The following is a 57,671-nucleotide window of genomic DNA, read 5'->3' as shown; positions in this document are numbered from 1 at the left end:
CGGATTCGCCGCGAGTTCATGCCCAATCACGCTACCCCGTCCATTTACCAGATTGAAAACGCCGGCAGGCAAACCTGCCTCCTCCACGATCTGTGCGAATACGTATGCGTTCTCTGGCGTAAGCTGGCTAGGTTTTATCACGATCGTATTTCCGGTGATCAAGGCCGGAGCGGCTTTACGAGCGACTAGAAAGAATGGGAAATTCCAAGGTAGGATACCTGTCGTTACTCCAATCGGTCTCTTAAATAAGAAAATGTTTTCATGAGGGCGGTCACTGGGAATGATTTCCCCTTCGTACCGACGGGCCCAGCCTGCCATGTAATCCATATAATCCGCGGTAAAAAGAACTTCAACATTGGCGAGTCCTTGGGTTTTGCCTCCTTCACGGACGATGATGTCGGTCAGTTCCTTCTCTCTCTTACGGATGCCTGCCGCTATCTTTGTCAGATAAGCCGCCCTTTCTATAGAGGGTGTTCTTTCCCATTGATTCTGCGCTTTCTCTGCGGCATCGATTGCTTTTCTGGCATCTTCAACCGTCCCGTCGGGCATCAGTGAAATAACCTCTTCGGTAGAAGGATTCAATACCTTGATCCATTTCCCAGACTCATTCTCAATGAATCTGCCATCTATAAACATTTTCAATTCTTTCATGATACTATTTTTAGGTTGAATAATTTGTTCTTAAAAGTACGGGAAAGGAAGGAATGGCAATGTTTTAAAAATGATAATAGTTCTATCAGAAATGATAGTGAATCAAGATAATAGGGTAGATATAGAAAAACAGCCTCAAGAAGTTGATCTTCTCAAGGCTGTTTTTTTATAGAATGATCGTTTTTCGTTTTAGCAGGCTTTGAAGCTCATATCCAAGCTCTTCACGGAGTGAGTCAAAGCCCCTACGGAGATGAAGTCTACGCCACATTCCGCGTAATCACGTAATGTGTCGAACGTGATACCGCCGGAAGACTCTACCTCGAAACGTCCGTTGATGCGGCGAACCGCTTCTTTTGTATTCTCGATATTGAAATTATCCAACATGATACGATCGATACCGCCTACTTTCATGGCTTGTTCCAACTCGTCGAAGTTACGAACCTCGATCTCGATCTTTAGGCTCTTTCCTTTCTCTTTCAGATAGTTTTGCGCACGTGTGATCGCTTGCTCGATGCCGCCGGCGAAATCCACATGATTATCTTTCAATAAGATCATATCGAACAAACCGATGCGATGGTTCATGCCGCCACCGATACGTACGGCCTCTTTCTCGATCATACGCATACCGGGAGTTGTCTTGCGAGTATCTAGAACGTGTGTCTTGGTGCCTTCTAACGCCTTGGCGTATTTACGAGTCGTAGTAGCGATACCGCTCATGCGTTGCATAACGTTCAGCATCAACCGCTCGGTCTGCAATAAGGATTGGATCTTACCTTCCACCACGAACGCTATATCCCCTTTTTTCACTTCGGCTCCGTCTTGTATAAAGACCGTCATTTTCAGTTCCGGATCGAAGTCGTGGAAGATACGTTTAGCCATTTCCACGCCGGCCAATACGCCATCTTCCTTGATGATCAGCTGGCTTTTCCCCATCGCTGTCTCGGGGATGCAACATAAGGTGGTATGATCACCATCGCCAATATCCTCGGCAAACGCTAATTTGATTAAGTCGTCAATAAGTTTGTCCATCTTTTATTCTATTCTGATTGATTGTATAATCGCTGTATTCCCTTCGGCACGGTACGTGATGTTTACACGGTACTCACCGGAAGACGTCGGAAGCTTTCCGACAAGGAAACCGCTTTCCTTTTTATCCGCATGATGTACGACCGAGAATCCGGAAGGCTTATTCGAACTGAAAAATGAGGACAACATAGAGACGGCCTCACTTCCGTTACATTTCTTAGAGGAACCGGGCAAGGCTACATCCACCACCTTATCCATAGCACCGGATAGAGAGGAGGCATTTCCTGCCTTGAAAGCATTTGATATACTGGTAATATCCGCCGCCTGCGCACATACGAATGCGAATATCAAGGCGAATGTAAGTAAGAGTCGTTTCATAAGCTTTCTTTATTTTATTGAGTAATTAGTGGCAAAGGTATGTATTTTTCTTGTAACTTAGCCTTTCTAAACCTGTAAATGTAAGTAGATGAAGATTGGACTGATTGTGATTGGTAAGACGGATGCCGGTTATTTTGTGGAGGCTATCAATGAGTATAAAAATCGCTTGACGCATTATATACCCTTTGAAATGGAAGTCATACCGGATATAAAGAACGTGAAGAACCTCTCAGAGGCGCAGCAAAAGGAGAAAGAGGGCGAATTGATTTTAAAGGCTTTGCAGCCCGGCGATTATTTGGTGTTGCTGGACGAGAAAGGGAAGGAGTTCACCTCCATGCAATTTTCTACTTATCTGGAAAAGAAAATGCATACGGTCCCGAAACGCTTGGTATTTGTGGTGGGCGGTCCTTACGGTTTTAGTGAGGCCGTGTATAAGGCGGCATCGGAAAAGATCTCGTTGAGCAAGATGACTTTTTCCCACCAGATGATCCGATTGATCTTTATCGAGCAGATTTACCGGGCGATGACGATCTTGAATAACGAGCCTTACCATCATGAATAACCGCATCGTTTAACGCCGGTATCCGCATAGCCCTACGCCTATACTGGCGTAAGTTCACACCGATACTGCCGTGAGGCTATGCGAATACTGGTGTTTTTCTCCCGGATTAATGGACTAATTTCAGGCCGACGATCCCTATCAATATCAAGGATAAGAACAATAACCTGAATATATTCGCGGAATCATGGAAAAACAAGATTCCAAGAAGAACAGTCCCTATAGCCCCGATCCCGGTCCAGATTACATAAGCCGTACCGATCGGGATGCTTTTCTGGGCGAGATATAAGAAATAACCGCTTAAGCCCATGGATAAGATCGATAAACCTATAAACCAAATAAAATATTTGGAATGCATACTTGCTAATTTAAAGCCCAGCGGCCAGCCGATCTCGAATAATCCGGCTATAATTAACAGAATCCAAGCCATATAGAATTAGTCTTAAAAGTTTTCCCGTGTCTTCTGGATCAATAAATAATCCAATAAAGTCATGGCGGTCATAGACTCGACGATAGGTACCGCACGAGGCAATACGCATGGATCATGACGTCCGCGTGCCTTTAATATCGTATCCTCTCCCTCCATGTTAACCGTTTCTTGTTCCATCAAGATCGTAGCGACCGATTTAAAGGCTACCCGGAAATAAATATCTTGTCCGTTGGAGATCCCTCCTTGGATACCGCCGGAATTATTGGTACGAGTATTGATATGCCCGTTATCATTGAAAAAGCGATCGTTCCTTTCCGATCCGCGGAAGAAGGCGGCGTTGAATCCGTCTCCATACTCGAAGCCCTTCACGGCGTTGATCGTAAGCATCGCATGTCCCAACGCGGCATGTAACTTGCCGAACACAGGCTCTCCCAATCCGACGGGAACCCCTTTCGCCACACAGGTAATAACACCGCCGATCGTATCTCCTTTTGATTTGATCTCGGCGATCAAGGTTTCCATCTCTGAGGCGGTCTTCGGGTCCGGGCAACGTACGTCGCTCTCCTCCGTCAAGCTTAAATCATAATCTTGGTAACTACCCGCTAATTGGATCGGGCCGACCTGCGAGGTATAAGCTTGGATCTGTATGCCGTATTGTTTAAGGGCGAGTTTAGCGATAGCTCCAGCCACGCAACGAGCGATCGTTTCCCGAGCGGACGAACGTCCTCCTCCACGGGGATCACGGATTCCATATTTCGTTTGATAGGTATAATCGGCATGGGAAGGACGGTAAACCGTCTTCATATTGTCATAGTCCGAGGAATGTTGGTTTTTGTTCCAGATGATGAAACCTATCGGCGTACCGGTTGTCTTTCCCTCGTAGATGCCGGAAAGAAATTGTACCTCATCATCCTCTTTACGGGGGGTCGTGATACGGGATTGTCCCGGTTTACGACGGTTCAGCTCTTGCTGGATGAATGCCGTATCTAATTCGATCCCGGCTGGGCATCCGTCGATCACGCCGCCGATACCGGGGCCGTGCGATTCGCCGAACGATGTTAATCTATAAATATTACCAAAAGTATTCACCGCTTTGTCTAATTGAAAATTGAAAACTGAAAATTGAGAATCAAAAGCCGATGATTAGGCGTTTCTCCTAATTTTCAATTTTCAATTCTCAATTTCCCATTATTTAGTGGCATCCACCACAACCACAACCACCCTCGTGGTTATCGCCACAATCGCTACCGCAATCGTCGCAACCGCAACTACATCCACCTGCGGGAGCGGAGAAGGCTGCGATCTCTTCCGCTGTCGGTTCGTGTACGTCGATTACCTCGCCGCTGAAATGCAAAGTCTCGCCAGCCAACGGATGGTTGAAGTCCATTACCACGATATCATCCTTCACTTCCAATACAGAGCCGTTCATACGGTTGCCATTAGAATCCATCATTGGGACGGTATTACCTTCCTTGATCATCTCGGCGTCGAATTTACCGTCCACCTCGAAGATATTCTTCGGAAGATCCAATACGTGCTCCTCGTTATATTCGCCATAAGCCTCGGCTGGCTCGATGGAGAAGTTGAACGTGCCACCTACTTCCAGCCCGTTCAAGGCTTTCTCGAATGCCGGAAGCATCATGCCTGTTCCGTAGATGAATTTCAAAGGAGCCTCGACCGTCGCTTTTTCCATTAACTCACGTTCTTCACCTTCGCCAACGTTCAGGTCGTATGTAACCGCAACGTATTTGTTTGCTGTAATTTTCATTTGTCTTGTATTTTAAATATGTATAGAAATGCTCGCAAAGATACGATTTTATTTCTTATCCACCGCCTTTTTAAAAGCGTTCATCGCTTTATCTAAAACAGAGCGGGGGCAACCAATGTTCAAACGCATATGGCCTTCTCCCCCGGGGCCGAAGATACTTCCGTCGTTCAGCGCTAGTCCGGCTTTGTCTTTGAACAGGTGTACGAGTTCATCTTGACTTAATTTCAGTTCCCTGCAATCCAACCAAACGAGGAAGGAGGCTTGGGGCTGGTAAACTTTTATCTTGGGGAGATGTAGTTTCATGAACTCTTCCACGAAACGTACATTCTCCATGATATACATTCGCATTTGTTGCAACCATTCGGCGCCATAGGTGTAAGCGGCGGTTGTTGCCGTATAAGCGAAGATCGTGCCATCGCCAAACTCTCCGGCCTCAAGGAAAGAATAAAATTCTTCCCGGATGCGATCATTGGGAACGATTGCGTAGGAAGTCACGATACCGGCGATATTGAACGTCTTGCTCGGTGCCATGAAAGTTATGCTGCAAGAAGCGGCAGTATCCGATACGGAGGCAAATGGATAATGCGTATACTGAGGATAGGCCATTTCCGCATGAATCTCATCGGAGATAACCAAAATATTGTGCTTGGCGCAAATCTCGGCCAAGCGGACCAAGGTTTCCTTTTTCCAGACGATCCCACCCGGATTGTGAGGGTTGCAGAGGATCAATACCTTGCATTTATCATCTATAATAGATTCAAGATGATCGAAATCCATCTCATAAACACCATCTACCATCTTTAGCGGATTATAAACGACCTCACGCTTCATTTTTTCCGGAACGATGCGGAACGGGTGATAAACAGGGGGCTGGATGATGACCTTATCTCCTTTTTGCGTAAAGCATTGGATAGCGAAAGCGATTCCCTTTACGATTCCCGGGATATAGCTGATCCATTCCCGTTGTATTTTCCAGTTATGTTTGTAGTGTACCCAATTGATGATACTCTCGTAATACTCGTCGGAGCCGAATGTATAGCCGAATATCTCGTGCTCACAACGTTTCTTCAGGGCCTCTACAATAAAGTCCGGTGTGCGGAAATCCATATCCGCCACCCATAGTGGTATCAGATTCTCGTCACCGAACATCTCTTTCAAACGGTCGAATTTCACGCAACTCGTCCCATGCCGTTCGATAACTTCGTCGAAGTTGTAGTGTTTCATATTTTTATTAACGATCAGTTTCTTAATTGCTATTGGGGTCAAAGATACAAATTATTATATTTATTGTTTATCCAAATCAAAGTATGAAATGCTGTATATTAGGAAATCGGCGATATATTTAATGAATCGTTTACTTAAATGGCTTATCAAACCGTGAACTGGCAAAATGTCAAAGTGTTATTATTGCTCTCTGTGGGTGATGAATTATGGGGCGGGGGCTTGGTCGCACGGAAAAAGCGCAAGCATTTGATGGTTGTGTAAATCAGAATGATGTTTGAATGCAGGTGTTGTTGGTCTTTTTTATGATTGATGTTTGAATAGCTGTCTATCGGTTGAGTATTTAAGGCTTTCTCTGTCTGAAAGTCATTTTGAAAATGTCTTTGCTTGAGCTGCTTCTAGCGTGGGTTATGCCGGATTTAGTCTTGATTTTAGGTGATTTTCATTCGAATGTTAACAAAATTTAGTCCGATACTAGATGAAATTTATTCCTTATGTTCTTCAGAAAACTTCCTTATGTTTTTTCTAGAACACTATTATGAATTTTTTCAAGGCTATTTATAGTCTACAAGTGTTAATAAATATGTGATTTAGAGTTTATATGTATCTTTTTTATCGCTAGAATAGGATTTTCTTATGAGATACGTGTTATCGTAAGTCGTGTTATCTGATAAAAATGTTATCTGGAATCTGTTTTAGATAACATTTGTCTTTTTACTGTTTCTGTTTGGAAATCGAAGTTTTTTCCCTTCTATACCTTCCGATTCCTAAGTAATACACTCTTGCTCCTGTTAAAATGCAATCCTAAAATGGTATTTGCTTGAGAATTGAAAGAAAAATAAAGAATTTTCTTTTAAATCCTTTGCGCATATCAATTATTGTTCTACATTTGCAGCGTCAAACAAACAAAGACAATAAGAAAAGATGATGAACAACGTATTGCATATTATTCTCGTGGTGGTCCTTCTAGTCATTAGTAGGTAAGGAGAAAGGTGTGTAAGAAGTTGTGAAGTCGTAGAGATATTTCTTAAGCCTTTCTCCATATAGGGAAAGGCTTTTTTATTATAAATAAATCAAGGTAGAGGCGTGGATAAAGCGCTCTACGAACAAAAAATAGGAAAGAGATGAAGAATCCGTTAAGAAGCTCATTTAGCACCGAAGGTCGTAGGATGGCCGGAGCCCGTGCGCTATGGCGTGCCAACGGGATGAAAGAGGAACAGTTCGGCAAGCCTATTATCGCTATCGTAAATTCATTTACCCAGTTCGTGCCGGGGCATACGCATTTGCATGAGATCGGTCAACTGGTCAAGGCCGAGATCGAGAAACAAGGTTGTTTCGCCGCTGAATTTAATACGATCGCTATCGACGACGGTATCGCTATGGGGCACGATGGGATGCTTTACTCGCTTCCTTCACGCGACATTATCGCGGACAGCGTGGAATATATGGTAAATGCCCATAAGGCGGACGCTATGGTTTGCATCAGCAATTGCGATAAGATCACGCCGGGTATGCTTATGGCTTCCATGCGATTAAATATCCCGACGGTGTTCGTGTCCGGTGGCCCGATGGAGGCAGGTGAGCTGGATGGCCGCCATCTTGATTTGATCGATGCGATGATTGAGTCTGCCGATACATCGGTAAGCGATGAGCGTATCGAGCAGGTGGAACGCCATGCGTGTCCGGGTTGCGGTTGTTGTTCCGGTATGTTTACCGCTAACTCTATGAACTGCTTGAACGAGGCGATCGGTCTGGCGCTTCCGGGTAACGGGACGATCGTGGCTACCCATAAGAACCGTATCCAACTTTTCCGTGACGCGGCTAAGCAAATCGTTGAGAACGCTTACAAATACTATCGTGACGGGGATGATTCCGTGTTACCTCGCAACATCGCTACCCGTCAGGCTTTCTTGAACGCCATGTCTCTGGATATCGCCATGGGGGGGTCTACCAATACGGTGCTTCACTTATTGGCCGTGGCACAAGAAGCCGGCGCCGATTTTCATATGGAGGATATCGATATGTTATCCCGCAAGACTCCTTGCCTGTGTAAGGTAGCCCCGAATACGCACACTTATCATGTACAAGACGTAAACCGTGCCGGTGGAATCCTCGGTATCATGAACGAGTTGATGAAAGCCGGGCTTGTGGATGGCAGCACGAGACGTGCGGACGGCCTGACCTTGGCCGAGGCTGTTGATAAATACGCCGTCACTTCCCCGAACGTAACGGAGGAGGCGATCCGTAAATACAAGAGCGCTCCCGCTCATCGGTTCAGTATCCAGATGGGTTCCCAAGAATCTTATTATAAGGAATTAGATACGGATCGTGCCGAAGGTTGTATCCGTGACGTGGAGCACGCTTATTCCAAGGATGGCGGCTTGGCTGTTTTGAGAGGGAATATCGCCTTGGACGGATGTGTCGTAAAAACCGCCGGTGTGGATGAGAGTATTTGGAAATTCTCCGGCCCGGCGAAAGTCTTCGATTCACAGGATGCCGCTTGCGAGGGCATTTTAGGAGGCAAGGTCGTTTCAGGCGATGTGGTCGTCATCACGTATGAGGGTCCGAAAGGGGGGCCGGGAATGCAAGAGATGTTATATCCTACCTCTTATATAAAGAGCCGTCACTTAGGTAAGGAGTGCGCCTTGATCACGGATGGTCGTTTCAGTGGCGGTACGTCCGGTCTTTCTATCGGGCATATCTCTCCCGAGGCCGCTTCCGGTGGCGCTATCGGACTGGTGAGAGACGGGGATATCATCGAGATCAATATCCCGGAACGTTCCATCAACGTGCGGTTGAGCGACGAGGAGTTGGCCGAGCGCCGTAAGGCGGAAGAGGCACGTGGAAAGAAAGCCTTTACGCCGCCGACGCGTCAGCGTGAGGTCTCGAAAGCGTTGAGAGCGTACGGGAAGATGGTTAGCTCCGCCGATAAGGGAGGTGTAAGGATTGTTGAAGATTAAAGCCAATAATATACATTAAACACGTTATTTTTTATGGAGAAACAAAAGATAACCGGTTCGGAAGCTTTGCTGAAAGCGTTGATTGCTGAAGGAGTAGATACTATCTTCGGTTATCCCGGCGGACAGGCGATACCTATTTACGACAGTTTATATGATTATAGGGACCAGTTGAGGCATGTATTGGTGCGCCACGAGCAAGGCGCTACCCATGCGGCTCAAGGATATGCCCGTGTATCTGGCAAGGTAGGAGTGACGTTGGTTACTTCCGGCCCGGGCGCTACGAATACCATCACGGGTATCGCTGATGCGCTGATGGATAGTACGCCAATGGTCGTAATCGCCGGTCAAGTACCCTCGCCGTTGTTGGGAACCGATGCTTTTCAGGAAGTCGACGTGATTGGCATCACGCAACCGATCACGAAATGGGCTTATCAAATCCGCAAGCCGGAGGAGATCGCATGGGCTGTTTCTCGTGCTTTTTATATCGCTTCTACAGGCCGTCCGGGTCCAGTTGTGCTGGATTTAGCGAAGGACGCGCAAGTAGGGTTGGTGGAATATGAATATAAGAAGGTCGATTACGTACGTAGTTATCAACCGGAGCCGGATATCAATAAGGATCGTATCAAGGCCGCCGCCGATTTAATCAATGAGGCGAAGAAACCCTTCTGTCTGGTCGGACAGGGAGTATTGTTAGGCGGTGCGGAAGAGGAATTGAAAGCGTTTCTCCAAAAGAATGATATACCTGCCGGATCTACGGTATTGGGCTTATCCGCGTTGCCAACCGATTTCCCATTGAACAAGGGAATGCTCGGCATGCATGGAAACGTAGGGCCGAACCGGAAAACGAATGAGTGTGATGTATTGATCGCTATCGGTATGCGTTTCGACGACCGTGTGACTGGCGATTTAAAGACATACGCTAAGCAAGCCAAGATTATCCATCTGGATATCGATAACTCGGAAATCGGCAAGAATGTTGCCGTGGATGTAAAGGTGCTGGGTAATGCCAAGCACACGATACCGATGATCACGGCGTTGTTGGAAGAACGTAAACGTCCGGAATGGAATGCCGAGTTCGATCGGGACGAGAAAGAGGAATACGATAAGGTAATCGAGAAGGAATTGTATCCGACCGAGGGCCAACTGAAAATGGGCGAGGTAGTCCGTAAGGTTTCCGAGGCGACCGGTAACGACGCTGTATTGGTGACCGACGTTGGGCAGAACCAGATGATGGGCGTCCGCTATTTCAAATATAAACAAACCCGTAGCGTGGTAACTTCCGGAGGTTTAGGTACGATGGGATTTGGTCTGCCGGCCGCTATGGGCGCTAAGTTCGGGGCTCCGGACCGTACGGTCTGCTTCTTTACCGGTGATGGGGGTATGCAGATGACGATTCAGGAATTGGGCACTATCATGCAGGAGAAACTGAACGTGAAGATTATCATTCTTAATAATAACTTCTTAGGTATGGTACGTCAGTGGCAAGAATTGTTCTTCCACGAGCGTTATTCAAACACCATCATGGAGAATCCGGATTTCGTGGCGATCGCTAAAGCCTATGGTATCGCCGGCCGTGCCGTTGAAAAGCGGGAGGAATTGGACGACGCTATCGCTGAGATGCTAAACCACGACGGCGCTTACGTGTTGGTCGCTAACGTGGAGACTTGCGGAATGGTATATCCGATGGTTCCTGCCGGGGGAAGCGTGACAAACATGATTATGGGAGACGAGAAATAAGGAGGAGATGAAGCTATGACAACAAAGAAATTATATACCGTTATTATCTTTTCAGAGAATATCGTAGGTCTTTTGAACCAGATAACGATTATCTTTACACGCCGACAGCTGAACATCGAGACTCTGTCCGTCTCTCCGTCCGCTATCAAGGGCATCCATAAGTTTACGATCACGACCTTCGCTGATGAGGATATGATCGATAAGGTGGTGAAACAGATCGATAAACGTGTGGATATCTTGAAGGCTTATTATAATACGGATGAGGATTTGGTTTATCAAGAGATCGCTCTTTATAAGCTAAGTACCGAGCTTTTCATCAAGATGGGAACCGTGGAGGGATTGATCCGTAAATACAACGCTCGTATCTTGGAGATGAACGAGACCTGCGTGGTATTGGAGAAGAGTGGCCACTATGACGAGACACAAGCCTTGTTCAATGAGTTGAGCGAGACGATCGGTGTCCTGCAATTCATCCGCTCCGGACGTGTGGCTATCACGAAGAGCAAGGTGGAGCGCTTGAGCGATATGTTGGCCGATATGGAGCGAAAGTTACATGAAAAGCAACAATAATAAGATATGGAGAAAGTAGGATTATTTCATTTCGTGGCGGAGCCGTATTTGATGGATTTCAGGGGACGTGTAACGCTCCCTATGATTGGTAACTATTTGATTCACGCCGCTTCCAGCCATGCCGGAGAGCGTGGGTTCGGTTTCAATGATATGTCGGAGCGTCATACGGCTTGGGTGTTGTCCCGTCTGGCTATCGAGATGAAGGAATATCCTACCGCCTTCGATAAGATTAATCTATACACTTGGATCGATGAGGTCGGACGCCTCTTCACCAGTCGTTGTTTCGAGCTGGCGGATGAGAATGGGAAAACCTTTGGATTTGCCCGTTCTATTTGGGCGGCTATCGACGTGGAGACCCGCCGTCCTACCTTATTGGATGTAGAGGCATTGGGCAAATATATCGACGAGCGTCCGTGCCCGATCGAGAAGCCGGGCAAGATCATGCCGGTGGAGAATAAGGCGGAGGGAATCCCGTATTCGATCAAATACAGCGACTTGGATATCAACGGTCACTTCAATAGCGTGAAGTATATCGAGCATCTGCTGGATTTGTTCGATATCGACCAGTTCAAGACCCGTGAGATCGGCCGTCTGGAGATCGCCTACCAATCCGAGGGTAAACAAGGTATGCCGCTTACGCTTCATAAGGCGGAGTCCGCTCCCGATAAGCAAGACATGGCTATTTGCCATGAGGGAAAGGCGATCTGTCGTGCGGCGGTTACTTGGAGATAATAAAAGAGATACATAAATAGGTTTTTAAACATTAATAGTTAAAAAAAATGGCACAAATGAATTTTGGCGGTGTTGTAGAGAATGTAATGACCCGCGAGGAATTTCCGTTGGAAAAGGCAAGAGAGATATTAAAAGATGAGACAATCGCTGTTATCGGCTATGGCGTACAGGGACCGGGACAGTCATTGAACCTTCGTGACAATGGTTTCAACGTAATCGTTGGCCAGCGCCAAGGTAAGACTTACGAGAAAGCGGTTGAGGACGGATGGGTTCCGGGTGAGACTCTGTTCGGTATCGAGGAGGCTTGCGACAAGGCCACGATCATCATGTGCTTGTTGTCCGACGCTGCCGTAATGTCTGTATGGCCTACGATGAAGCCTTATTTGACAGCTGGCAAGGCCCTGTATTTCTCTCATGGTTTCGCGATCACTTGGAACGATCGTACGGGCGTTGTTCCTCCTGCGGATATTGACGTGATCATGGTCGCTCCGAAGGGGTCTGGTACGTCTTTGCGTTCCATGTTCCTTGAGGGTCGTGGCTTGAACTCTTCTTTCGCTATCTATCAAGACGCTACTGGCAAGGCGATGGATCGTACGTTGGCGTTGGGTATCGGTATCGGTTCCGGCTACTTGTTCGAGACGACTTTCATCCGTGAGGCTACTTCCGATTTGACTGGTGAGCGTGGTTCTTTGATGGGCGCTATCCAAGGTTTGTTGTTGGCCCAGTATGAGGTATTGCGCGAGAATGGACATACTCCTTCCGAGGCTTTCAACGAGACGGTCGAGGAGTTGACTCAATCCTTGATGCCCTTATTCGCCAAGAATGGTATGGACTGGATGTACGCTAACTGCTCTACGACTGCCCAGCGTGGCGCTTTGGACTGGATGGGTCCGTTCCACGACGCAATCAAGCCGGTTGTCGAGAAATTGTATGCGAACGTAAAATGCGGTAACGAGGCTCAGATCTCTATCGACTCAAACTCTAAGCCGGATTATCGTGAGAAATTGGAGGCTGAATTGAAGGCGTTGCGCGAGAGCGAGATGTGGCAGACTGCTGTTACTGTACGCAAGCTTCGTCCGGAGAACAACTAATCCAATCTTAATCCTTATATATCAGCAAAAAGAGGCGGGTCACTTACGGGTGGCTCGCCTTTCTTTGTGTTATTCGATGTGGATATTCTTTGTTTTCTTGATCTTTCGCATGCTGGATGCTGAATGGACGATGTCCAGCACCTCGATGCGTTCCTCGGTGATGCGGTAGATGATAAGGTGTGAATCTAGGATGATGTTCCGGTACATGCGGCTTTTCGTGGTTAGGTGTCGGCATTCGGGATAATAAGGATAGGTTTGGTCTAACTCGTATAAGATGGATTTTATCTTGTTAGCGTATAATTCCGCTTGGTAGAATCCAAATAAGTCAAGGCCTTGAACATATACATTATCGTAACTTTCCCAAAATAAACTACTGGTTATAACCTGCTTTTGAGTAGGTCTTGCTTCCATGCCTCAAAACGTTTAAAACCTTCATCTAGGGTCATGAACGGCCCCTTCTCAATCTCATGGATATGTTCCCAGATCTCTTCTTGGGTGAATTGCATCGGCTTGGTAGGATCCCACTTGAGCTTTGCGGGTCCGGTCTTGGTCTTACGTGTCTTTGCGGTCTTGGCCGTAGTTTCCTTGGCGGGGATGTTGCTTAATTTTGTCATAGTCGTAACTGTTATTTATTAGTACAGTGGCAAATGTATGGAATAATTTCCATGTAATAAGATATTTGGTAAGGAAAAAAGTAGGTCTATAGGATTAACTCATTACCCAGTTGTAGAGACGGGGCGTGCCCCGTCTCCATCCCCTCAAAATGGTATTCAAATTTATTTATGTCACATAACCGCTATTTTTAATCGCTTATCCGCTATATACGCACAATAAGCATGAATTTTGGGGTGTGGGGTGTGCAGGTCTTTATTACATATTTTTTTATTTCTTATATTTACTACGTCTTATACATTAAAAGAGTATATGAAAATCATATGATAATGTGTGATGGATATATGATGTTAACCTTTTTTATCAGTATGCGCTTGGTAAATCGGAATAATTGTGTAGCAAGCAAGCTGACCTATATATATTCTGTTTGTACGACGAGCCGGTTCGTGGAGGATTTCCTCCGCGGACCGGCTCGTCGTGTTTGCGGACAGCCTATGCGGGAAAGGTCATCCCACCGACACGACACGCTAAGCCGGGAATGGCGAGAGAATCCCGGCGCACGACATCTTGGCAGCAAGCCGGGAAGGTGGTCTCCCGCCTTGAAAAAGGCTGTTTTGACAGGTCCGACACCAGACCCTGTTCAGTCCGACACCAGACCTCGTTCGGTGTCGGACCGGACGGGGTTCGGTGCCGGACCGGACGGGGTTCGGTGCCGGAGTCTCATTTTCCCCTTTCCGGCAGGTAGCCATTAACCTTTAAAAATGACATTATGGCATTTTATAAGAAAAAGAAGCAGAAAGTCAACGGACTGTGGTATCCCATGGCCGTTACGGTAGGCAAGCCGGTCAACACCGATGAGGTGGCGGACCGCTTGGCGCAGATCTCCACCGTGAGCCGTGCGGACACGTACGCCGTCTTGAAGGACCTCGCGGGTGTCTTGGCCGATTATATGGCGCAAGGCCGTACAGTGAAGATGGACGGCCTGGGCACGTTCTACTACACCGCCAATACGATCAAGAACGGGGTAGCGGACGAGAAGGACGTGAGCGCCGCGCAGATCGCCGGCGTACGCGTGCGCTTCATCCCCGAGGCTCGCAGGAGCGGCAGCGGACGCAACATGGTCCGCTCGCTGATCAGCGACAACATCTTCTGGGTGGAGCTGCCGGCCGACGCAAAGACCACCGATCCCGGACAGGGCGGTGGCGGCGATTCCGAGAGCCCGGATGAGATCTGATCCGGCTCCTCTGGCATATCCCCGCCGGGGCTTGGGACGGCTAGCGTATCCGGGCCACCGGCGGGAATATCTTTCTGGCTAGCGTATCGATGTCTTATCATAGGGGAGATGTCGATACGCATTACGAATGTAAAAACACCTATCTATAAATTTATTGCTTATGAAAACAATTTTACGAGGAATTAGTATGAGGTTGTCGCTCATCGCGATGGTCTTATGTTTATGCGCCGCATGGCCGGGGCATGGACTGGCTTGGGGTATGGCCGGGTCGGCGAGCCCGGCGGGAATGACACCCGGGGCTCGACAGAGCCAGGCGGAAGGGGAGGTACGGTTTTCCAATACTCTGGATCCTGTAGCTTATAGCTTTATCTACAAGTGGGATCCGATGGCTACTTGGAGCTTGAATTTCAATATCGAGAACTTCACGAAGGGCATGGCTGTACGTGTACAGCTGGCGAACACGGCGAATCCGGACGGGGTAGAGTTCCGCTTTGAGGATTCTGAGCCGGCGCAAACGTTAGACAATGGCGGCTTTTGGATACCGGACGAGAAGTTGACGGACTATGGATATAGCGTTGGGCTTCGTCTGCAAATGAATAGCTCGAAGGAGTGCGAGGCTGGCTATACCGTGAAAGTGTACAGCTCGCGAGACATGAGCACGGCTGCTTTAGTCTCCACCGGGCAAACGATACGATTTATGCTGGGTGATAAGGCTCCCACTATGGGAGAGTTGTTGCGTACATCCGGTGATTTGAACGAGGATATCCCTTTTGCGATCAACGTGACGAAGGCGGGTTTCCTGCAGGGGCAACACGCTAAGATGAAGATTTATCTGAATGGCCCTTCTGAAGGCTTGACCCTTTCCGGGCAGAACCTAAGTAAAGAGACTGGTCTATATAATGAGCCCATATACGTATTAGATATCCCTTCCTTCTCCGCTACGCAATTCACGTTGATGGCTCACGCCACGGAGGAATGGAACGGAACGGTTCAAGTGGATATTTGTGATGCGGACGGCAATAGGGTAGGGTATGGTAGCCAAGCACCGTTCGCTTTCCCAACCAATAACTCGCAGGACGATATAGCCGCCTTGAAAGCGATCGCCGAGGCCAATCCGCTGAACTCGGACTTGCAGAACTTCATCTCCAACAAGGAGTACCTGAAAGACAGGACGCAGGGTGATGGCTATAACGTGGGCGTGACATGGAATGAAGAATCCACGAGCCGGGTGAAATCCTTCTTTATCAAAGACTATAGAACCCGTACGGTTTCCAAGTTGGATTTATCGGCGTTATCCGGACTGGAAGAGTTGGATTTGGATGGTACCCAAGTTGAGAAATTGGATCTGTCGAAATTGACGAGACTGCGGAACTTGGGGTTGAGTGGTAATAATTCGCTTACTTGGGCTACGGTGACGTTGCCTACTCCGTTACCTCAAAATTTGAACGTTTATGGTTTTACTACAATCAAGGCTGGTACGCAAGTAGACAATAACAATGCTTACGCCGCAGCAGGTACGGAGATCGATCTATCCGCTTACGCTACGGCGGGTGGCGTGAAATCGGTATATCAATGGTACCTTATTGATCGGGCTACTGGTAAACGGACGAAAGCGACTATGCCGGCGGTATCCGGCAAGGAAGGTGCTTTCGTCTTTACCGGAAAGCCGGGTGAATATTATATGTGTTCGATTACCAATTCGAATTACGGCAATTGGTGTATGGAGACACCCCAGATCAAGGTAGCCCGTAACTCGGACAACTACTCCCCTGCAGACATCGCCGGATTGAAGAAGTTGGCTGCCGATAACCCGAATATCACCCAATTAAAGGAGTTCGTGGATAGCAAGGGCTGGGAACGCGAGAATTGGAACTCGTATCAAGACGTGATCCGTACGGACTGGAGCACGGACGAGGTCGGCCGGTTGACACATCTAGCTATTGAGTTTGATTGGAGCTCGAAGGATACGATCTCTCAATTAGACCTAAGCGCTTTCACCGAGCTGAAGTATTTCGATTGTGAGAATTTCATGAATATAGAGAAGCTGGATCTATCGAAGAATACGAAGCTGGAGCACCTGCATGTATATAGTAAGAATCTGGAGTCTCTTGACCTATCTAAATGTCCGGAACTGCAATATTTCGGATTTGGCACGCGATACACGGGCGAGGGATCTTACCAAAAAACGAAGTTGGCGAGACTGAACTTGACTGGTTGCTCGAAGTTGACGGAGCTTTACCTAGAGCATTTATCTTTGACTTCGTTGGATATCTCTTCCTTTAAGCGATTAAATAGGCTGACGATCGAGTATTGCCCAGACTTAAAGGTACAAGGCTTCGATAAGGCTACAAGCTTGACTTATGTGGCCTTGCCGCATACGAAGCAGTTCGCAGATCTGATAAAGAACTTGCCGGCGTTTATCCGTCATCTATATTTGCAAAATACGGAGTATGAGCTTCCTTCTGCGCAAGAGGGAAAGAATCTGGAGTCGTTGGGATTGCCGGAGTATCTGGAAAGTTTCGATCTGGCCCAGTATCCGAGCTTAAAAAACATGACGGTAGGGCATGGGCAATCTCTCTTGAAATATACGGGCTTGAAGAATTATCGGCAAAATGTAAGTTATGATGGACGAAGTGTCTTCCAGCTTACTTCTCCCTCCCATCCTGGAGATAAATATTGGTTCGAGAACGGCGATACGATCGACCTCTCCTCGGAGGCCGTGATCGATGGTATAGAGACCGTATTCTTGTGGGTAAACGCCAAATATAGGACAGAGGAGAAAGAGGCATTGAAGCCCGTGCTAAACCGTCCGGGTGTATTCGTGCTGGATAGCAAGGAGGAAAAATATGGAGACTATTATTGTAAACTGATGAATCCGAAGTTCTGTGAGATCACGGAGATCACTTATTTCTCCGGCTGGCAGATCGAGACCTCGCGCATCCATGTGGAGACCACCGTACCCCAAGTATTCGCCGAAAGCGACGTGGCTACCTTGGTACGTATCGTAGACGCTTCCAACAACAAGGCGTTGAGCGAGTGGTGGAGCAGTGGCGCATGGCAGACGAACGAGAACTCACAGTACGCACAAGCGATCTGGAACGATGAGAACCCCCGCCGCTTGACACATTTATATATGTATCAAATGGGCAATAACTTCGCTAAGGAGGTGGACCTATCTGCCTTGGATAAGCTACAAGAGTTGTCGCTTTACGGCAACCGGGTGGAGAAACTTACCTTGCCGAAGAATAATACCGTATTGCGCTCCTTGATGCTTGCCGGCAATACGCCGCTTTCTACCTTGATCGTCTCTATGTATCCTGCCTTGGAGTATCTGGATGTGGCCAATACTGGCCTAACGGCTATCGACCTGTCTAACAACAAGAACTTGAAAGAGCTATTCTTGAACTGGACAATGATTGAGGCGATGGACGATGAGATCGCCGCTCGATTGATCTCCTATGGCGTGCCGATGCCTACTATGCGGATCGACTTGGCCAAGTTCCCTGTGTTGAAGGCTTTACGCGCCTCCGGATCGCTCTTGGAATTTACCGGCGTGGAGAACCCGCGGCAATTGGAGTCTGCCGATGGTCTCGTGACGTTGCCGGTCGGTGAGGCCCGTGTGGGCGGTTTTGCGGCCTATGGAGAGACTATCGATCTTTCCGCGCAAAAGACCGTGGGAACTTCCGCCTCTCGCTTCGTTTGGACGGTTGGTAGCGATACGATTGCGCATACGGAGAATCGTCTCACGATCACGGACGATCTGCCCGCTAACTATCAAGTGGCTGGTCTCGTAACCAATCCGTTATTTCCGGGCTGGACAGTCCAATATGGAGCATGGATCTACACCCGCGATGGCGACGCGAACCTCGACAAGTCCGTGAACGTACAGGACGTGACGGCTACGGTAAGTTACGTCTTGAAGGACAAGGATAACATGATCTCCAACTTCGGTTTCGCCGAGGCGGACGTGAACTATAATAATAATGTAGAGATCGCCGACGTGATCGGCATCGCCAATATCATTCGCAATGAGCCGGTTACCAAGGCTAGCGCGCTGCGTTCTGAGGCCGAGGTTCCCGTACAAATGGAGCTCGACGCTGATAACTTCTTGACGATGAATAGCCAAGTACCGGTAGCCGGTATCTATCTGGAGTTGGTGGGAGCCATCGACGAGATCCCGTTGCTGGGCGATGCCGCCAAGTTCCTGCAGGCTTCCAGCTTGAACGGGGATACCTTGCGGGTGATCGGTTATAGCTTGGATGGCCGCACGATTCCTTCGGGCAAGAGCCGTATCCTGCGTATGCCGGCGGGCGTTACCTTGGTAGGAGCCTCCTTCTCCGACGCGAAGGCCAACAGCTTGAGGTCCGGTGGCGACGCGATCGTAACCTCCAATGCCCCGATCGAGGCGATCAGCCGCTTGGAGGCCGTCTCCAACTATCCGAACCCGTTCCGTGGCAGCACGACCTTCTCTTATCAACTGGAGGAACCCGCCCAGACGGTTATGATCCATGTATTCTCCGCGAGCGGTGCGTTGACCGCGGTACTGAACGGTTTGCCCGGCGAGGTAGGCGAGAACCGCTATACGGTTGCCCTTCCTTTACCGGCGGGCGTTTACTACTACCGCTTGACGGCGAAGACAGGCCATGGTGTGAAGGCAAGTAATACTAACATCTTTATCTGTAAGTAAATTATGAAAGTGAATCATATAAAACAATTATTCGTAGCCCTCTTCCTGCTGTTATCGGCGGGAACGGCTACCGCCGCCCAGTGGAAATTGGCGAAGACGAACCTGAACGCCGCTGGCAGCAAGGATACGCTCACCTTGAAGGTATCCGATAATACGGTAGATTTCTCCTCATTCCAAGTGGATTTCACCTTGCCGGCGGGCGTATTGCTGAGCGGTACGCCTATCCTCGGCGAGCTGGCGGACGATCATGCGCTCACGTGGAGCAAGCGCGCCGATGGCAGCTTCCGCTGCGTGGTATACAGCGTGAGGAATACCGAGATGAAGGCCCCGGGTGCCGTGCTACGCATTCCGGTAGAGCTGGCGGTCTCTTTCGTGGAAGGGACGTTCACGGCGAAGAACGGTCTCTTGTCCGACAAGGCATCCAAGGGACAGCCAGTCACGGATCTCACCGCTACCTTGACCTCTCATAAGGAAAAGGCCAAACTGGTCGTGAACGTATCGGGCTTGGAACAGGTGGTCAATACGGAGAAAGCCGCTGTATTGGACTGTAAGACCATCCCGGCGACCCTTCCTGATGGCAAGACCTTGACGATCGGGTACTATAAGGACGAGAAATGCACAGAAGTCGCAGGCGAATCAGACCGGAAGCAAGAAGGCATCTTCTTTGTCAAGGTATCCTATCCGGAAGACGCTGAATACGAGGCTTTCGAGCAAATCTATACCATGAGCCTGACAAGCAAGAAGGCTATCGCCGAGGGCGACATCACTCCCCCGACTGCCGCAAGCATCAAGGCGGGCCAATCGCTTTCAACCTCCTTGCTGTCCGGCGGTAGCGTTACAGATGAGGGATATCTGGTAGCCGGTACCTTCGCTTGGACATACGGAAACACCGTGGTGCCGGCAGGTACGCATGAGTACTCCGTGACGTTCTATCCGGATAACTCTTCTTATTACAATACGGCGGCGTTGTCCGTGGCGGTCAAGGTAGACACGACCTATAAGGTCACCGCTGTACAGACAACGGGTGGTGCCGTAAACGTATTAGGCAAGGCTGAGGATAACGTGTATGTAAAGGGTCAAAAGATCTCCTTGGTAGCGACCCCTCTACCCAACTATCAGCTTTCAAGCTGGTCGATCGCGGGCGAGAGCGTAGACTTGGGCAAGAAAGACACGCTCACGGTTACGGTAGGTGCGGATCGAACCTATAGCGCCAACTTTACCCCGATCCTGCATAAGGTATCTATCGAGACATTCGGCGATGCCAGCGGCGACCTTAAAGTGACCACGCCGGACGATCAGGCGGCGGATGGGCAGAAGCCGGTCTCAAATGGTGATGAATTGCAGCAAGGCTCGATCCTACAGATTGCGGCAATCCCGAGCGTGAACACCCAGCTGAAATCATTGCAGATAAACGGGGAGTCGCTCAAGGGCGACAAGGTAACGCTGACCGGGCCTTTGACGATCAAAGCCGTATTCGAGCCTAAACCGGTCAACATGGCCCTTGTCACCCTCGAAAAGAAGAACATGGAGCACGGCTCTATCTTATTATATAAGGAAGACGGTACGCTGATCACTTCCGGCTCTACCGTAGCGGTAGGCTCGAAGATTCGGGTAATCTCCCTTCCGGATGCCGGGTATAAGCTGGAGGGTAACGTCGGTCTGTCCGGCGTGACAGGACCCGGCACCGACAATCTATGCGCCGTGACCGGCGATATCACGTTGGTAAATGCCTCTTTCGTTGCGAAAGGATATGCTGTGACCGCCTCCGCCGTAAGCAGCAACCCGAGCCAGACCGCCTCCGGTACGATCACCTTGAGTAAAGAGGGTGAGGATGGTAGTTGGACTGAAGTAGGCAGTGGTGAAGAACTGGCATATGGAACGAGAGTGCGCATAGCTAAAGCGGAAGGGCAAGCCGGCGCAAGCTTGCTTACCATCTTGGCGAACAGCAAGGAAATATCCCAGAGTGATATCTTGACCGTAACCGGCCCCTTGACCGTGACGGCCGTGTTTGACCATCGGGTGAAGATCAAGAGGGAATACATCTTTTGTCCGTATCAAGAATACTACTACAGTGGCGTATCCCGCCCCTTCACGCCTTTCGCCTCGCAGACTTACGCAGGCTTCTCGTTCGATGTCAAGTATAAGATAAATGACGGTGAGGAAACTTCGACGGCTATTGATGCGGGCGATTATACGGTCGTATTGAGGCGTGCCGAGGATGGCTTGTATGAGGCGTTTGAAGAGATCTATCCGGATCCTAATAAGCCGGATGAAGGACGTGTAGGCTTGAAAATTAAAAAGTCTAAAGTGACGATAACGAAGGCTCCTACATCGCATGGAGCGAATCCTGGCACTCGACCGGGTACTGAGTTCGTGAATATTATATCAGAGACGAAGGATAATGTAACGACATACAAGATTACACCGAAAGGTGATGCTCTTAAGAATTACGAGGGTACGACTATTTACTATTATTCAACGAATCCTGTTGTGAACTTCTCTTTAGGTAATAGCACTCCTGTTTTACGTTCGAGTAATGGATCGCAACCGGAGGGTGTGAGGATTACGAATGGTGGTCTTCCTTGTGATTTGAATGATATTCGAGCAGGGGTAACGATCACATTGGAGGCTGTTGCGCCTGTAGGTCAGCACTTCGTTGAGTGGTCAGACAAAAATAGTGACAATCCAAGGGTATACCAAGTAACGGGAGATGTCGAGATTTATCCTATATATGCTCCTAAAGATGAATACCCAGCGTGTACATTGGCTAAGTCATCTGAATATAATGGCATGGCACAAACCGTGGAGGTAAAAGGTAGTGATACTTCTTGCGTGATCTCTTTCTACCAGAATGAAGAAGATTGTAATGCCGAGGTTAATAAAGTGCCATTGAAGAATCCGGGTACATATTATGTACGTGTTGATCGTCCGGAAGATAAAACTTATAAATCTTATACGAAGGTGTTTACTTATGAGATTACTTTGGGTACACCTACGGTTACATGGCCTGCGGCTTCCGATATATTGTCCGGTCAAAAACTATCCGAGTCTGTTTTACAAGGCGGTCACGCCGGTATCGTAGCCGGAACATTCGCTTGGAGCGATCCGGATAAGGAGATTACCGAAAAGGGAATGCAAGAGATTGCCTTCACGCCGACCGATCCGAATTATAAGCCGGTTAGTAGCAAGATAGAGGTGAAGGTTGTCTCCTCTACCTCTTCCTCCACCGATCCGGAAACCCCGGTCATTCCTGTGGATCCCGTAGACCCGGAGAACCCGGACGTGCCTACCGGCGTGGAGTCCATCGAGGAGGGTATGAGCCTGTATACGGCCAACCAATCCATCTTCGTGGATATGCCGCAGGAGGTTGCCTTGAAGGTGGTTGACGTAGCCGGTATCGTTATTTTCGAAGGAAAGGTTTGCGGCAAGATGGAGATTCCGGTAGGTCATGCCGGTGTCTATTTCTTGAAGTGTACCGCTCCAGATGCCTCGTTCGTGAAGAAGGTCGTGGTTCGTTAGTGCGAGCCGTTTTTATCGTATCATAACACTGCCCATCATAAGGTCTTTATGATGGGCATCGTAAGCAGCTTATACTGCCCATCGTTACGACCTAACGATGGGCAGTGTTATTTAGTAACAGATGTAATTGTTTATCTTACGTTTTATAAGAAATATCCTGTAAAAAACTTCGAATTATATTTGGTGGTATCAAAAAAGGCCGTATCTTTGCAACGTTCAAACAAAAACAATAAAGACAAGAACAATGACACGCAACTTGCAAAATAGTCTCATTATTTCTCTAAACATTATTCTACTCTGGGAACGGGATAGGAAGTGAGACTGTATGCTTTGCGAGCATTACGATAGATGAAAGAGCCTTTCTCACTTCCTTGTGAGAGAGGCTTTTTTAGTTAGTATAGGATATTAGTAAATTAAGAATATAAGATTATGTCAGACAGATTATTTATTTTCGACACCACCTTACGTGATGGTGAACAGGTTCCGGGATGCCAGTTGAATACAGTGGAAAAGATTCAAGTAGCTAAGGCATTGGAACAGCTAGGTGTTGATGTGATCGAGGCTGGTTTCCCTGTCTCCAGTCCCGGGGATTTTAAGAGTGTGGTTGAGATCTCAAAGGCCGTGACTTGGCCGACCATCTGTGCCTTGACCCGTGCGGTGGAGAAAGATATCGACGTGGCAGCCGAGGCGTTGAGATTCGCTAAGCGGGGACGTATACATACCGGAATCGGCACTTCTGATTCTCATATCAAATACAAGTTTAACTCCACGAGAGAGGAGATTATAGAGCGTGCGATCGCCGCCACGAAATACGCTAAAAAGTACGTGGAGGACGTAGAATTCTACTGTGAGGATGCCGGGCGTACGGATAATGAATATCTGGCCCGTGTCGTGGAGGCCGTGATCAAGGCCGGGGCTACCGTAGTGAATATCCCGGATACGACAGGATATTGCTTGCCGGATGAGTACGGGGCGAAGATTAAGTATCTGATGGAACATGTGGATGGCGTACATAACGCTATTCTTTCCACTCATTGCCATAATGACTTGGGCATGGCTACTGCGAATACCGTACAAGGCGTGTTGAACGGAGCCCGTCAGGTGGAGGTAACCGTAAACGGTATCGGTGAGCGTGCAGGTAACACGTCATTGGAAGAAGTCGCCATGATTTTCAAGAGCCATAAAGAACGTGATATCATCACCAATATCACGACGAATAAGATCTATAGTACGAGCCGTATGGTTTCTAGCTTGATGAATATGCCGGTACAACCGAATAAGGCTATTGTCGGACGTAACGCATTCGCTCATTCCTCCGGTATCCATCAAGATGGCGTTTTGAAGAATGCGCAAACCTACGAGATCATCGATCCGAAGGATGTGGGTATCGATGATAACGCGATCGTATTGACTGCTCGTAGCGGTCGTGCGGCGTTGAAGCATCGCCTGCATGTTTTAGGTGTGGATCTGGAGCAGGAGAAATTGGACAAGGTGTATGATGAGTTCTTGAAACTGGCCGATCGTAAGAAAGATATTAATGATGATGATGTTTTGATGTTGGTCGGAAAGGATCGTACGGCCACACACCGTATTAAATTGGAATATTTACAGGTAACTAGTGGTGTTGGAGTACAATCAGTCGCAAGTATTTGTTTAAATTTGTCGGGAGTAAGAAAATACGAGGCTGCGGCTGGTAACGGTCCGGTTGACGCAGGCATCAAGGCGGTGAAAAAAGCCATTAGTAATAGTGACATGACGATTCAGGAATTCTTGATTCAAGCCATTAATAAAGGTAGCGATGATACGGGCAAGGTGCATATGCAGGTAGAGTATAACGGGGCTACCTATTATGGGTTCTCCGCGAATACCGATATTATCGCCGCTTCCGTGGAGGCTTTCGTGGACGCCATCAATAAGTTTATAGTAGACTAAAAATAGACAAGACAATGAGCAAGACATTATTTGAGAAAATCTGGGACAAACACGTGGTGGACACGTTGCCCGACGGAACCATACAATTGTATATCGACCGTCTGTATTGTCATGAGGTGACTAGCCCGCAGGCTTTCGCCGGATTACGTGCACGTGGATTGAAGCCCTTCCGTCCCGCGCAAATCACTTGTATGCCGGACCACAATATCCCGACATTGAACCAAGATAAGCCTATCGAGGACCCTATATCCAAGAATCAAGTGGATACCTTGGAAGAGAATGCGAAGTATTTCGGCTTGACGTATTACGGTCTTCAACATCCGAAGAATGGTATCATCCATGTGGTAGGTCCGGAGACAGGCTTGACGCAGCCGGGTATGACGATCGTTTGTGGTGACTCCCATACTTCTACGCACGGTGCCATGGGCGCTATCGCCTTCGGTATCGGTACGAGCGAGGTGGAGATGACCTTGGCTACCCAATGTATCATGCAGCGTAAGCCGAAAACGATGCGTATCACGATCGATGGTGTACGCAAACCGGGCGTTACGGCGAAGGACTTTGCTTTATACATTATTAGTAAGATGAGTACCAGCGGTGCTACGGGCTATTTCGTAGAGTACGCTGGCGAGGCGATTCGTAATACGACCATGGAGGAACGTCTGACGATCTGTAACCTTTCGATCGAGATGGGTGCCCGTGGCGGTATGATCGCTCCGGATGATGTTACTTTCGATTATTTGAAAGACCGTGAGTTTGCCCCGAGAGGCGAGGAATGGGAGCGGAAGGTGAGCGAGTGGCGTCAGCTGTATAGTGATCCGGACGCTAAGTTCGATAAGGAGATCGTTTTCCACGCCGAGGATATCGACCCGATGGTTACGTACGGTACGAACCCGGGCATGGGTATGAGTATCAGCAAAGATATTCCCTCCTTAGAAAGCGTGCCCGAGGCAGGCCGTATCTCTTATAAGAAGTCTTTGGATTATATGGGCTTCAAGGCAGGCGAGTCTATGTTGGGTAAGAAAGTGGATTATGTCTTTTTAGGTAGCTGTACGAATGGCCGTATCGAGGATTTCCGTGCTTTCGCCTCTTTGGTGAAAGGAAAGAAGAAAGCGGATGATGTAACGGTTTGGCTGGTTCCCGGCAGTTGGCAGGTAGAGCGGGAGATTCGTGCCGAGGGGATCGACAAGGTTTTGGCCGAGGCCGGCTTCGTCCTTCGTCAACCGGGATGTTCCGCTTGTCTGGCGATGAATGAGGATAAGGTTCCGGCGGGTAAATATGCGGTCTCCACTTCCAACCGTAATTTCGAGGGCCGCCAAGGACCGGGTGCTCGCACCATCTTGGCGGGGCCGCTTGTGGCCGCCGCCGCCGCTGTGACAGGTAAGATCACGGATCCGAGAGAACTGATGTAAAGACTAATCTAATAAAGTAGCATAAGATGAAAACAAAATTCAATATAATCACAAGCACTTGCGTGCCTCTTCCTTTAGAGAACGTGGATACCGACCAGATTATCCCAGCCCGCTTTCTGAAAGCGACTACCAAGGAAGGGTTCGGCGAGAACTTATTCCGGGATTGGCGATATGATAAGGAAGGTAATAAGATCGAATCATTCGTCTTGAACGATCCTACGTATAGCGGAAAGATATTGGTAGCGGGAAAGAACTTCGGTTCCGGTTCCAGCCGTGAGCATGCGGCTTGGGCGATCGCCGATTACGGTTTCCGTGTCGTGGTCTCCAGTTTCTTCGCCGATATCCATAAAAACAACGAGTTGAACAACTTCGTGCTGCCGGTTGTTGTGACTGAAGAGTTCCTCGCTGAATTGTTCGATTCGATTTACAAGGACCCGAAAACTGAGGTCGAGGTAAATCTACCGGAGCAAACGATCACGAACAAGGCTACGGGCAAAAGCGAGCATTTCGAGATCAACGCCTATAAAAAGGATTGCCTGATCAACGGATTGGACGATATCGACTATTTACTGGCAAATAAATCAAAGATAGAAGCCTTCGAGGCAGCACGCTGATTATGATAGAAATAATGGATACAACCCTCAGAGATGGGGAGCAAACTTCGGGCGTCTCCTTCGCCGCTCACGAGAAGCTCAGCATAGCGCAAGTGCTGCTGAGCGACTTAGGCGTGAACCGGGTGGAGATCGCCTCCGCCCGTGTGTCGGACGGAGAGTTTGAGGCCGTGAAGCGTGTAGCCGCTTGGGCCGCCCGTTCCGGGAACCTAGACAAATTGGAGGTCTTGGGTTTCGTGGATGGTACGGTCTCTCTCGACTGGATTGAATCCGCAGGTTGCCGTGTCGTGAACTTGCTTTGCAAGGGCTCTTATAAGCATGTCACCGAACAGCTTCGAAAGACTCCCGAGCAACACGTTGACGATATTCGTACGGTCGTATTGGAAGCGGCGAAACGGAAGATCGACGTGAATATCTATTTGGAGGACTGGTCGAACGGTATTAAGCATTCCCCGGATTACGTATTCTTGGTAATCGATGCGTTGAAAGGACTTCCGATCTGCCGTTTCATGCTCCCGGATACCTTGGGAGTCTTGAATCCCGGAAATACCTACGAGTATTGCAAGATGATGGTGGACCGCTACCCGGATTTACGGTTTGACTTCCACGCGCATAACGACTATGATCTTGCCGTAGCGAATGTATATTCCGCCATCCGTGCGGGTATCAAGGGAATCCATACGACCGTGAACGGTTTGGGAGAGCGTGCGGGTAACGCTCCTTTGAGTAGCGTACTTGCCGTTATCAAGGACCAGTTGGGAGAGGAGACGAGCTTGAGGGAGGAAAAGATAAACAAGGCTAGCCGTTTGGTTGAGACCTACTCCGGGGTGCATATCCCGCCCAATAAGCCGATCATCGGAGAGCATGTGTTTACGCAATGCGCCGGTGTCCATGCGGACGGCGATAGCAAGAACAACCTGTATTGCAACGACCTGCTCCCCGAGCGTTTCGGACGGGTTCGCGAGTACGCCTTGGGCAAGACCTCCGGAAAAGCGAATATCCGCAAGAATCTGGAAGCGCTCGGTATCGACATGGATGAGGGCTCGATGCGTAAGGTCACGGAACGGATCATTGAGTTAGGGGATAAGAAAGAAATGGTTACCCCGGAGGATCTTCCTTATATTATCAGCGATGTGCTTCATCATGATAATGCGCTGGAGGATCAGAAAATACGGATCTTGAACTATTCCTTATCCTTGGCCCAAGGGCTGAAACCGGTGGCTACCTTGAAGATCGAGATCAATGGCGAGGCTTACGAGGAATCGGCTTCCGGTGATGGCCAATACGACGCTTTCGTTCGTGCCCTACGCCGGATTTATTCCCGTTTGAACCGCCCGTTCCCGATGTTGACGAACTATTCGGTATCCATCCCGCCGGGAGGACGTACGGATGCGTTTGTGCAGACGGTCATCAGCTGGAATTATGCCGGGGTCGATTTCAAGACTCGTGGTCTGGACGCTGACCAGACTGAGGCGGCGATCAAGGCGACATTGAAGATGCTGAACAAGATAGAGGATTAATAATTAAAAAGGTAAAGGGTATGAAAAAGTTGACTATCGCGCTTGTAGCGCACGACAATCGTAAGGCGGAAATGGTAGAATGGGCGGTACATAACGCTGAGTTCTTGTCTCACCACCATATTGTTTGTACGGGTACGACCGGAAATTTGGTTCGTAAAGCTCTCGAGGAAAAAGGGGTGAATGCGGATATTGCTTGCATGCATTCCGGTCCGATGGGAGGCGATGCTGAGATTGCCGCTATGGTTGTCCGTAAGGAGATCGATTTGGCGGTCTTTTTGATAGACGACTTGAATCCGCAACCGCACGAGGCCGACATCCAGATGTTGCTTCGCCAGTGCCGTGTTCATAACGTACCTATCGCTTGTAACCGTTATAGCGCCGACTTGATGATTACAAGTACCCTGTGGGATGATGACACGTATTTCCCCACGGAGCCTAAGTATGTACATTTTAACAGAGAATAATAACAAACATTTACGATGAAACTGAATATAGCAGTACTTCCCGGAGACGGGATCGGACCAGAGATTTCCGTGCAAGGCGTGGAAGTAATGAGTGCCGTTTGTGAGAAATTCGGACATGAGGTTCACTATGAGTATGCCCTTTGTGGCGCTGACGCGATCGATAAGGTAGGCGATCCTTTCCCGGAGGAGACCTATCGGATTTGTAAGGATGCCGACGCTGTTCTTTTCTCGGCTGTGGGCGATCCTAAGTTTGATAATGATCCGACAGCGAAAGTACGCCCGGAGCAAGGTCTTTTGGCGATGCGTAAGAAGTTGGGCCTGTTCGCTAATATCCGTCCGGTGCAGACCTTCAAATGCCTATTGCATAAATCGCCGTTGCGTGCCGAATTGGTGGATGGCGCGGATTTCTTATGTATCCGTGAGTTGACCGGTGGTATGTATTTCGGTGAGAAATATCAAGACAACGATAAGGCATACGATACGAATATGTATACCCGCCCGGAAATCGAGCGTATCTTGAAAGTGGGCTTCGAGTATGCGATGAAACGGAATAAGCACCTGACGGTTGTTGACAAGGCGAACGTACTTGCCTCTTCCCGTCTATGGCGCCAGATCGCTCAAGAGATGGCTCCTCGCTATCCGGAAGTAACGACAGACTATATGTATGTGGACAACGCCGCTATGCGTATGATCCAAGAGCCGAAATTCTTCGATGTAATGGTAACCGAGAATACGTTTGGTGATATCTTGACGGACGAGGGTTCTTGCATCAGCGGCTCTATGGGCTTGCTGCCTTCCGCTTCTACCGGAGAGAGCACACCGGTTTTCGAGCCGATTCATGGCTCTTGGCCGCAGGCGAAAGGGCTGAATATAGCGAATCCTTTGGCGCAAATCCTTTCGGTAGCGATGTTATTCGAGTATTTCGACCTCAAAGAAGAGGGCGCCTTGATCCGTGAGGCCGTAGACGCTTCCCTCGACGCGAATGTCCGTACGCCGGAAATCCAAGTGGAAGGTGGAGCGAAATATGGAACGAAAGAAGTGGGTAGTTGGATTGTCAATTATATCACGGAAAAGTAGTATAAATAGGCCGATTTCGCACCAGTAGTGGCGCAGGCTCACACGTATAGTGGCATCGGCTCACGCGAGTAGTGGCGTAGGCCAATACCACTACTCGCGTGAGCCGATGCTACTATACGTATAAAAACAACCTTAACGAGCCATCTTCATCAACTCGTCGATAGTCGTTTTATCATATCCCATATCCTCAGCTTTCTTGAAGTCTAAGGCGGCCGATGCCTTCTCATATTGGGCGAGTTTTACTTTGCCTCGCAATACATATAAAGCGGCTGTCGGGGTACTTTCCACGAAAACACGATTGATATCGGCCATAGCCCGGGCGTTCTTGCCCATCATGAAGTATAGATCGGCACGGCCTTCGTATAAGATCCATTCACGGGGCATCTCGCTGATCAAGTAATTAAAGATGCGTTCGCTCTCATCGTAATTCCCCCGTAGCTTTTCGAGAATCGCGTGTCCCAGACGTCCTTTCACGGATTTTTCGTTTACTTCCAGTATCTTATCGAAATCCTGCTCGGCCAAAAGATAGTTCTTATGTTGTAAATGAAGCATTGCCCTGCAATATAACGCCTCTTGATGATGGGGGTTCAAGATTAACAAGGCATTGTAATCGTTCGTCGCTTTTTCTATCTCACCCATTTCCGTATATAAGCCGGCACGATTTTCCAGTATGGCCTCATTATTCGGATGGCGGCTTAGGGCGGCGGTATAGGAGAGAAGGGCATCTTCCAGTTTCCCTTGTCTGCGCTGTATCGTCCCGAGATTCATGAGCAAGGCGTAGTTGTTGGGGTTTCCCGGTTCGAGGCGCATGGCGGCTCGTAGGCTCTCTTCGGCGGAGACTAAGTCGTTCTTGTCCAAGAAGTCAAAACTTTTCTCGACAAACTTCTCGTATGTCTGAGCGTGGCCATAGCCTATTGAAAGGAAAAGGGCGGCGAGTATCGCAAGGATTTTCATGCTGTCGAATTTAACGTGTTATTTGATTGATCGCAAAGCTACGTAATTATTTCATGGTTTTACCAGATTAAAAAAACTTTATACCTTTGCTACATTTCATAATATTTTGGAAGATCAGATTGTTATATAATTAATAGATTAATTAAAATAGAAGAGATATGGTATTATTAGCAGCTGTAGAAGCGAGTTCTAAATTAGAGGAAGCTATCAGATCCTTGGTTGAGCATGGCTCCCAATTGGGTTTTACGATTATTAAAGCCCTTATTGTCTTCTTGGTGGGACGATTGGTTATAAACTTACTTAATAAACTGGTTCGGAAGATATTGAGCAAACGGGATATCGATCCTTCTGTCAAGACTTTTGTCGGCAGTTTGGTGAATGTCAGTTTAACCATTTTATTGATTATTTCAGTCGTAGGGGCGTTAGGCGTTCAAACTACGTCGTTTGCCGCCTTGTTGGCTTCCGCCGGTGTCGCTGTCGGTATGGCATTGAGCGGTAACCTGTCAAACTTTGCCGGTGGATTGATCATCCTTCTTTTCAAGCCTTATAAGGTGGGTGATTATATTGAGGCGCAGGGCGTTGGCGGTACCGTGAAAGAGGTCCAGATGTTCCATACCGTATTAGGTACGGTTGATAATAAGGTCATTTATATACCGAACGGCTCTTTGAGCAGTGGCGTTGTGACTAATTTCAGTAACCAGACGACTCGCCGTGTAGACTGGACCTTTGGCGTGGAATACGGCAGCGATTATGAGAAAGTAAAGCAAGTGATAGAGTCTGTATTAGCGAAGGATTCCCGCATCTTGTCCGAGCCGGCCGCTCCGTTTATCGCCTTGACAGCCTTGGCGGACAGCAGCGTAAACGTGGTGGTACGTGTTTGGGTAAACAGTTCCGACTATTGGGGCGTGTATTTCGATATTAACAAGAATATCTATGCGACCTTCAATGAGGTAGGTATCGGTTTCCCATTCCCGCAACTTACCGTACACCAAGCGAAGGATTGAAGTTCGTGATAATCTATGACTTGTCCTTAAAAGGAATCTCTTTGTTCAAAAATCTTTGAGTTTCGTTAGATGAGCGGTTATTTTATAGATGGTTGAACAAAAAGATTTATCTTTGTGAATCGCAAATTAGAGATTAGACACAGAGTGTATATGATATTACGGAACTTTATTTTATTACTTTAGTATTTTTATTTGATTATATTTAAGTAGAATGATTTAAGGCTCATCCTTATATAGATTAAGGGTGGGCCTCGTTTTTTATAGTAGTGTGTAGAGATTCCACACTCTCGTGGGGAAATTTTCCACATTCCACGGTTTGTTCCACACTTTGGCAACCGAATGATTGATTCTTCGCTTTTGGTTAATTGTCGGATTTACAACTTGTTATTCTCTTGTCGTTTTTTAGGGTGAGTTTTGGCACGGAGATTGCACCCTATACTGCGAATTTATGATGTAAGAGAAAAAAGGTTTAGGTATTTAGGTTTTTAAGGTATGAAAAAGATTGTTTACGGGGTTATTGTCGCTTTATGTGGCTTATTTATTGCCCCTGATGTAGAAGCGCAAGCCGGGATGGCCGGTAGCGCTAAGGAAACAGTGGCACAGGATAAATTTTATCCGATCGAGGTAACTGATATGCCCCAAGTATTGCGTGATGCGGTAAATACTTCCTATGAGGGATGTATGGTGAAATCAGTTGAGGTGTCAAACAATAGCACGTTTGTGAAGTATAAGGTAGTATTACTTTCCAGAAATGGTAAGATATATAAGGTTTATTTCGATGACAGAGGTCATGTCGTAAAAGAACATGCTTATTTCGAGTAAGCCTGTGAAGATATTTATTGAGTAGATTAGATTTCCAGCCGTTTTGCCTGTGAAGGTGGAGCGGTTTTTCTCCAAAATATATAGTTTCATGATATTACTATATAAATACACTGTTTACATTTTTAGTAGTATAGTCGTCCTGTTCGTGAGAATAGGACGATTTTTGTTATAAGACGCTAAATCGATTGTTAATCTCATACCCCCTCAAAACCTTTTCTAAACAACCCCTGTTTAGACTGTGATTAATAAATAAAATCTATTTGATTATGGACAAAAAATGTACTCTTATTGCTGCGGCCCTGATGGTTGCGGGCGTATTCTCGGCTAATGCTCAGTCGAGTACGACCGTTCCGGAGGCTCAGTGGAAAGCCGGTAACTATTATTATTTAAAGACAGGTTCTTCCGTTTTGTCTTTAAGTGGTGAGAAAGCCGACTCAGTAATTGTTAAAACTTTGGCGTCAGACGCTACCAAAGCCGCTATTGATTCTGCCTTGTGGCAAATCACGAATGCGGGCACGACTCCTGCTGGTCCTGTGTATCAATTCAAGAACAAGAAGACACAGGCCGTTTTGTCGTTTGCGGCTTCATCTACGGCAAAGCCTGTTATCACATCGGGCGTGAATCAGTGGACATTCTCTGACGCTGCCGGTGGTAGCGCTATTCAGGCTTATTTCGGAAACAATCAAATCTTGGCGTTGGATGTAGCTGGGACAGACTTGAGCTTAGGTTCTTCTGCCTCTTCTACGAAATTTACCGTAGAGGCTCCTAGCGACGCTATGTATTTGAGCGCAAGTGAGCTAGGGGATGGTTTCCAAGTCTTTCAATTGACGTTTGGAGGAAATTATCAAGGAAATATCTTCGAGGGTAAGAACTTGATAGCGAAGAATACGGCGGCTCCCGCTACAGGCGCTATTGCGAACGCTAAATATGTGACCTTGCAGATCCAAGGTGACCAAGTATTTAGTGATGGTAAAGCAAAATACTTAGGTGTCGATACATTGAAGAATGTGATAGCCGGTGCTACCGGTGTATATGGGGCTAAGTTTACGGCTGACTCCACCTATGACGCTAGTGGCTTGCATACACTGGGTAACGCTGATTTCCAGAAATTCTATTTCACGATCAACTTGAAGAACGATGCTTTGGCTATGTATGCCGCTGCCGCTCCGACCGTGAACGCAAGTCCGATGACCTCCGTTCCGAACGTACGTGTCGTATATGCCAGCGTAATCGAGACGAAAGCCTTGACCGTATCTGACTTGCAGTCCGGCTCTACTCAACCTGCTCAAGGAGCCGCTCCTGTTATTACCGTAACGAAGGGAACTCCTTCTACGATCGCTACAGGTACAGGCGTATACTTCTTGAAGAGCGCGAGCAAGGGCGATAAGGGCGGACAATACGCTGTCGCTTACGATAAGAGTGCCGCTTCCGATAAGTTGGTAACCGCGGCAGGTTTCAAACCTTCTATTTATCAACCGAAGGGACAATGGTATATCAAGGAAAACAACGGAATGTATTCGGTTGTAGACCGTAATACGAATACGACTATTATTTCTAACGAGGAGATCTTCGCCGTTCAAGGTATGGCCAATACCTATACATTTGGGGGTAGCACCGATTCTATTACGGTGGAATATCAAGCGAATGTGGATTTAAAGGATAAATTCTTGGGTACTCGTCACTTCTCTGCGGAGGAACTCGCCGATAATGGTTATGTATTGAACTTGATCTCCGGTACTCCGGGTGTAGACGATCTGTATGCGTTTACTTCTGATTCCGTATTGATGATTAAATCCGGTGACGCAGCGAACGCAGCCGCTCTTCGTATCGTGGTTAGCCAAGATTCCGTACAGAATGTAACGGATGGTTTAGGTGCCCGTGCTTTAGGTGATACCTTGTATCATGCGACTTATATGTTGAAAGAACGTTTCAGCAATGATTTGGTTGCCAGCGAGAATGGCGGACCGTTGAAATTATCTGATTATACCGCTCCGTTGGAATTCGTATTCAATACGGCTACGACCGGTGGCAAATACCAGATGGCTACAAGGGTAGGCGCAACCACCCAATATGTCTTTATGAACGTGAATACGGCGAACTTGATCCTTTCCGATAAGGTTAACTACTTCGACTTTGTCGCTGTAGAGGCTCCGGAGTACGCTTCTATCGACAACTCTCACAAGCGTTTCGGCACGAATGGTAAGTTCCTGACGATGAATCCGCTGAATTTCTTCGCCGAAGTGAAGAATGAAGGCCAAGATATCTTGAAGTCAACTTATGAGACTGACAACTTCTCTTTATGGGTTCAAGAAGCCGATACCGTGATCGCTGGTAAACCGTTGTATTTCATCACGACATCGATCTATACTCCGGAGACAACTACCAAAGCTGTTTCTCCTCGCTACTATATGGTATCCTTGCGGGATTCTAACGAGACATTCGTTAGCAATGGCGCTACTTACTACCGTGTAGGCTTCAGCGATAAAGCGAATATCGTTCCGTCTTTGGATAACAACGCTTTGTTCGCCTTCAAGACAACTCAGGATGGTGGTTACTTATTGGAGAACCAGAAAGAGCTGAATCGCACCGTGGCTGCGGGCGAGTTGAAGACTCCTTATGTAGGTGTGGTAAACAATGTTGTGGTAATGTCTAATGTTGGCGTTCCGTTCACGATCGAGAATGCTCCGACTCCGGTTTCCAACGAACAATTGGAAGAGGTTGCCAGCTTCACGGTAATCGCTGGCGAGGCTAGCGTTACGGTCTTGAACGCGGCAGGCAAGACGGTTACATTGTCTAACATCTTAGGTCAGACCACCGCTTCCGCTATCGCTTCTTCAGATAACTTCGTGATGCCGGCATCGAAAGGTATCGTGGTAGTTTCCGTTGATGGCGAGACCGCCCAGAAGGTCGTCGTTAAATGATGAATAACTGATAGTGGATATCAGTCTGTATACTAACGCCGGGATTCCTACTGTATGGTAGGGATCCCGGTGCTTTTTTATAGGTAGGCCATTTGTATGGAGGGATTCTACTCCTCCAGTTTATTCTTTAGATAAGCGATCTTCTTCTCTGATTTCTCTTTCAAGGTGTTCATGCTCTTGATATCGCTTAATACGGTGGCGAGGTTGAAGGTGTTGACGATCGCTTTCTTGTCGGCGTCCGCCATATATATAATGTAAGGCTTGCCTCCCGTGTATTCCACCTTGATCCGCTCTTTCTCGTTATCGTAGATGAACTTGACGGCATCGACGCAGTGCTCCCCCTTGTAGGTCACTACCTCCGTGGTGCTTCCCATATCCTTGAAGCGGTAATTCAGTCCGCCGTCGTACGGGATGGAAGCGGTCTCGGCGAATTGGCCGTCTTTCAGGCTCAGCTTGATTCCCGTATGCTCGATGGGGCGTCCGCCGTAATATACGCTGGCCAGATACATCTCGCCCTCCTCGTTCACGCCGCAACGTACGTAACAACGTTGCACGTTGCGCTCGATCGTCTGCTGTTTCCAGATATAATTGCCGATTTCCTCGTAAACGGAATCCTTTTCGAAAGCGAAGCCTTTCTTCAATCCCTCTACTTCCTCCAGCTTGATCGGGAGTAAGCTGTCGCAGAAAGCGATGTTTCGCTCCGCCTCCTTTACTTCTACTTGGCGCATAAGCGTTAATCCCTGCTTCAGTACCTTTACTTCCTTGGGATAGAGTGCCCGGATACTGTCTATCTCGTTCTTCGCCCCGAAAAACTCGTTATTCTCGTACATGGCCCGGGCCTTGTCCAAACGGGCCTGAGCCGCTTTCTCGTCTCCGTTACAGCCCGTTAAAATGGCGGCAATGAGCGTTATACAGATCGCTAACTTTTTCATATCTTTCTCGTTCAATGTATTTGATACCGCAAAAGTACATGAAATTTGATTATCTTTGCACTCTTTATTGGATTTGGAATACATAAATATGTATATAAACGAGGAAGAGATAGTAAATCATATATCCGCGAAGCCTTTCCATTTGATATCGGAGGCGGCGGAAGAGCTAGGTGTTGAGGTATATGTAATAGGCGGATATGTGCGGGATATTTTCTTGAACCGCCCATCCAAGGATATAGACGTGGTAGCGGTTGGCAGCGGTATCGAGTTGGCCAAACGAGTGGCCAAGAAGATCGGGCGTGGCGCTTATCTTTCCGTCTTCAAGAATTTCGGGACGGCGCAGGTGAAAGCCGGCGATCTGGAGCTGGAATTCGTGGGGGCAAGGAAAGAATCCTACAGCCATGACAGCCGTAAGCCAGTCGTAGAAGACGGCACCTTGGAGGATGACCAGAACCGCCGCGATTTCACGATCAACGCCTTAGCCCTTTGCCTGAATAAGGAGCGTTACGGAGAATTGGTCGATCCTTTCGGAGGGTTGGAGGATATGGACGAGCTTACGATCCGTACGCCTTTAGACCCGGATGTTACTTTCAGCGATGATCCGCTCCGGATGATGCGCGCGGTTCGTTTCGCCACTCAATTAGGTTTCTTTATCGATCCCGATACCTTCGACGCCATCATCCGTAACCGGGAGCGTATCTCCATCATCTCCAAGGAGCGTATCGTGGACGAGTTGAACAAGATCGTCCTCTCGCCAAAGCCCTCTATCGGTTTCGACTTGCTGGATAAATGTGGACTGTTGCCCTTGATCTTCCCCGAGCTTTGCGCCTTGAAGGGCGTGGAAACCAAGGAGGGGATCGGGCATAAGGATAATTTCGCCCATACCTTGATGGTGCTGGATCGTTTGAGCAAGACTTCTGATAATCTATGGCTGCGTTGGAGCGCCCTCTTCCACGATATCGCCAAGCCTGCCACGAAGCGTTTCGACCCTCGCTTGGGATGGACGTTCCATAATCATAATTTTATCGGCGATCGGATGATCCCCGGTATTTTTAGGAAGATGAAACTCCCGATGAACGAGAAGATGAAGTACGTGCAGAAGATGGTAAGCCTGCATATGCGTCCGATCGCCTTGTCGGACGATGAGGTGACGGATTCGGCGATCCGCCGTCTGCTGTTTGACGCGGGAGATGATATCGACGATTTGATGAAACTCTGTGAGGCCGATATCACGAGCAAGAACCCGGAGAAGGTTCGCCGTTTTTTGAACAACTTCCGTAAGGTGCGCGAGAAGCTGGCCGATATAGAGGAAAAAGACCGTGTCCGTAACTTCCAGCCCCCGGTATCCGGCGAGGAGATCATGGAGACGTTTGGCTTGGCTCCCTCCAAGCCTGTCGGCGTGCTGAAAGAGGCGATCAAGAACGCCATCCTCGACGGCGTGATCCCGAACGAGTATGAGGCGGCCCGGCAGTTCCTAATACAACGTGCGGAGAAGATGGGGCTGAAGCCGATTCTGTGATCCGGGTATAGTCACAAGACCCAGTCTTACAGTTGGCACAGTCCCCTGTACGAAGTACTGCGGTACTTCCTAGAGGGTACTGTAGTACTTCGTGCAGAGTACTACGGTACTTCGTGCACAGTACACTGTCTAAGAATTTAATCGCTCTACCGCTTTCACGCCGTTTACCGCCTTGATCTTTTTCGTCAGCAAGTTTAACGCGGTCGTATCTCTTACCAATACGGTAAAGTTACCTTGGAATAATCCGTCTACCGAGTTGATGTTTAAGGAGCGAAGCGTGACGTTCGATTCTTTTCCGATCACGGAGGTGATGTTGGTGACGATCGCTATATCGTCTCGTCCGATCACCCGCAACGTAACCGTATAGCCATTGTCTCCCTTGCCGCTCCATTTCGCGCGGATGATCCGGTAACCGAAGCGGCTGAACATCTCTTGGGCGTTCGGGCAATCCATACGGTGGATCTTGATACCCTGCGTGGAGACGAAACCGAAAACCTCGTCGCCATAAATCGGGTTGCAGCATTTGGCGAGTTTATATTCGATACCCGTCAGGTTCTTGTCGATCACCAAGACATCCTTGTTCGTCGATATCTCCTCCACCGGAGTCATCGTCACGAATTCCTCTGCGCTACGCACCTCGGTACGCTCGTTCGTCTCCGTCTCCTTGCGGAAAGCCTCCAGATATTCGTCGATTACTTGGTTGGGATCGAGGCGTTCCTCGGCGATCTCGATGTAGAAGTCCGTGACGGTCTTGAATCCTTTCTTCTTGATATAGCGCATCATGGTTGGCTCGTCCATGTCGATCTTCCGGTTCTTGAAGCGGCGCTGCAACATTTCCTTGGCGAATTCCACGGCCTTCACGGTCTCCTCCTTCAAGGCCTGCTTGATCTTCACACGGGCCTTCGAGGTGACGACGAAGTTCAGCCAATCCCGCTTCGGGCTTTGGGCGGGTGACGTGATGACGGATACGCTATCGCCGTTGTTCAAGGTGTATTTGATCGGAACGTTCTTCCCGTTCACTTTCGCCGACACGCATTTGCTTCCCAGCTTCGTGTGGATGGCAAAGGCGAAATCGAGGACCGTCGCTCCCTTGGCCAGCTTGATAAGCTCGCCGGTAGGCGTGAAGACGTAGATCTCATCCTTATATAGATCCATCTTGAAATCCTGCATCAAGTCGAGCGGATTATTCTCCTTGGCCTCCAAGGCGGCACGTACGGTATTCAAGAACTCGTCTAGCCCGCTCTCCGCTTTCACGCCCTTGTATTTCCAATGCGCCGCTAGGCCTCGCTCGGCGATCTCATCCATCCGCCTCGTACGGATCTGCACCTCTACCCATTTATTTTGCGGGCCCATCACCGTGATGTGCAAGCTCTCGTAACCGTTGCTCTTCGGGATAGAGATCCAGTCCTTCATACGCTTCGGGTTGGGCTGGTACATATCGGTGACGATGGAGTAGACTTGCCAGCATTCCGAGCGTTCCTTCTCCAGCGGCGTATCCAATACGATCCGGATAGCGAAAAGATCGTAGATACCCTCGAATTCCACCTGCTGCTTTTTCAGCTTGTTATTAATGGAATGTATGGATTTGGTACGCCCCTTGATATCGAACTTGAATCCTGCCGCTGCCAGCTTCCGCTTGATCGGGGCGATGAACTCGGCGATATAAGCGTCACGGGAACGTTTCGTCTCATTCAGTTTCCGTTTGATGAAGTCATACTGTTTCCTGTCCGTGTATTTCAGGGAAAGGTCTTCCAGCTCGCTCTTGATCGTATATAAGCCCAACCGGTGGGCGAGGGGAGCGTACAAATAAGAGGCCTCGGTAGCCAGCCGGATACGATCATCCTCTTGCATCTGTTTTCCCATACGCATGAGGCAGAGGCGGTCGGCGATCATAAGCAAGATCACACGTACGTCCTCGGCAAACGAGAAAAGCAAATGATGGAAATTCTCCGAGTTGACGGCGGTGTTCCGGGCATACAGGTCGGAGGTCTTCAAGAGGCGACGGATGATCAAGGTCACGTCCGCTCCGAATTTCTGCTCCACTTCCTCTATCGTGATCGCTTTCTTCAATACCGGGCGGTATAATAGGAGGGCGATGACCGAGGTGCGTTTCAAGCCAATCTCCAAGGTGGCGATCAAGGCCGTGTCAATATTTCGCAATAAACCGTTGATACCATTCTTATCCCTGCCGTAGCAATCGAGGGCGACAACCCGCTTCATCAGCTCCTTCATCTTTCGGATATCTTCCCTCTCGAGGAAAGAGTAAAGGTTTCGTAACAGGAGCCTGTATTTGGAGAAGAACAGCTTCTTTTCCTCAGACGTAAAGAATCCAATTGTATCCATAGTTATATCATTTTTATTGCCCGGTTGAGGACAAACCGCAAAACATGCTGTAAAAATACTTTTTTCTATGGAATTTCAACATGTATCTTGCGGTTATTTTATACATTTGCGATACACATAGCGCATAAGTGCCCTGTGGTGTTACTGATGAGATTATTCACATTAAATACTATACTATGTTAAACGCAAACGATTTAGAACAGCTGAAAGCCAAAGGAATCAGCGAAAAACAGATTGAAGAGCAACTCGCTTGCTTCGTAAAAGGTTTCCCTTTCCTTGAGATAGCGGCCTCCGCTTCGGTAGAAAAAGGTATTATGGTAATATCTAAAGAGGAACAGGCTTCTTATATGGATGCTTGGGACGCTTATCTGGCTAAAAACAAGAAAATCGTAAAATTCGTACCTGCCTCCGGCGCTGCTAGCCGTATGTTTAAGAATCTGTACGAGTTCCTTTCTGCGGATTATAAGGAACCGATGAACGCTTTCGAGAAGAAATTCTTTAGCGAGATCGAGAAATTCGCTTTCTATAAGGCTTTGGACAAGAAGTGCGTGGAGAATACAGGGAAAGATATTCCTGCGTTGGTAGCCTTGGGCGAGTACAAGGAGGTGGTATCCAATTTATTGGAGCCGAAAGGCTTGAATTACGGACAGCTACCGAAAGGCTTGTTGCTTTTCCATAAATATGCCGATACGGTTCGTACGGCGATGGAAGAACATTTGGCCGAAGGCGCCATGTACGCCAAGAATAACGCCGGCGAGGTGAATATCCATTTCACGGTATCTCCGGAGCATCAGGCTTTATTCGAGCAATTGGTTGCCGATAAATCAGGCGAGTACGAGGAGAAGTTCTCTGTGAAATACGATGTCTCTTTCAGTATCCAGAAACCGAGTACTGATACGGTAGCGGCCGCTATGGATAACACGCCGTTCCGCGATAAGAATGATAAGTTATTGTTCCGTCCGGGTGGGCATGGAGCCTTGATCGAGAATTTGAACGATGTGGATGCCGACGTGGTATTTATCAAGAATATAGATAACGTGGTTCCGGATAGCTTCAAATGCTCTACGGTTATCTACAAGAAGGTGATCGCCGGTGTCTTGGTAACATTGCAGGAGAAAGCCTTCAGATATCTGGAACAGATCGAGACCGGCAAATATACCCATGCCGAGGTAGAGGAGATGATTCATTTCTTGCAAGACGACCTATGTATCAAGAACCCGGATACGAAATTACTGGAAGACGCCGAGTTAATCCTGTATATCAAGAGCAAACTGCTTCGCCCGTTGCGTGTATGCGGTATGGTGAAGAATGTGGGCGAGCCGGGTGGCGGTCCGTTCCTTGCGGTGAATCCGGACGGTACGGTTTCCTTGCAGGTGCTTGAAAGCTCCCAGATCGATATGAGCGATCCGGCTAAGAAGGCGATGTTTGAGAAGGGTACTCACTTTAATCCCGTGGATTTGGTTTGCGCCGTTAAGAATCACAAGGGAGAGAAATACAACTTGCCGGATTACGTGGATAAGAATACGGGCTTCATCTCTTATAAGAGCAAGGATGGCCGCGAATTGAAAGCGCTGGAATTGCCGGGCTTGTGGAACGGTGCCATGAGCGACTGGAACACGGTATTCGTAGAAGTTCCTATCGAGACATTCAACCCCGTGAAGACGGTGAACGACCTGTTACGCCCCGAACATCAATAAATACCCAGTTGTAGAGACGGGGCGTGCCCCGTCCCTACAACTAGATCCTTATATTTTCGGTAATTCCCACGGTGCCCTGTATTCCTTGCACAATAGTTTATCCGCCTCCGTATCATGGAAACTCTTTCCATCCCACGATAATTTCTTACCCGTGCGATAGGCTATATTCCCTAATTGGGAGAACTTGGCGATATGCGCCCCGATCTCTACGCTGGCATTGCAATTCCGGTTCCGGCTCTTGATACATTCCAAATGATTCTTCGCATGCAAATTCAAGCCACCCTCTCCGTATGACTTCTTCAAGGGAACAGCCTCCATGCGGGCCTGTCCGTTTACCTTTTCCGGAATAACCTCCCAGCCGCCACGATCGATCACCAAGGTACCGTTCTCGCCAACGAATCCTAGGCCATGATTCCGTCCGTAGGCCCCGTCGTCAATGCCGATCGCATGATCCCACATAACGGTGAAGTCCTTGAATGTATAAATGGTTTGCAATAAGTCCGGGGTCTCGCAAGCGTCATCCGGATAACCAAATTTACCTCCGGAAGCCATGATAGACTCCGGTGCGGTGACGTTCATGCCATACAATGCGTAATCCAGTAAATGTACGCCCCAGTCCGTCATCAAACCTCCCGCATAATCCCAGAACCAACGGAATGTGAAATGAAAACGGTTCCGATTGAACGGACGTTTCGGGGCCGGCCCCAGCCACATATCATAGTCCACTCCGGCGGGCACCGCCTCGTCCGGCTTGACGGGGATAGAGGGGCACCAACCTTGATAAGAGAATACACGTACGGTGCGTATCTTACCCAGCTGTCCGCTATGTACGAATTGCATGGCGTCCTGCCAATGCGGATCGCTACGTTGCCATTGGCCTACCTGCACGACCCGGTTGTATTTCTGCGCCGCCCGTACCATGATGTTACATTCCTCGATACTATTTCCCAGCGGTTTCTCACAATACACATCCTTCCCGGCTTGGCAAGCGGATACCATTTGCAGGCAGTGCCAATGATCGGGAGTACCTACGATTACGAGATCGATATCCTTATTGTCTATCAATTTACGCCAGTCTTTATATAAATGCTTTACTTTCTTCCCGGTGATCTTCTCGGTCTCTGCCGCCCGATTATTCAATACGTTCTCGTCAATATCCGACAAGGCGATACACTCTACTTCCGGATTACGAAGGAACGCTTTCAGGTCTTCGAATCCCATGCCGTTACATCCGATAAGCCCGACGCCTATCTTATCGTTTGCGCCCACACCAGCGCTCCCGGCTTTAATGAAAAAAGGACTGATGGTAAGTCCGGCACCGAGCAAAGCGGTCTGCCGGAGAAAATCTCTTCGAGTTGTCATGGTATTACTATTGATTTAAAGTATTTGCAATATTAAGCGAAATCCTTTACAATCGCAAATGATAATAGCTTTTTAACTACTTACTTAGTCGATGAAGTATATATCCTATGGCACTTGAAGTATATATCCTGTGGTACTTGAAGTATATCTGTCCGGTAAGGTTGGTATTGTAAGGATATGTACCATTGCGTCTTTGTAAAAAAAGTTATTAAAAGATATAGGGATGCGATATTGGAGAATATAGTTTAACTTTGTGCATTATGTTCACCCTAAAAGGGCGATGTGTTGTATATAATATAATGTATAGAGTATGACTTTGCGAAATTTGCTTTTCTGTTTTTTTATGGTGATGATCTCTGTTTCATGTATCCGGGAGGAGGCGCCCAATGCGGAAGCGGATATCTTGTCGTGTACGGTGGATGGCGATATATTGAAAGCCGAGCCGGAGATCGACAACGAATCCGTGACACTGACCGTGAAAAGTGACGCCGATATTACAAACCTAGCCCCGGTATTCACCTTGACTCCCGGCGCTACTATCACTCCGGCTAGTGGTTCCGCTTTTGATTTTACGACGCCGAGAACCTATACGGTAACTTCCGAGGATGGTCACTGGACAAAGACTTATACGGTGCGTTGTATCGTCTCCGGCGTAAGCACGGAATATCATTTCGAGCATATAACGATGGAGCCGAAGAATGGACGTTACCAGATATTCTATGACTTTACATCGAATGGAGATTCCGTGACTTGGGCGAGCGGGAATGCCGGATTTGCCTTGACCAATAATAAATTGGAGCCTTTAGACTTCCCAACCATGCAAGACGATAACGGATATGTCGGTAAATGCGCTAAGTTGGTGACCCGCAGCACGGGTAGTTTCGGTAGCGGATTCGGTATGCCTATCGCCGCCGGAAACCTTTTCATCGGTACGTTTGATTTGCTGAACGCTATTCCGGACGCAAGGAAAGGCACGAGATTGGGACGTCCTTTCGATCATGTGCCGACTTACTTGAGTGGTTATTATAAATATAAAGCGGGTGAGTCGTATAAAGTGAATGGCGAGGAGGTAAAAGGTAAGAAAGACCAATGTGATATCTACGCCATCTTCTATGAGACGGATGAGAATGTGAAATATTTGGATGGTTTCAACGGGCTGACAAGCCCGAACCTGATATCCGTTGCCCGGATCAGCGATCAGAAAGAGACGGATGAGTGGATGCGTTTCTATATCCCGTTCGTGGCTAAGCCCGGTAAGGTGATCGATAAGGATAAGCTGGCGAAAGGTGGTTATCAGTTATCCATAGTCTTCTCTTCGAGTTTGAAAGGTGATGTCTTCGAGGGAGCGGAAGGTAGCACGCTTTGGATCGATGAGGTTGAGATAATCCAGTCCGGTGAGAACTAAAAAAACAGAGGATATGAAAAGATATATAGTATTAATAGGTATACTGTGCTTGTCGGGTGTCGTTACGTTGAAGGCGCAACAGGAAAGAAACCAAGGAATAATCTGGTCTTCCCTAAGGGGATTGGAATATACGGTAAAGGCCGGTATCAATATCGGCGGAACCGCTCCGGTGCCATTGCCTCGTGAGATTCGTGCGATAGATAGTTATCGCCCTACGCTTTGTGTCTCCATAGAGGGCGATATCAAGAAATGGTTCGGCGAGAGCAAGGAATGGGGTATGATGATCGGTCTCCGTCTGGAGAATAAAGGTATGGAGACAAAAGCGACGGTTAAGAATTACAGCATGGAGATCATTGGCTCCGGTGGCGAGAAGCTGAAAGGAAACTGGACCGGCGGCGTGCAGACGAAAGTGGAGAACTCTTATTTCTCGATACCGGTCGTGGCTCTTTACCAATTGAATAACCGGGTGAGTTTCTCGGCGGGACCATTTGTCTCGTTCGCTACAAACCGGAACTTCTCCGGCTACGTATACGACGGATATCTGCGTGAGATCAATCCTACCGGTACGAAGGTGGAGTTTTCTGGTGACAACCGTGCTTCCTATGATTTCTCGGATAACTTAAGAAAGTTTCAGTGGGGAGCGCAGATCGGTACAGAATGGAAAGCGTTTAAGCACCTTATCGTATACGCTGACTTGACATGGGGATTGAACGATATCTTCCAAAAGGATTTCGATACGATTACCTTCGGGATGTATCCGATCTATCTGAACGTAGGCTTCGGATATGCGTTTTAGGAATTGATATGAATCAAAATAAGGCTATCCCGGACAAGGATAGCCTTTTTTATTAAAAGATTATTATGGAAATAAATTATTTTTTATAACTTTGGGGCGATAATTCTCAGACCAAGTTACATTTTATCTTATATTATTAACAAAATTACCATGAAAGAAAACACTAAGAAGGGCGTAAGCCGTAGAGAGTTTTTGGGTCTTTCCGCACTAGGATTGGCTAGTTTAACAATTCTTCCCAGTTGGGCCATGAATGGCGTTCGTATCGCTCCGAGCGATCGAGTCGTTTTAGGTTTTATCGGCCTAGGTCAGCAAGCATTATCAGACTTTAAAGGATTTGCCGCATGTCCGGGCGTACAGGTTGCTGCATGTTGTGACGTGGACACGATGAAAACAGAGCGTTTCAGAAGACGTGTCGCTGAATGGCAAGCTTCAAAGGGAATGAACCAACGTTGTGATCAATATGAGTTTTACGAGGATTTGCTGGAGCGTAAGGATATCGATGCTATCGAGGTCGCTACCCCGGACCATTGGCATGCTTTGGCTACCATCCATTCTTGTCAATCCGGAAAAGACGTATATTGCCAGAAACCGTTGGCTTATACGATCTCCGAAGGCTTGGCTATGGTGAAGGCTGTACGTAATAACAAACGTGTGCTTCAAGTAGGTAGCCAGCAACGTTCCAGCAAAGAGTTCCAAGCTGCGATCGATATGGTTCAGAATGGAGCCATCGGTCATATAGAGAAAATATATGCACGTGTAGGTGAGCCTCCTACGCCGCTGAGCTTGCCGGAAATGCCGGTTCCCGCTAATTTGAACTTCAATCAGTGGATGGGGCCGTTGAACGATCCGAAGATCCATTATCATCCCGATTTATGTCCTCCTATTTCTCTGGATCCGGAAGAGAACGAGAAACTATGGGGTGCATGGCGTTGGTATCAAGAGACCGGTAATGGCTATACTGCTGACTGGGGTGCTCATATGTTTGATATCGCCCAAGCTGCTATCGGTATGGATGGTTCTGGTCCGGTTGAGTTTACGCCCAAGGGATACAATGGCACACAATATTCAACTATGCGCTATGCGAATGGTATCGTAATGACTGAACAACCTTATTTGGAGGATAATCCGGATGCGCAGGGTATTAAGTTTGTCGGAGATAACGGTTGGATCGAGGTAGCTCGTGGCTACATCAACTGCTCTGATCAGTCTAAGATCCCCTCCGACCTGAAGAACTTGATCGAGAAGCGCCCGAGAATGATGACTCCGGAAGAGCGTAAGAAGATGTATGAGGAATATATGAAGAAGCTGAAAGACAGTAAAAAGAAGGGTAACGATGCTGGCAATTATGAGACTAGCGCTCCGCATATGCAGAACTTCATCGACTGCGTTCGTTCACGTGAGAATCCGATCGCACCGGTTGAGGTAGGTTGCAGTACGAATACGCTTTGCTGTTTACAGAATATTGCCCGTGAGCTAGGCCGTCCGGTTAAATGGAACCCGGCTACATTAAGCTTCGGTAATGATAAGGAGGCGGCTTCCCACCGTTTGTACTGGTATCAATATCGCAACCCGTATTCATTGCCTTATTTCTGTAAATAAGCCTATTTAAATAGAATGATGTTATGAGTAACAGACGGGATTTCTTAAAAAATATCTCTCTCTTTACCGCTGGTGGATTGCTGGCTGGTAAAGCCGGTTCCGTAAATGCGGCGAACGCTGCGTTGGGAGTTGTGGATGAGGTCCATGCCAGCAAAGAGATTGGCTTGCAGATCTATTCTTTATCCCAAGAATTATATAAAGGTGACGTGGCCGCTAATCTTCGGAAGGTGAAGGATATGGGATACTCCAAGCTGGAGTTGGCGGGTTATGGTAAAGGCGCTATCGGGGGTGTTCCTATGATGGACTTCAAGAAAATGGCGGAAGACGCTGGCTTGAAGATCATTAGCTCGCACGTGAATCCGGTAGACACATCTATTTCTGACCCTTTTAAGGCTATGATTTTCAAATACTCGAAGGAGGTTACCCCAAAGATCATGGAGTATTGGAAAGCTACGGCTGCCGATCATGCGAAACTAGGCTGTAAATATTTGATCCAGCCGATGATGCCGACGATTACTACGCACGATGAGGCTAAACTTGTTTGCGATATTTTCAATCAGGCCTCGGATGTTATCAAGGCGGAGGGTATCGCCACTGGTTTTGGCTATCATAATCATAATATGGAGTTCAATCGGGTCGCGACGAAAGAGCAACAGGAGAAGGTGAAAGGAAATCCTTTCGCCGCTTTCATGAAAGTCGGAGACCAAATTTATGACTTGATGCTGAAAGATACGGACCCGAGCAAGGTTTACTTCGAGATGGATGTTTATTGGACTGTCATGGGACAAAACGATCCTGTCGAGTATATGCAGAAACATCCGGATCGTATCAAGGTATTACATATCAAGGATCGTGCTGTATTCGGCCAAAGTGGTATGATGAACTTTGAGATGATATTCAAGCAAATGTACGCAAACGGAATCAAAGACTATTTCGTAGAGTTGGAGCAGATGCCGGACGGACGTACTCAATTTGCGGGTGTGAAGGATTGCGCCGACTATTTGATCAAGGCTCCTTTTGTAAAATGAAGTAACAATCGATAGATCGTAAGCCTCGGGGTTAATAGACTCCGGGGCTTTTTTATTAGATGAAAGGCAACATAAACGGGTCTATTTTGTTTTTATAAAAAGAAGTTTATATCGCAAAAATCAAGGAAAGGATGAGTTCTAGGATAAGGAAGATATTGAAACATACGGTGATCGCTGTTTTATCGCTGGCTGTATTGTTCCTAGTTTTGAATCTTTTCCTGACAGGTCGTTTGGAGCGGTACCTGAAAAGAGAACTGATAGAGCGTACGGCGAATGCTACGGATGGTTTTTATCGCCTTTCTTTCGATAAGCTTTCTATTAGCTTCTTCAAGGGAGAGCTAAGGCTAGAGGGTATTTCATTGGAGCCGGACTCTAAGGTCTTTGAACATTGGGCCGCCTTGGATAGCTTGCCCGATACCTATGTAAGTACCCGGATTGAGGTGATAGATTTTAAGGGAATTAATTTGGTATGGCGATGGAATTACCGGCAACTCCATTTCAATACCTTTGAGATCCGCTCGCCGGAGGTTCGTGTATACGGCTCTTCCGGATCAAACCCGTTAGTTTCCGGACTGGCGGCAGATACGGTAGAGCATGCCGAATCGAAGACCTTGTACGAGGTGATCTCTCCATACATAGATGCCCTGAGCGTAAAGACCTTGAACTTGGAAAATGCCAGTATCTCTTATAATGTGGAAAACCAAGTCTCGCCGATTATCTATACGTTGAATAACGTAAGTTTCCATGCGTATGGTTTTATGTTGGATTCTACCTCTTCACGGAGCGGGAAGCTGTTGTATTGCGATAACTTCGATTTTGTCACGAACCAGCCGCAAACCTTGTTGGTAAATAATGATTTTAGGTTGGAGACGGATAGTATATGCCTCAGTACCCAAGATTCCATTATCTATATCCAAAAAATCCAATTGCTTCCGCAAGAATTATTGTGGGGGGAGACCAATCGGAAACCTACGAATTATCTGGAAGGGAAAGTGCAAACCGTAGAGATACAAGGGATTCACTTTAGACGGGAAGAAGCCTTGAACTATTTGTCCGCCCGTAATTTTGAGATACAATCTTCGGATATCAAGGTGTATGACTTGACTCGGGAGAAGAAGCAGGCGAATGCCGATGTGGATTCTTTGGTGCAAGCCTTATCGTTATATGATGTGATCTCTCCGGTACTACATAGTATATCCGTGGATCAAATACGAATAGAGCGAACCGCCCTTCACTATTCCTTAGCCTTGAAAGGGCAGATAGAGGACTTCTCGATCCCTGAGTTTAATTTCCATGCGGAAGGTCTTCTGATCGACTCCTTGGTAGCTCCGGGCGAGGAACTGAATTATTTTCGTTCCATTGCGTTTGAGGCGAATGATATACAAGGGATCATGAGGGCTCGTAATCATCGGTTCGATATCAAGCGTTTGGCGATGAATACGGCCTTAGGTTCGTTTCATATAGATAGCATGCGACTACGTCCGTTGTCGGTCCGCTCCCGTAATGATTATTTGTCGGGAAGTATCGATACGATCCGGATAGACGGGTTGGCGTACGACAAAGGTGTTAGCGCAGATTTACTGAAGGTTCGGTCGCCTCGCTTGGTTTATTATAAAACGCCCTCCGTTGAATCTCCGGATAAAGGGAAAAGCACATCTGTAAATAGCCGTGTGGATGTGGAGAGTTTGTTAAATCCTTTCCTTCGGTATCTTTCCATCCGTAAGATCCAGATTCAGAACGCAAATGTGACATTGGAGGATCGTGAGATAAATGACACGACCCGGTACCGACTCAACGGCCTTAATTTCTTTGCTACGAATTTCTTGGTGGATGAGCAAACGAACCGGAGTGGGCAATTGTTTTTCAAGTATGATCATTTTGGTCTTAGTTTCCGGGATTTCGATAACTACTTACCGGGAAAGGATCTGCGTGTGACTATAAGAAAAGGTTCGCTATCCACCGTAAACGGCTCTTTCCGTCTACAGGATGTGACCCTGGCCGCTAAAAAGGACTCGATACGTTTTTCAACCCCATTGATTTCTTTAACGGGAATCCGGATTCCCAAGAATAGCATCTATCAGATCGGGTTTGACCGATTTGATTTATCCGATGGTGATTTTTCTATGTCTTGGGGATCGGATACGACAATATTGCGGACTGAGAGCCAAAAGGATATCCAATTGGCTTTGGAGAATGTGTTTGTGGATTTGAAGAAGAAGACGTTTCAATTAGGTGATCTTCAGCTACAGACGAAGGATATCGATATACCGTTGGATAACGGCTTCTACCGTTTGAAAATCGGGGGGCTGGATTTGAGAGAGTCAGGTTTGAGGTTGGATCACGTACATTTAGTCTCGCCTTATTCTAAAATGGAATTCGCTTATAAACAGCCTAAGCATCAAGATTGGTTTGACGTGAAGGTTGGGAACGTGAGATTGACCGACGTGGATATTCCCGGATATTTCTCAACCAAGGAATTACATGTGGGAGGGCTCTGGATAAACGATGTCTTATTACAAAACTTAAAGAACCGGAAGATCCCGGTGGAGCCTCATATCGTCCCGATGATTTATGAGGGTTTGCAAAAGGCTCCGGTCCGTTTCAAGATAGATACCGCTTCCGTTGCCAATTTCTCCGTGGTTTATGAGGAATTACCCGTTAAAGGTGATAAGCCCGGTAAGCTTTATTTTACCGATATGAATGGCCAATTTTCAGGTTTGACCAATATCGTTTCCTATCCGGAGCAATTCATCAGATTGCATGCGGACGGGAACCTGATGGGATCGGGGCATTTTACGGCTACATGGCAACTCCCGGTAGATTCATTATACGACCGCTTTCTATTGGATGCCCGTTTGGATAGCCTAGACCTGCTTTCCTTGAATGAGATCGTAAAACCTCTGGCGCCGGCGGAAGTAGTGAGCGGTTGGGCACAGGATGTGGTCTTTCATATGGATGCCTCAAGCCGGAAAGGACGGATACGGTTAGACTTCCCGTACCGGAAATTGAAAGTGGCTTTATTGAAAGAGAAAGACGGAGAGACCACACAAAAAGGTTTCTTGTCGAGATTGGCGAACTTAGTTCTACGGGATAATAATCCGGCTCATCCGGAGCGAAAAGATAGTAAATTGCGTAAGGTCGATATGGAAATTGTGCGAGATCCGTATCATTCCACGTTTAACTATCTATGGCAGATGCTAAGACCAGCCTTGGTGGAATCAGTCGGAGTCTCGAAAAAAGAACAGGATGCGGCCTTGAAAGTGGCAGGTTTCTTCACGAAGGTAAAGCGCTTTTTCGGTCTCGATAAAAAGAAGGATAAGCGGGAGGAGATTGATACAAATAATAAGGAAATAGAACCTTTAAAAGAATAAATAATGGAATATACAGTAAATCACTATCCGGAGAAACATCGTTTCGAGGTAGTAGAAGACGGCTTGACAGCCTATGTGGAATATCGTTTAAGAGGAGATGCCTTGGACATTATCCATACCATTGTCCCAAAAAACTTGGAAGGGCGTGGGATTGCGGCGACTCTTGTTGAAACAGCTTATAAATACGCGAAGAAACAGGGGTTGCGCCCTTTGGCTACCTGTTCCTATGCGGTTGTGTGGTTAAAACGCCATCCGGAGTTTTAATCCTTGATCGTAATACCTAATATTCTAGCGATGTCCAGTGCTTGTAAGGAGGTTACGGTAGCACCTTTCAACTCTCCTCCGGGAATCGAGCCAATACGTATACCGGCGATCTCGGAGGAAGTAAGATCGATCCCTTTCAAAGAGGTCCGGTGAAACTCGGCCTCTACTAAATTACAATGTTCGAATTCTACGTTCGTGAATTGGCAATTGTCCAATCCGCCTCCTCGTAAAAAGCATTGATTAAAAGATACGTTCCGGAGTTTGCTCATGGAGAAGATTACATAATCTCCTTTGCAATCCCGGATGGTAGTATGATTAAAGATTGATTCGGAGAAATTCGTTCCGGTAAGTTTACACCCAATGAACTCTACCCGGTAAAAGCCACATCCGGATAAATTTATATTTGATAGGTCACAGTTCTTAAATACCACATCGCTAAACTGAGATTTACGATAATTGCAAGCAATGAAACCACAATTGGTGAATAAGCAGGAATTAACGGATAGGTTCTGTTTAGATACGTCCTCGACGCATAATCCATTGAAAGAACATTCTGTAAAATCATCCTCTTGTCTGGATATACAATCCATCCAGTCCACATCCTCCCGTAAGTTTTTTACCAATCTAGGCGTTGTTATTTTCAACATGTTATTGTTTCCTATTTTAATTTAGATGGTAAAGATAACGGATTTGGGCTGAATAAACGATATCTTTACTTTATAGTTCATTTTAGCAATATCGGAAAAGTGTGTTCGGGATAATTCTTCTACTTTTGCCTTGAAATCCTAAGAATCATGCGAATAAAGACAACGACAAAGACAGAGTATCAACAACGTATCAATGTATTGGTTGAATACATAAATAATCACTTAGGCGAGGATATCGATCTAAATAAGCTGGCGGAGATATCCGGATTCTCTCGTTGGCATTTTCATCGGATCTTCGCGGAGTTCTTAGGGGAACCGGTTGGTACGTTTATCGTTAGGATGCGGGTCGAGACGGCCGCTCGGCTTTTGCGTTACACGGAAATACCTGTCAAGGAGATCGCCTATAAGGTAGGATATGACGTACCCTCTTCTTTGTCTAAGGTTTTTCGCCAGTTTTATGGGATTTCTCCAAATGAATATAGAAACAATAAAGATTATGTAATTATGGAACCGAATAGAATAATGCCCGATATGGAATTGAAGGTCGAGGTAAAAGATTTACCCGGCAAACAAGTAGCCTACATTCGTCTAAACGGAGGGTATAAAGAAATCGATTATCCGGGAACTTGGATGCGCTTGCTCCAATTCGCCAAGGAGCAAAACATTCAGCCATTGAGTTTTTCACCGATCTGCTTGTACCATGATGATCCGAAAGTGACCTCACCGGATAAGCTGCGTACCGATATTTGTATGGAAGTCGCTCCTGCGGTTTGCCCTAAAGGGGAGATTGGTACGAAAAAGGTATTGGAAGGGCGTTTTATGGTCGCTCTTTATAAGGGAACTTATCAGCAATTAGGGGCTGTGTATGATACGCTTTACGGTAAATATCTCCCCGAAATGGGCCTTTCCTTACGGGAAGTGCCTAGCGGCGAGATCTACTTGAATGATCCTCGTAATACGAAGCCGGAGGATTTATTGACTCAGATTTATGTGGCGGTAGAATAATAAGAGCTAGAGAGGTTTCTGAAGTGAATAAATGAATTAATCTTGATTGCCGTCTTGTCTAATTAGCGGCAATCAAGATTTTTAATATTTTAGATGCGATTGTATGATGTGATAACTTATATACTTGCTTTTAGAAGTTACGAAAAGAGTGTAATTTATTGGAAATGAGCATTGGGTAATCGCTCATAATAGTAATAGGTTACGAATTAGTTAGTTATCTACTGCATTATTCTTCTGTGCGTTGCGTAACCTTCAAAGAACTCTTCGTATGCAAAAGTAACAATAAAACGGGAGATTTAGAAATGAATCTCCTGATTTTTTCTTCTCACACAAGTTTTTCCGTAAAAGCGATTTTATCCGTCAGCACACCATCGCCCAAAAAGATTTTGAACGAACGTGTGCCGACTGCCGCATAAGCGGAGAAAAGGGCTTTGCCTCATGCCTAAACAATAGTTTAGACTGATGAGACAAGGCCCCTTTCTTTTGTGCTTATGCCAAAGAGGTGCTTTTACGGGGTTTTGACGATTTTTCTTTTTTCGTTGTCCTTTTGAGCCGGAAGCGGAAAGCCGTGTATGACCGCACATTCCATAAATGGAACAAGCCGTCACTCACGGCAGACAAACCGGGAAGAATGATTTTATCCATCCGACCAAACACGTTTGGCCAAACAGATAAAAACATACTTCCTTGCCGATGGTTTGCTCGGTTTCACGCTACCGGCTATGTTCTTTTCTGTTGGGGATGTCTTTTTCACGGATTTCTCTTTTGAAGTTTTCCTGTCTAATCTGCCTCCACTTCCGTTTACCTCCATTTTCGCGCCTTTCAGTGAGCCGCATCAGGCAGTCATTTTCGTGCTGGGTGCAAAGGTAACTCCGGGATTGTACGGGAAAGCAAGGTCAAGCCTCCTGTTTTCTGGAAAAATCTCCAGCCTTTCGGGTAGTATTTTTCCGAAAAACCTTGCATTCCCTAATCCCTACCTTTTTAAGCACCCGAAACGAAAACGACCGATGCGACAGAAAGACGCATTAAAAAAAATGTCGGATAAACGAGAGGCAGATAAGATAGTTTGAAACTCAACTCCCTCAGCTCTTGAATCCGCATTAAAAAACAAAAAATCAAAAACAAAACGGATATGAGAACGGCAATAGCAACAAAATTCGTGGCATGGGAAGTACCAAGTTTGGAGAACCTGCAAGGCAGCAAGGTGTACGGACTTCGCACCAAACTGAACAATGGTGAGAAATTGAGCCGAGAAGAAAAGGATTGGCTTACACGCAACGTGAACAGCAACACCTATTTCAAGAGCGCAGTACCCTTGCAAGGTTGGATGTTTGACTTTTCCGACATTCTCCGAACCTACATTGTAAAGCAGTATGGACATTGGGCGGAATACAAGGCTACCGACAAGACCGCACTCCGCAGTTTCCTATACGGCAGGATAGACAGCATCGTGGAACTTAACAAATGATACGGCTATGACAGCAACGGTAAATTTCAGACAAATGGCGCAATACATAGGGCTTGCGATATGCACCCTAATCATGCGCACCGCCTTTTGGGTGTCCGGCATCCTTTGGTACATCGTCAGAGAGATAATAAACGGAGTGTTCCGAGTGGCAATAGGGGTAATCGTGGCTATTCTTTCCGTTATCCTGTTCTTCGGCTTCATTCTTTGGTTATTCACCCTTTAATCCCTACCGACATGGCAAAGAGAAGAAGCAAGACAGTGGAGCAACAATGCAGATACTACGAGGTGGGCAACATCTTCGAGTACATGGTGGAAACATACCTCAACGGCAATATGTCCGTGTTCCGTGGACTCTACCACGAACTGAACAAGAACGCACGGAAGGACTTTATAGACTTCCTATTGAGCGAGGTTGAGCCGATTTATTGGAGGGAGATTTTGAAACATACTATTTGACAACTCATAAAAACGACAGCGATATGAAAGGAACAGACCATTTCAAGAGAACGATACAGATGTATTTGGAACAACGTGCGGAGGAAGACACGCTCTTTGCGAAGAACTACCGCAATCCAGCCAAGAACATTGACGATTGCGTAACCTACATTCTGAACTATGTGCAGAAAAGCGGTTGTAACGGCTTCACGGACGGAGAGATATACGGACAAGCAGTACACTACTATGACGAGAACGAGATTGAGGTGGGCAAGCCTATCCAATGCCAAGTGGCGGTGAACCACATTGTGGAACTCACGGCAGAGGAAAAAGCAGAAGCACGTCAGCAGGCAGTCCGCAGATACCAAGACGAGGAACTCCGCAAGTTGCAGAACCGCACCAAGCCGACAAAGGCGAAAACAGAAACCCAAGTTCAACCCTCATTATTTGATTTTGGCTTATGAAACCGAGAAACAAATTTGAAAAAGCAGTTCTTGCCCAAAGCAAGAAACTACGCCCGATAACCCCGATACAGATAAATTGGGCATTCCGTAATTGCGTGGAGCATTATGCACACCGCTTGCCGAAAGGTCGTACCACTTGTATGGATTGCGGTCATAGTTGGGTAATGACGGAGCAGACCGAGCATTGTACGTGTCCCGAATGTGGAGCAAGTTTGAAAGTCTGCCTCACCTATCAGCGCAAGGTAAGACAAAAGCAGTATTTCACAACCCTTACCACAAGCGGAGAATACCAAGTGCTACGAATGTTCTTGCTTGTCGTGGGTATGGAGAAAGGGGTTAATGCCAAGTCCTATGCCCTTGAAATCGGGCAGTATTGGTGGAATGAACAAGGGCGTAAGGCTGTTGTTGCCATTCCACGCACATTGGGATGCTACATCGACACGTTCTCATTCGCTTCTCCTTTTGCTATCCGCAATGACAATGAAGCGTACCGCCATATCTCATATTCCCCGATATATCCAAGATATAAGGTGTTGCCGACGCTCCGCAGAAACGGCTTTAACGGCAATTTCCACGACATTGTACCCACCAAACTAATACCGGCATTATTGTCGGACAGCCGTGCGGAAACGCTGTTGAAGGCAGGGCAATATCCCATGTTGCGCTACTATCTGTACCACTCTTTCAATATTGGAGAGTATTGGGCTTCAATCAAGATATGTATCCGCAACGGCTATACTATTGAGGACGGCTCAATGTGGCGTGACACCATAGACCTCCTGCGTCATTTCGGCAAGGACACAAACAGCCCGAAATACGTTTGCCCTGCCGACCTCAAAGTTGAACACGACAAGTTGGTGGCAAAGCGCAACCTGCAAAGGAAACATGAGCGGACTGAACAGCAACGCAGGAAAGCGATTGAGGACGAGAAACAATATCTGAAAGCTAAGGGCATATTCTTCGGACTTGCCTTTACCGACAGCCTTATTTGCGTCAAAGTCATAGAGAGCGTGGAAGAAATGGCAGAGGAAGGAAGGACGATGCACCATTGTGTGGGCGGTTACCACAAACGAAAAGACTCCCTTATCCTATCCGCCACCATTGACGGAAAACGAATTGAAACGATAGAGGTGTCACTAAAAACTTTTGAGGTGGTGCAGTGTCGTGGCGTATGCAACGAGAACTCCGAATACCACGACCGCATCATCGCCCTTGTGAACAAGAACGCCAACCTTATCCGCCAGCGGATGAAAGCGGCATAATATCGACATCTAACAACTAACATTATGGAAGTAAGATTTGAAAGCATGGTTTTCCTATGGGATGATAAAATCCCCACGATGTTCCTTGAATTTATGAACCTCCTCACTCTTTGTCAGAGTGAGGAGCAATTAAGGGCGAGCGTCAAGGACTTTGCCGAGAAACACGAACTTGACAAGTTCTT

Annotated in this window: 48 protein-coding genes (1 of these 48 running past the window's edge); 34 read left to right on the top strand and 14 right to left on the bottom strand. The window is 47.4% G+C overall.

The annotated features are described in order from the left end of the window. The 3 genes from aldA to DW033_RS17430 form a co-directional block, all read right to left on the bottom strand. Nucleotides 1-651, bottom strand: the beginning of a protein-coding gene (gene aldA / locus DW033_RS17440) for an aldehyde dehydrogenase (RefSeq protein ID WP_122382975.1). Its footprint begins 786 nt before the window's first position; only the first 651 of its 1,437 coding nucleotides appear in the window; its start codon is at nt 649-651; its stop codon lies beyond the left edge, outside the window. Between the two features lie 189 nt (nt 652-840). After that, a complete protein-coding gene (gene nadC / locus DW033_RS17435; RefSeq protein ID WP_005854425.1) occupies nt 841-1,680 on the bottom strand; it encodes a carboxylating nicotinate-nucleotide diphosphorylase in 840 nt (279 codons plus the stop codon). Between the two features lie 3 nt (nt 1,681-1,683). Next, the gene (locus DW033_RS17430; protein ID WP_008780051.1) at nt 1,684-2,055 is read right to left on the bottom strand and encodes a DUF4783 domain-containing protein; all 372 of its coding nucleotides are present in this window, start codon (nt 2,053-2,055) and stop codon (nt 1,684-1,686) included. 88 nt (nt 2,056-2,143) lie between these two features. Between DW033_RS17430 and rlmH the strand changes: the two genes are divergently transcribed. After that, nucleotides 2,144-2,617, top strand: coding sequence for a 23S rRNA (pseudouridine(1915)-N(3))-methyltransferase RlmH (gene rlmH / locus DW033_RS17425; RefSeq protein ID WP_005854430.1), 474 nt, complete (start codon nt 2,144-2,146; stop codon nt 2,615-2,617). A gap of 106 nt (nt 2,618-2,723) precedes the next feature. Here rlmH and DW033_RS17420 read toward each other — a convergent pair whose 3' ends face one another. From DW033_RS17420 to DW033_RS17405, 4 genes are all read right to left on the bottom strand, one after another. Beyond that, complete coding sequence (locus DW033_RS17420; protein ID WP_005854432.1) at nt 2,724-3,044, bottom strand: multidrug efflux SMR transporter; 321 nt, start codon at nt 3,042-3,044, stop codon at nt 2,724-2,726. Between the two features lie 12 nt (nt 3,045-3,056). Further along, on the bottom strand, nt 3,057-4,133 hold the full coding sequence (gene aroC, locus DW033_RS17415) for a chorismate synthase (protein WP_057317702.1): 1,077 nt from the start codon (nt 4,131-4,133) through the stop codon (nt 3,057-3,059). A 103-nt stretch (nt 4,134-4,236) separates the two neighbouring features. Then, nucleotides 4,237-4,812, bottom strand: coding sequence for a peptidylprolyl isomerase (locus DW033_RS17410; protein WP_005854436.1), 576 nt, complete (start codon nt 4,810-4,812; stop codon nt 4,237-4,239). A gap of 48 nt (nt 4,813-4,860) precedes the next feature. Beyond that, the gene (locus DW033_RS17405) at nt 4,861-6,036 is read right to left on the bottom strand and encodes a MalY/PatB family protein (RefSeq protein ID WP_122144883.1); all 1,176 of its coding nucleotides are present in this window, start codon (nt 6,034-6,036) and stop codon (nt 4,861-4,863) included. Between the two features lie 1,121 nt (nt 6,037-7,157). Between DW033_RS17405 and ilvD the strand changes: the two genes are divergently transcribed. Genes ilvD through ilvC form a run of 5 tightly spaced genes read left to right on the top strand, consistent with a single transcriptional unit; the run spans nt 7,158 to nt 13,123 of the window. Beyond that, on the top strand, nt 7,158-8,993 hold the full coding sequence (gene ilvD / locus DW033_RS17400; RefSeq protein WP_005864376.1) for a dihydroxy-acid dehydratase: 1,836 nt from the start codon (nt 7,158-7,160) through the stop codon (nt 8,991-8,993). A 33-nt stretch (nt 8,994-9,026) separates the two neighbouring features. Further along, nucleotides 9,027-10,730 carry a biosynthetic-type acetolactate synthase large subunit gene (gene ilvB / locus DW033_RS17395; RefSeq protein WP_048927571.1) on the top strand — a complete coding sequence of 568 codons (1,704 nt, stop codon included), beginning with the start codon at nt 9,027-9,029 and terminating at the stop codon, nt 10,728-10,730. Between the two features lie 15 nt (nt 10,731-10,745). Next, on the top strand, nt 10,746-11,300 hold the full coding sequence (ilvN, locus tag DW033_RS17390; RefSeq protein ID WP_008780057.1) for an acetolactate synthase small subunit: 555 nt from the start codon (nt 10,746-10,748) through the stop codon (nt 11,298-11,300). A 6-nt stretch (nt 11,301-11,306) separates the two neighbouring features. After that, a complete protein-coding gene (locus DW033_RS17385) occupies nt 11,307-12,032 on the top strand; it encodes an acyl-[acyl-carrier-protein] thioesterase (protein ID WP_122382974.1) in 726 nt (241 codons plus the stop codon). A 47-nt stretch (nt 12,033-12,079) separates the two neighbouring features. Next, nucleotides 12,080-13,123 (top strand): ketol-acid reductoisomerase, encoded by a 1,044-nt coding sequence (ilvC, locus tag DW033_RS17380; protein WP_005854467.1) that lies wholly within the window; start codon nt 12,080-12,082, stop codon nt 13,121-13,123. Between the two features lie 69 nt (nt 13,124-13,192). On the opposite strand, the gene DW033_RS17375 is transcribed toward ilvC, so the two are convergent. Together DW033_RS17375 and DW033_RS17370 are read right to left on the bottom strand one after the other, a co-directional pair. Then, nucleotides 13,193-13,534 carry a type II toxin-antitoxin system RelE/ParE family toxin gene (locus DW033_RS17375; RefSeq protein ID WP_057327367.1) on the bottom strand — a complete coding sequence of 114 codons (342 nt, stop codon included), beginning with the start codon at nt 13,532-13,534 and terminating at the stop codon, nt 13,193-13,195. Beyond that, nucleotides 13,501-13,737 carry a hypothetical protein gene (locus DW033_RS17370; protein ID WP_057327368.1) on the bottom strand — a complete coding sequence of 79 codons (237 nt, stop codon included), beginning with the start codon at nt 13,735-13,737 and terminating at the stop codon, nt 13,501-13,503. Before DW033_RS17370 ends, DW033_RS17375 begins: the two co-directional genes overlap by 34 nt. A 342-nt stretch (nt 13,738-14,079) precedes the next feature. Between DW033_RS17370 and DW033_RS24390 the strand changes: the two genes are divergently transcribed. From DW033_RS24390 to leuB, 10 genes are all read left to right on the top strand, one after another. Beyond that, entirely contained in the window at nt 14,080-14,487 is a 408-nt protein-coding gene (locus DW033_RS24390; RefSeq protein WP_147423683.1) for a hypothetical protein, read from the top strand. A gap of 17 nt (nt 14,488-14,504) precedes the next feature. Further along, on the top strand, nt 14,505-14,969 hold the full coding sequence (locus tag DW033_RS17365) for an HU family DNA-binding protein (protein ID WP_008773523.1): 465 nt from the start codon (nt 14,505-14,507) through the stop codon (nt 14,967-14,969). Nucleotides 14,970-15,129: 160 nt separating this feature from the next. Further along, nucleotides 15,130-19,656 carry a T9SS type A sorting domain-containing protein gene (locus DW033_RS17360; protein ID WP_122382973.1) on the top strand — a complete coding sequence of 1,509 codons (4,527 nt, stop codon included), beginning with the start codon at nt 15,130-15,132 and terminating at the stop codon, nt 19,654-19,656. Nucleotides 19,657-19,659: 3 nt separating this feature from the next. Next, nucleotides 19,660-23,175 carry a hypothetical protein gene (locus tag DW033_RS17355; protein ID WP_005864394.1) on the top strand — a complete coding sequence of 1,172 codons (3,516 nt, stop codon included), beginning with the start codon at nt 19,660-19,662 and terminating at the stop codon, nt 23,173-23,175. Between the two features lie 429 nt (nt 23,176-23,604). Next, on the top strand, nt 23,605-25,107 hold the full coding sequence (locus tag DW033_RS17350; RefSeq protein WP_005864398.1) for a 2-isopropylmalate synthase: 1,503 nt from the start codon (nt 23,605-23,607) through the stop codon (nt 25,105-25,107). Nucleotides 25,108-25,121: 14 nt separating this feature from the next. Continuing rightward, on the top strand, nt 25,122-26,519 hold the full coding sequence (leuC, locus tag DW033_RS17345; protein ID WP_005864399.1) for a 3-isopropylmalate dehydratase large subunit: 1,398 nt from the start codon (nt 25,122-25,124) through the stop codon (nt 26,517-26,519). A 26-nt stretch (nt 26,520-26,545) separates the two neighbouring features. After that, nucleotides 26,546-27,133 (top strand): 3-isopropylmalate dehydratase small subunit, encoded by a 588-nt coding sequence (leuD, locus tag DW033_RS17340; protein ID WP_005854475.1) that lies wholly within the window; start codon nt 26,546-26,548, stop codon nt 27,131-27,133. A 2-nt stretch (nt 27,134-27,135) separates the two neighbouring features. Continuing rightward, entirely contained in the window at nt 27,136-28,650 is a 1,515-nt protein-coding gene (locus tag DW033_RS17335; RefSeq protein ID WP_008778605.1) for an alpha-isopropylmalate synthase regulatory domain-containing protein, read from the top strand. Nucleotides 28,651-28,670: 20 nt separating this feature from the next. Continuing rightward, nucleotides 28,671-29,114 (top strand): methylglyoxal synthase, encoded by a 444-nt coding sequence (locus tag DW033_RS17330; protein ID WP_005854477.1) that lies wholly within the window; start codon nt 28,671-28,673, stop codon nt 29,112-29,114. Between the two features lie 15 nt (nt 29,115-29,129). Further along, nucleotides 29,130-30,191, top strand: coding sequence for a 3-isopropylmalate dehydrogenase (leuB, locus tag DW033_RS17325; RefSeq protein ID WP_122382972.1), 1,062 nt, complete (start codon nt 29,130-29,132; stop codon nt 30,189-30,191). A gap of 132 nt (nt 30,192-30,323) precedes the next feature. On the opposite strand, the gene DW033_RS17320 is transcribed toward leuB, so the two are convergent. Next, on the bottom strand, nt 30,324-31,145 hold the full coding sequence (locus DW033_RS17320) for a tetratricopeptide repeat protein (RefSeq protein ID WP_008780061.1): 822 nt from the start codon (nt 31,143-31,145) through the stop codon (nt 30,324-30,326). Between the two features lie 158 nt (nt 31,146-31,303). Here DW033_RS17320 and DW033_RS17315 point away from each other — a divergent pair, with 158 nt between their 5' ends. The 3 genes from DW033_RS17315 to DW033_RS17305 all read left to right on the top strand — a co-directional run bounded on the left by DW033_RS17315 (nt 31,304) and on the right by DW033_RS17305 (nt 35,892). Beyond that, entirely contained in the window at nt 31,304-32,149 is an 846-nt protein-coding gene (locus DW033_RS17315) for a mechanosensitive ion channel family protein (protein WP_005854480.1), read from the top strand. 492 nt (nt 32,150-32,641) lie between these two features. Continuing rightward, nucleotides 32,642-32,971: a hypothetical protein gene (locus tag DW033_RS17310; protein WP_005854481.1), complete on the top strand. Its 330-nt coding sequence runs from the start codon at nt 32,642-32,644 to the stop codon at nt 32,969-32,971. A gap of 266 nt (nt 32,972-33,237) precedes the next feature. Beyond that, entirely contained in the window at nt 33,238-35,892 is a 2,655-nt protein-coding gene (locus DW033_RS17305) for a DUF6383 domain-containing protein (protein WP_122382971.1), read from the top strand. A 107-nt stretch (nt 35,893-35,999) separates the two neighbouring features. On the opposite strand, the gene DW033_RS17300 is transcribed toward DW033_RS17305, so the two are convergent. Continuing rightward, nucleotides 36,000-36,824: a hypothetical protein gene (locus DW033_RS17300; RefSeq protein WP_011966674.1), complete on the bottom strand. Its 825-nt coding sequence runs from the start codon at nt 36,822-36,824 to the stop codon at nt 36,000-36,002. An 88-nt stretch (nt 36,825-36,912) separates the two neighbouring features. Here DW033_RS17300 and DW033_RS17295 point away from each other — a divergent pair, with 88 nt between their 5' ends. After that, complete coding sequence (locus tag DW033_RS17295; protein WP_122382970.1) at nt 36,913-38,343, top strand: CCA tRNA nucleotidyltransferase; 1,431 nt, start codon at nt 36,913-36,915, stop codon at nt 38,341-38,343. Nucleotides 38,344-38,472: 129 nt separating this feature from the next. Here DW033_RS17295 and DW033_RS17290 read toward each other — a convergent pair whose 3' ends face one another. Further along, entirely contained in the window at nt 38,473-40,686 is a 2,214-nt protein-coding gene (locus tag DW033_RS17290) for a bifunctional (p)ppGpp synthetase/guanosine-3',5'-bis(diphosphate) 3'-pyrophosphohydrolase (RefSeq protein ID WP_008780065.1), read from the bottom strand. Between the two features lie 176 nt (nt 40,687-40,862). On the opposite strand from DW033_RS17290, the gene DW033_RS17285 reads away from it, so the two are divergent. Beyond that, nucleotides 40,863-42,383, top strand: coding sequence for a DUF4301 family protein (locus DW033_RS17285; protein WP_005854486.1), 1,521 nt, complete (start codon nt 40,863-40,865; stop codon nt 42,381-42,383). A gap of 48 nt (nt 42,384-42,431) precedes the next feature. Here the strand turns inward: DW033_RS17285 and DW033_RS17280 are convergent, their stop codons facing one another. Further along, nucleotides 42,432-43,745, bottom strand: a complete 1,314-nt coding sequence (locus DW033_RS17280; RefSeq protein ID WP_011966673.1) for a Gfo/Idh/MocA family protein — start codon at nt 43,743-43,745, stop codon at nt 42,432-42,434. 310 nt (nt 43,746-44,055) lie between these two features. On the opposite strand from DW033_RS17280, the gene DW033_RS17275 reads away from it, so the two are divergent. The 6 genes from DW033_RS17275 to DW033_RS17250 all read left to right on the top strand — a co-directional run bounded on the left by DW033_RS17275 (nt 44,056) and on the right by DW033_RS17250 (nt 52,208). Next, nucleotides 44,056-45,150 carry a PCMD domain-containing protein gene (locus DW033_RS17275; protein ID WP_048927579.1) on the top strand — a complete coding sequence of 365 codons (1,095 nt, stop codon included), beginning with the start codon at nt 44,056-44,058 and terminating at the stop codon, nt 45,148-45,150. A 13-nt stretch (nt 45,151-45,163) separates the two neighbouring features. Next, entirely contained in the window at nt 45,164-45,946 is a 783-nt protein-coding gene (locus DW033_RS17270; RefSeq protein ID WP_048927580.1) for a porin family protein, read from the top strand. 150 nt (nt 45,947-46,096) lie between these two features. After that, nucleotides 46,097-47,545, top strand: coding sequence for a Gfo/Idh/MocA family protein (locus DW033_RS17265; RefSeq protein ID WP_005864413.1), 1,449 nt, complete (start codon nt 46,097-46,099; stop codon nt 47,543-47,545). 23 nt (nt 47,546-47,568) lie between these two features. Further along, complete coding sequence (locus DW033_RS17260; protein ID WP_008780070.1) at nt 47,569-48,573, top strand: sugar phosphate isomerase/epimerase; 1,005 nt, start codon at nt 47,569-47,571, stop codon at nt 48,571-48,573. A gap of 131 nt (nt 48,574-48,704) precedes the next feature. Continuing rightward, complete coding sequence (locus DW033_RS17255; RefSeq protein WP_048927581.1) at nt 48,705-51,944, top strand: hypothetical protein; 3,240 nt, start codon at nt 48,705-48,707, stop codon at nt 51,942-51,944. 3 nt (nt 51,945-51,947) lie between these two features. Next, on the top strand, nt 51,948-52,208 hold the full coding sequence (locus DW033_RS17250; protein WP_048927582.1) for a GNAT family N-acetyltransferase: 261 nt from the start codon (nt 51,948-51,950) through the stop codon (nt 52,206-52,208). Here DW033_RS17250 and DW033_RS17245 read toward each other — a convergent pair. Next, a complete protein-coding gene (locus tag DW033_RS17245; protein ID WP_048927583.1) occupies nt 52,205-52,855 on the bottom strand; it encodes a pentapeptide repeat-containing protein in 651 nt (216 codons plus the stop codon). The two genes, DW033_RS17250 and DW033_RS17245, sit on opposite strands and share 4 nt — an antisense overlap. A 147-nt stretch (nt 52,856-53,002) precedes the next feature. On the opposite strand from DW033_RS17245, the gene DW033_RS17240 reads away from it, so the two are divergent. The 7 genes from DW033_RS17240 to DW033_RS17200 all read left to right on the top strand — a co-directional run bounded on the left by DW033_RS17240 (nt 53,003) and on the right by DW033_RS17200 (nt 57,489). Beyond that, nucleotides 53,003-53,860 carry a GyrI-like domain-containing protein gene (locus tag DW033_RS17240; RefSeq protein ID WP_048927584.1) on the top strand — a complete coding sequence of 286 codons (858 nt, stop codon included), beginning with the start codon at nt 53,003-53,005 and terminating at the stop codon, nt 53,858-53,860. A 659-nt stretch (nt 53,861-54,519) separates the two neighbouring features. Then, nucleotides 54,520-54,930 (top strand): hypothetical protein, encoded by a 411-nt coding sequence (locus DW033_RS24730; protein WP_032588465.1) that lies wholly within the window; start codon nt 54,520-54,522, stop codon nt 54,928-54,930. Between the two features lie 62 nt (nt 54,931-54,992). Continuing rightward, complete coding sequence (locus DW033_RS17220; protein ID WP_004310306.1) at nt 54,993-55,328, top strand: hypothetical protein; 336 nt, start codon at nt 54,993-54,995, stop codon at nt 55,326-55,328. 7 nt (nt 55,329-55,335) lie between these two features. Further along, nucleotides 55,336-55,551: a hypothetical protein gene (locus DW033_RS17215; protein ID WP_005643957.1), complete on the top strand. Its 216-nt coding sequence runs from the start codon at nt 55,336-55,338 to the stop codon at nt 55,549-55,551. A gap of 11 nt (nt 55,552-55,562) precedes the next feature. Then, nucleotides 55,563-55,784: a hypothetical protein gene (locus tag DW033_RS17210; protein WP_005643956.1), complete on the top strand. Its 222-nt coding sequence runs from the start codon at nt 55,563-55,565 to the stop codon at nt 55,782-55,784. A gap of 23 nt (nt 55,785-55,807) precedes the next feature. Further along, nucleotides 55,808-56,227 carry a PcfK-like family protein gene (locus tag DW033_RS17205; protein WP_004310304.1) on the top strand — a complete coding sequence of 140 codons (420 nt, stop codon included), beginning with the start codon at nt 55,808-55,810 and terminating at the stop codon, nt 56,225-56,227. Then, nucleotides 56,224-57,489, top strand: coding sequence for a PcfJ domain-containing protein (locus tag DW033_RS17200; RefSeq protein WP_004310303.1), 1,266 nt, complete (start codon nt 56,224-56,226; stop codon nt 57,487-57,489). The genes DW033_RS17205 and DW033_RS17200 overlap by 4 nt, the downstream gene beginning before the upstream one ends. Nucleotides 57,490-57,671: the final 182 nt, after the last annotated feature.

It is taken from the genome of Parabacteroides sp. AF39-10AC, assembly GCF_003635405.1.
GTDB lineage: Bacteria > Bacteroidota > Bacteroidia > Bacteroidales > Tannerellaceae > Parabacteroides > Parabacteroides distasonis.
Note: the sequence above shows the minus strand (reverse complement) of the source record. Positions and strands in the feature narration are given on the sequence as shown.

Coding starts and splice junctions, on each gene's coding strand:
- DW033_RS17215 (WP_005643957.1), top strand. CDS start 55,336: ATGACAGCAACGGTAAATTTCAGACAAATGGCGCAATACATAGGGCTT.
- DW033_RS17410 (WP_005854436.1), bottom strand. CDS start 4,812: ATGAAAATTACAGCAAACAAATACGTTGCGGTTACATACGACCTGAAC.
- DW033_RS17370 (WP_057327368.1), bottom strand. CDS start 13,737: ATGACAAAATTAAGCAACATCCCCGCCAAGGAAACTACGGCCAAGACC.
- DW033_RS17250 (WP_048927582.1), top strand. CDS start 51,948: ATGGAATATACAGTAAATCACTATCCGGAGAAACATCGTTTCGAGGTA.
- ilvC (WP_005854467.1), top strand. CDS start 12,080: ATGGCACAAATGAATTTTGGCGGTGTTGTAGAGAATGTAATGACCCGC.
- DW033_RS17365 (WP_008773523.1), top strand. CDS start 14,505: ATGGCATTTTATAAGAAAAAGAAGCAGAAAGTCAACGGACTGTGGTAT.
- DW033_RS17290 (WP_008780065.1), bottom strand. CDS start 40,686: ATGGATACAATTGGATTCTTTACGTCTGAGGAAAAGAAGCTGTTCTTC.
- DW033_RS17210 (WP_005643956.1), top strand. CDS start 55,563: ATGGCAAAGAGAAGAAGCAAGACAGTGGAGCAACAATGCAGATACTAC.
- DW033_RS17275 (WP_048927579.1), top strand. CDS start 44,056: ATGACTTTGCGAAATTTGCTTTTCTGTTTTTTTATGGTGATGATCTCT.
- DW033_RS17430 (WP_008780051.1), bottom strand. CDS start 2,055: ATGAAACGACTCTTACTTACATTCGCCTTGATATTCGCATTCGTATGT.
- ilvN (WP_008780057.1), top strand. CDS start 10,746: ATGACAACAAAGAAATTATATACCGTTATTATCTTTTCAGAGAATATC.
- DW033_RS17305 (WP_122382971.1), top strand. CDS start 33,238: ATGGACAAAAAATGTACTCTTATTGCTGCGGCCCTGATGGTTGCGGGC.
- DW033_RS17335 (WP_008778605.1), top strand. CDS start 27,136: ATGATAGAAATAATGGATACAACCCTCAGAGATGGGGAGCAAACTTCG.
- DW033_RS17205 (WP_004310304.1), top strand. CDS start 55,808: ATGAAAGGAACAGACCATTTCAAGAGAACGATACAGATGTATTTGGAA.
- DW033_RS17200 (WP_004310303.1), top strand. CDS start 56,224: ATGAAACCGAGAAACAAATTTGAAAAAGCAGTTCTTGCCCAAAGCAAG.
- nadC (WP_005854425.1), bottom strand. CDS start 1,680: ATGGACAAACTTATTGACGACTTAATCAAATTAGCGTTTGCCGAGGAT.
- DW033_RS17280 (WP_011966673.1), bottom strand. CDS start 43,745: ATGACAACTCGAAGAGATTTTCTCCGGCAGACCGCTTTGCTCGGTGCC.
- DW033_RS17310 (WP_005854481.1), top strand. CDS start 32,642: ATGAAAAAGATTGTTTACGGGGTTATTGTCGCTTTATGTGGCTTATTT.
- DW033_RS17350 (WP_005864398.1), top strand. CDS start 23,605: ATGTCAGACAGATTATTTATTTTCGACACCACCTTACGTGATGGTGAA.
- DW033_RS17330 (WP_005854477.1), top strand. CDS start 28,671: ATGAAAAAGTTGACTATCGCGCTTGTAGCGCACGACAATCGTAAGGCG.
- DW033_RS17300 (WP_011966674.1), bottom strand. CDS start 36,824: ATGAAAAAGTTAGCGATCTGTATAACGCTCATTGCCGCCATTTTAACG.
- DW033_RS17405 (WP_122144883.1), bottom strand. CDS start 6,036: ATGAAACACTACAACTTCGACGAAGTTATCGAACGGCATGGGACGAGT.
- ilvB (WP_048927571.1), top strand. CDS start 9,027: ATGGAGAAACAAAAGATAACCGGTTCGGAAGCTTTGCTGAAAGCGTTG.
- DW033_RS17375 (WP_057327367.1), bottom strand. CDS start 13,534: ATGGAAGCAAGACCTACTCAAAAGCAGGTTATAACCAGTAGTTTATTT.
- DW033_RS17385 (WP_122382974.1), top strand. CDS start 11,307: ATGGAGAAAGTAGGATTATTTCATTTCGTGGCGGAGCCGTATTTGATG.
- DW033_RS17295 (WP_122382970.1), top strand. CDS start 36,913: ATGTATATAAACGAGGAAGAGATAGTAAATCATATATCCGCGAAGCCT.
- DW033_RS17245 (WP_048927583.1), bottom strand. CDS start 52,855: ATGTTGAAAATAACAACGCCTAGATTGGTAAAAAACTTACGGGAGGAT.
- DW033_RS17220 (WP_004310306.1), top strand. CDS start 54,993: ATGAGAACGGCAATAGCAACAAAATTCGTGGCATGGGAAGTACCAAGT.
- ilvD (WP_005864376.1), top strand. CDS start 7,158: ATGAAGAATCCGTTAAGAAGCTCATTTAGCACCGAAGGTCGTAGGATG.
- leuB (WP_122382972.1), top strand. CDS start 29,130: ATGAAACTGAATATAGCAGTACTTCCCGGAGACGGGATCGGACCAGAG.
- DW033_RS17355 (WP_005864394.1), top strand. CDS start 19,660: ATGAAAGTGAATCATATAAAACAATTATTCGTAGCCCTCTTCCTGCTG.
- DW033_RS17265 (WP_005864413.1), top strand. CDS start 46,097: ATGAAAGAAAACACTAAGAAGGGCGTAAGCCGTAGAGAGTTTTTGGGT.
- DW033_RS17255 (WP_048927581.1), top strand. CDS start 48,705: ATGAGTTCTAGGATAAGGAAGATATTGAAACATACGGTGATCGCTGTT.
- DW033_RS17315 (WP_005854480.1), top strand. CDS start 31,304: ATGGTATTATTAGCAGCTGTAGAAGCGAGTTCTAAATTAGAGGAAGCT.
- DW033_RS17360 (WP_122382973.1), top strand. CDS start 15,130: ATGAAAACAATTTTACGAGGAATTAGTATGAGGTTGTCGCTCATCGCG.
- DW033_RS17285 (WP_005854486.1), top strand. CDS start 40,863: ATGTTAAACGCAAACGATTTAGAACAGCTGAAAGCCAAAGGAATCAGC.
- DW033_RS17260 (WP_008780070.1), top strand. CDS start 47,569: ATGAGTAACAGACGGGATTTCTTAAAAAATATCTCTCTCTTTACCGCT.
- leuD (WP_005854475.1), top strand. CDS start 26,546: ATGAAAACAAAATTCAATATAATCACAAGCACTTGCGTGCCTCTTCCT.
- leuC (WP_005864399.1), top strand. CDS start 25,122: ATGAGCAAGACATTATTTGAGAAAATCTGGGACAAACACGTGGTGGAC.
- DW033_RS17420 (WP_005854432.1), bottom strand. CDS start 3,044: ATGGCTTGGATTCTGTTAATTATAGCCGGATTATTCGAGATCGGCTGG.
- DW033_RS17240 (WP_048927584.1), top strand. CDS start 53,003: ATGCGAATAAAGACAACGACAAAGACAGAGTATCAACAACGTATCAAT.
- DW033_RS17270 (WP_048927580.1), top strand. CDS start 45,164: ATGAAAAGATATATAGTATTAATAGGTATACTGTGCTTGTCGGGTGTC.
- DW033_RS17320 (WP_008780061.1), bottom strand. CDS start 31,145: ATGAAAATCCTTGCGATACTCGCCGCCCTTTTCCTTTCAATAGGCTAT.
- DW033_RS24390 (WP_147423683.1), top strand. CDS start 14,080: ATGATGTTAACCTTTTTTATCAGTATGCGCTTGGTAAATCGGAATAAT.
- rlmH (WP_005854430.1), top strand. CDS start 2,144: ATGAAGATTGGACTGATTGTGATTGGTAAGACGGATGCCGGTTATTTT.